Source organism: Dyadobacter frigoris, assembly GCF_005280585.1.
GTDB classification, from domain to species: Bacteria; Bacteroidota; Bacteroidia; order Cytophagales; family Spirosomataceae; genus Dyadobacter; species Dyadobacter frigoris.
Map to the genome: position 1 here is coordinate 57,672 of NZ_SZVO01000021.1, position 57,671 is coordinate 115,342.

Here is a 57,671-nt window from a genome sequence, read left to right on the forward strand (position 1 = left end):
GCAGGTAATAGTTTCTTTCCTTTTGGCGCATACAGCAAATAAGCAGACCCGGTAGAAGAAACCCCGTCTGGGTCAGACATTATTTCCGGATGGTTTTTATCGTCAATAATCTGATACTCAATCCCCATCTGGGAAAACTTTTTTGTCTTTGCGTTTTGAATTGAATTCACCTGGTACTTGATACCGCTGTTTGCACCTTTGTTCAGCTTAAATTCGCATTCCAGTTCAAAATCACCGTAAGTTTCACGGGTAATAATATCGCCTCCTTTTCGGCCTTTCAAGACTGATAGAGTTCCATTTTCGACAACCCATCCTTTGGAAGGAACACTGTCAACAGAAGCTTTTCTCCATTTAGCAAGGTCTTTACCATCAAAGAGCACTTCCCACTTTTTTACCTGATTGGGGCTTACCTTACTTTCTGCAAAATGATCTGAGTAAAGATTCAGATTACTATGTACCAATGTCATGGCAAGCACAGTTACTAATAAAATCTCGGCTGTAATTTTCATTTTTTCTGAATTTAAATTGTGATTTAGGAATAGTCTTATCTGTTTTAATGCGGGCAAAAAATTACAATTTTTGTTATTCGTTGCTAATAGTCGAGCTGGGAATATAGTGAAATCGGGTACGTACCCGTAAAATTGCAACTATTTTTACAATTCCCTCACTTGGTTATATGTTTATTTAAAATTTTACTTACCGACCATTTAGCCATGTTTTGTATGGATAAATGGCACAAATCCCATATAAACAAAATTATTTGTCACAAAAAATTAGCAAGTGAATCTTATAACCTGCTTGTCGATTCTCTTATGATCAGTTCACCCGAAAGCGTGATCTGTTCGGCGGGAAAGTTGGTTTTACGGATATGTTTTAAAAGCAACTCACAAGCAATTTTACCAATTTCATAAGCAGGCTCTGCAACCGTTGACAAGGTAGGAGCGATAATTTCCGAAATCGGATCATTTGTAAATCCGATAACGCCAACTTCTTTACCAACCTGAATATGCATTTTTTTTAGGGCTATAATGGCTCCTATCCCTTTTCTGTCATTTACGGCAAATATGGCGTCAGGGGTATTTTCTTTACCCTCGAAAAGCTTTGTAACATCCTTCTCGCCATCTTTTTGGGAAAAGCCTGAATGAATAATTAAATCCTGATTTGCCGGCAGGTTATGTTTTTCCAGGGCGTTGCGATAACCTCTTAGCCTGTTTTCAGTGAAAAACAATTCCTTAGGTCCTGTGATGTGGGCTATTTTCCTGTACCCGCAGTCGACCAGGTGTTCGACAGCTGCAAATGCTCCGTTGTAATCATCCTGCATCACTTTGGAGGTCTCAATGGTACTGGCAACACGGTCAAAAAATACGACCGGCAGGCCATCGTCAATCATTTCCTGGAAATGGGCATAATTACTGGCATCTGAAGAAACGCAGGCCAGCAAACCATCCAGACTGCTTTCGGACAGGTTCTTAACAATTTTCAACTCAATTTCCGGAGAGTCATTGGTTAGGTACAAAATAATATTGAAACCGTTGCTTTGAGCTATTTCCTGAATACCTGTTATAACGGTCGAAAAATAATAATTGGTAATGGTAGGAATGATTACACCAATATTATGTGTGCTTCTATGCACCAGGCCGGTAGCGTTGAAATTAGGCTTGTAATTTAATTCGACGGCCATGTCCAGTACTTTTTGTCTGGTTTCGATACTTACATCATACTTGTCTCTAAGCGCGCGAGAAACCGTAGCCACCGAAATATTCAGCGATTTGGCAATGTCTTTTATTGTAATATATCGTCGGCGCATGAGCGTTTAATTCCTATACAATTATTGGTAAAGTTTTATTTTTAAACACAACTACAAATTACGCCAATCTGGCATCTTTCCCCAGTTTTTTGTCTCATTTTTCTAGCTGTTAATTGTCTGAGTTTCCGATAACGTTTACGTAAACGTTACCGGAAACGTTTACGCTATTATTTTTCATTATTCATACTATTGGTCAAATAAAACATCGTAAAATTGCCCTTGTCCAGAATTTAATTTTGATAATATCAAATAACACAAGTCCTTATTTCTTCAAAAATGAAATTATCGAAATATGTCATTGTGAATTATTCAAAGTCTTAACGAGCATTCGCTAACAATGTATTAAATATTTAACTAAAGCTTATTATATGGAATCTAAACTACTAATGAAGCGGCTGTCAAGAGTCATGTTCTTTTTCCTGTTTCTGACAGCTCCCGGCTGGCTGTACAGCCAAAGTCTCAGGGACGTAAAAGGAACTATAACTGATAGTTTAGCGAACACTGGTTTGCCAGGAGTAACCGTAATTGTGAAAGGTACCCAACGGGGAACTACTACCGATGTTGAAGGCCGGTATACTATTCAGGCCTCTGAAAACGAAATTCTTTCATTCAGTTTTGTAGGATATAGTCTTAAAGAATTTCCTGTCGGAACAAAATCTATTCTGGATGTTGCGCTTCAGCCCAGTGTTAATGCCCTGGATGAGCTGGTTGTTGTAGGATACGGAACTATGAAAAAAAGCGATCTGACAGGTGCTGCGATCCGGCTTGATGCAAAAACATTCAAAAATCAGCCCATGACACAGCTGACAGACATGCTTACCGGAACAGTTGCCGGGTTTAATGCTAATCAGTCTACCACAGCGTCGGGAGGAAGTTCAATGCAAATCAGGGGACCCAAGTCGCTGAATGCAACATCGAACCCGATGGTGGTTATGGACGGTGTGATTTTTAACGGAAGTGTTTCTGATATAAATCCTGCCGACATTGAAACCATGGATATTTTAAAAGATGCAAGTTCGGCCGCTGTATTTGGCGCAAGAGCTGCCGGCGGGGTAATTCTGATCACCACCAAAAAAGGCACGGCCAGCAAACCGGTTATCAATTTTTCCACTAATGTCGGGGTGACCCAGCCAACACATGCTTTCAAAGCTTTTGACGCACAAGGATACATGACTTTCAGAAGGGATGTGCTCAGGTCCATAAACCCGAACAATCCGTCTTATTATTACGACAATCCAAGCAAATTACCCTCCGGTGTCACACTGGACCAGTGGAGAAGTGCCAGCAATAATCCTCAGGCCGATAACACCCAGGAATGGCTGGGACGTCTTAGGTTCTTTCCGATTGAAACCCAAAATTATCTGGCCGGTAAAACAGTTGACTGGTATAAAGAGGTTATGCAAACCGGCCTGCGCCAGAACTATGACGTAAGTATTGGTGGCGGAACTAAAAATGCTACATACTATTGGTCTGTCGGATATCAGAATAATGAAGGACTAGTCCGGGGAGACAAATTCTCCACTTTACGTTCCAGATTGAATGTGGATTTTAAAGTGACCGACTGGCTTAATGTTGGTATAAATTCGCAGTTCGCGGATCGCAATGAGAGCGGTGTTCCGGCAAATCTCTCACAAATGTATCTGATGAGCCCGTACGGCTCGATGAATAATCCTGATGGAAGTCTAGCCTGGTACCCTAACAGTTTTACAGCGGCTAACCCACTGATCAATTATTACGGACAGGACAAACTTAGAAAAATAAATTCCCTCTTCGCTTCTTTGTATGCCAAGCTGAAACTGCCTTTTGGTTTTGATTATAAGATCTCGTTTCAACCACGCTACGAGTTTATGAAGGATTATGATTTCTGGCCATCTACAACATTGGACGGGGGATCTGTCCGCTCAAAGGGATATGGTACCCGGGACGACGGCTCCACGTATGAATACATTTTCGATAATTTGCTGCACTGGAACAAGGAGGTGGGGATACATCACTTTGACCTGACACTCCTTTACAGTTCAGAAAGAAAAAGGGATTGGTTATCGTCGATGAGCAACCAGACTTTTGTGCCAAACCAAAATCTGGGCTTCGATGGGCTGCAATATGGTACCAACCCCACTGTATTTACTAATGATACACAGATTACAGGTGATGCGGCAATGGCTCGGTTGAATTACACCTTGCTTGGTAAATATCTCTTTACGGGCTCTGTGAGAAGAGACGGTTACTCGGCTTTTGGCACCAAAAAGCCTCGCGCAACCTTCCCTGCTGCTGCATTTGCATGGAAGTTATCGGAAGAAAAGTTTTTTCACCTTGATTTTATAAGCCAGTTGAAATTAAGGCTGTCATGGGGCGTGAATGGAAACCGGGATATTGGTGCTTATTCGGCTCTGGCACAAATGCAGTCTACCCAGTATTACGACGGCTCTAATGTTCAGGTTGGGGTATATAATAGTTCACTTGCAAATCCCAATCTTGTTTGGGAAAAAACCAAATCCGTTAATTTAGGTATGGATGTGGGTTTTTTAAAAAACCGTCTGGATGTCAGTATGGAATATTATAATATGACGACAACGGACCTTCTAATGAACCGCTTGCTTCCTGAAATTACAGGATTTAAAAATATCACCTCCAACCTTGGTCAATTAGGAAATAAGGGGTTTGAAATGACAATAAATACCATTAACACCGATAAGCGAAATTTTAGCTGGAGATCCAATCTGGTTTTTTCTTTAAACAGAAATAAGATCAAAAGATTGTTCGGTGACTATAAGGAACAGGTTGTAGACGGAAAAACGATTAAATCAGAACTTCCTGACTATACAAATGAATGGTTTCCCGGACAAGCTATCGACAGGGTATGGAATTACAAGGTTACAGGAATTTGGAAAACGACTGAAAAAGACGCTGCTGCAGTTTATAAACTTCAGCCAGGGGATTTTAAAGCGGTGGATGTTGATGGCAACGGAAAATACGAAGCGCTGGCGGATAAACAGTTTATAGGTTACCGTCAGCCCCGTTTTCGCCTTGGATTAAGAAATGAATTTACATTTTTTAAGAATTTCTCCGCATCCATATTTCTCCGAAGCGAACTAGGTAATATCGCACCATTTGCAGAAGGGCTGCGCACAGGCGGCTCAGATACCTATGACAGAAGAAATACCAATGATTTCCCTTATTGGACTCCTGAAAATCAGATTAATGACTATCCTCGACTGACCACCAATACGAATGTTTTTGGAGGTGGTATTAAAATGTATAAGTCGCTTTCCTTCGTACGGGTTCAGGATGTTTCGGTTTCCTATGCCTTACCGGCATCTCTGGCAGAACGTCTTAAACTTGGCAGCCTTAGAGTGTTTGCCTCCGGCAGAAATATTTACACGATTACTAAATGGCCTGGTTGGGATCCGGAAGGATGGGACGCCAATGGAAATAACGTACCAATGCCCAAGAATATAACCCTGGGCCTGAATCTGTCATTGTAATTTTAATAAGAAACTAAAAAGTAGAAAATCATGAAAAGCCTGATCACTATATCTCTGCTATCGGTCATTCTGCTGCTGACACAAACGTCCTGTAACAAAGAATGGCTCAAACCTGAACCCCTTTCCTTTTTTAGCCCTGAAAATGTCTACGTTGACCAGGCAGGTTTTGAATCCCTGCTAGTTACAATGAGAAAGGACATTAAAAATGAGAATACGGCAAATACGACCACCTTGATGCCCAATCTTACGATGGAGTTCGCAGCTTCTGATCTGGCCTCACCCTGGTCTCAGCTGGACTTTTATAATCTGACACCTAATACAGATCAGTATTACCAGTTTCTGGGCATGTTTACGGTCATGTATTCCTCGATTAAAAATGCCAACGTTTTGATTTCACGGATTGATGATATCAAGTGGGATTCTGAAAAGAGCAGAAATGTAATATTAGCAGAGGCCTACTGGCACAGGGCTTACTGGTATTACCGGCTTGTGAATTCTTACGGCGATGTCCCCTTTATCAATGAAGAAATACAGGGAGCTAAACTTGATTTCCAATCACATAGCCGGTGGACGATACTTGAAAAACTTCAGTCGGATCTTGAATTTGCGGTGCAATGGCTTCCGGCAACGGCCAAAGCAGGAACCATTTCACAAGGTGCAGCAAATCACTTGCTGGCAAAAGTATATCTGGCCAATACTCAATTTGAAAAGGCCATAGAAGCAGCATCGCGGGTGATCAATGGCCCATATGCGCTAATGACACAACGATTCGGGATTGATGCTGCCAAACCGGTACGGAACCTGATATGGGACTTGCACCGTCCCAAAAATTATAATACTGCCCAGAATACCGAGACGATCCTGGCTTCTGTCGACCGTTTTGAAGCACCTCCCGGGGCAAGATCTGTCGGACTTTATACCATGCGTATGTACAATTGCCAATGGTTTCAACCACAGGTACTTGATAGCCAGGGCAAGCCCGGCATGGTAGCAAGTGGCCCTATGTATGATTCTTTGGGAAGAGGTAATGCGAATGTGCGCCTAACCGGATTTTACCAATACGATATATGGTCATACAAAGGAGACAACTGGCGCACCACACCCGATCTTAGAAGAAGTGATATCAACTGGGTCGATATTCACGAACTGAAATACAATAACCCTGCCTCGGTGGATTTTGGAAAACCATTGAATATAAATAATCTGGCAGCTAAGGTAGATACTTTTAAACATGTGTATGCCATGCCTTATTATATCATGTACAATCCCCAGGATGATCCGAAAGCAGTACCAATGGGCGGTAACGGAGACTGGTATGTATTCAGGTTGGCCGATACTTATTTGCTAAGGGCCGAAGCATACTACTGGAAAAACCAGCTTGCTCTCGCTGCCGACGATATCAATAAAATCAGACAGCGTGCAAAAGCACTTCCTGTTTCAGCTGGTGAGCTAAACATCGATTTCATTATGAACGAGCGTGCACGTGAACTATTCGCCGAAGAACCACGGCACTCAGAGTTGGTAAGAGTATCTTATATCATGGCAAAATCGAATCTGGGCGGGTATTCTTTAAGCAATTTCAGTGGAAAAAATTACTTCTACGACCGGGTGATGAAATATAACAATACCTATACAAAGAAAATCCAGTTGCTGGGCAATACTGCGAACATGGCACCCTTTCATGTGCTGTGGCCAATTCCATCGCTTGTAATAACCGCAAATACGAAAGGGGTGATCAACCAGAATATCGGATATAATGGAGCTGAAAAAAATATCCCGCCTCTGACCGTTATTGAATGATTTGTCAGCGAGGTTATCGAAAATAACATTTTAACATCATCATTATGAAGCTCCTTTTCAGTTCAGCATTTTTTATAACGGCCATTACTTTGATTTCAGGCGGATTTATTCCAATGGACAAATCAAACCAGGATTCTTTACCCGGGGTTGAATTTAAAGAAAGAAAATCCGAAAAAAGAGTGGATGTTACCGTAAATGGCAAGCTATTTACTTCCTATGCCTGGCCTGACACGGTCATGAAACCGATTCTTTATCCGGTGCTTACCTCTGCAGGAACCGAAATCACCCGAGGGTTTCCTCTGAAAACAAGAGGTGGGGAACGAGCAGATCATCCGCACCATATCGGAATATGGTTAAATTATGGCGATGTAAACGGTTACGATTTTTGGGGTAATTCCTACGAAATCCCGGCAAACATCAGGAAAGTGCACTGCGGAAAAATAAAACACCTTGGAATTGAAAAGGTAACGGCAGGGGCCGGTGAAGGATCTATGATTACAAAGGCAAGCTGGATTGATCCTTTTGGCAATGAAGTTCTGGCAGAACGAACCGAATACCATTTTATCGCCCAGGGATCAATCCGGATCATAGACAGAATTACAACGCTGACAGCCACCCATGGAGACGTGAAAATGAAAGATACAAAGGAGGGAATGTTCGGTATCCGCGTTGCCCGTCAGCTTGAATTGCCTTTAAAGGATGAAGTAACTTTGACTGACGCGTTGGGTAATCCAACGAAAGTTAAAAAAATGGACAATGAAGGTGTGACGGGAAATTATAGAAGCAGTGAAGGAATTACAGGTGAGCGCGTGTGGGGAACAAGGGCCAAATGGATGGATCTATACGGAAGTATTGGCTCTGAAAAAATATCTCTGGTCATCAGTGACCATCCCAAAAACCTGAGCTATCCGACCTACTGGCATGCAAGAGGATATGGACTGTTATGCACAAATCCCTTTGGCGTAAAAGATTTCACAAAAGGGAAAGAGGCATTGAACTACCAGATCGCTGACGGTAAATCGCTGACTTTGAGATACCGCGTCATTGTGAGCTCAGGCAATCATTTAACCGATGCTCAAATCGGTGCCCTGTCAGAGCAGTTCGCAAAGAAATATCAGTAAGGATCTTATACAGCTTTTTTTATAGTTGTTAAATGCCGCCCAGCAGTCGGATCAGTTTAACAGATCATCATTTAACTTACAATTGTCATGACTCAAAGAAGAGAATTTATTAAGAAAAGCCTGTTTGGAACTGCCGGAATTGCTATCGGCGGCATGGGGTTCAGCCGCAAATCCTATGATTCCATTGCGGGCGCCAATGAACGTATCAATGTTGCCGTAATAGGTATCAGCGGTCGCGGCAAGGACCATATCAGTAATTACTGCAATATTAAAGACAGCAGCAATGTAAGAATTAAAACGCTGTGCGACGTGGACGAAAAGTTTTGGGCCGAAGGCGTCAGGACAGTGACTGAAAAGTCTGGGACCAAGCCCTTGACGGAATGGGATATGCGCAAGGTTTTTGACGACAAGGATATCCATGCCGTATCATTTGCCACCCCAAATCACTGGCACGCATTGGGTACGATCTGGGCTTGCCAGGCAGGCAAACATGTTTATGTAGAAAAACCCGCCTCCCATAATGTTTTTGAAGGAAGAAAAATGATTGAAGCGGCCCGGAAATATAATGTCAGGGTGCAGTGCGGATTTCAGAACCGTTCGATCGCTAATGTCATGGAAGCAATGAAATTTCTGCATAATGGCGGTATTGGACAGGTTTATTCTGCCCGTGGAACGTGTATCAAACCTAGGGATTCATTCGGTTTTGCAAAGGATAGTACACCACCGTCCACACTGCATTACGATCAATGGCTGGGTCCGGTACCCTACAGGCGCTATAATGAAAAAAGAGGGCACTACAACTGGCACTGGTTTTGGGATACGGGAAATGGAGACACCGGAAACCAGGGACCTCATCAGTTTGACATTGCCCGCTGGGGTCTTAACAAAAACGAACACCCGGTATCTGTTTACTCTGCCGGGGGAATTTACGGGATTAATCCTGAGGAGTGCGCCCAGCAAACACCCAACACCCAGACTTCGCTGTTTAAATATGACGATGGAAAAATGCTTGAGTTTGAAACCCGGGGCCGTTATTCCAATGCAGAATCCAGCCTTGATATCCGTGTAGGAAATGTTTTTTATGGAACTGATGGCTATCTGGAATTAGATGGCGGCAAATGGAAAGCCTTTCGTAAACGCGAAACAGAGCCTTTTGTCGCTTCAAAACCGGAAGCAAAGAAAGTTACTGATCCAACTTTCAGACTGGCTGCCGGGGGCGGAGAGCATTACGCCAATTTTCTTGATGCCATAAGACTGGGGAAAGATGATATGTTGAACTGCGATATCAATGAAGGTTTTTATTCGACCACACTTCCGCTGATTGCCAATATTTCTTACCGGCTCGGACGTGAACTTAAATTTATGGGCGATTATGAGAAGTTTGCCAATGATTCCGAAGCGGATACCATGTTAACAGCGGTTTACCGCAAACCGTATGTAGTTCCTGATCAGGTTTAATATGACACAAAAAAGTTAGAATCAACGCAAATCAACCTATATTAAAAAATGAATAAACGGGAATTTTTAAAACTGACCGGGTTAAGTGGACTTGGTTTGGCAGGAAGTACCTTGACTCAGAGTTGTACTATCAGTAAAGCAAGTTCCGAACTGCCCGAGATAAAAAAACAGGCAACCGGAGCTCACCGCCAGACTTTCAATATGTCCGGATATTCGGCGCCTAAAATCGATACGGTCCGTATAGGATATATTGGTTTGGGTAACAGAGGCGGGGGAGCAATCAAGCGGATCATTCACCTGGATAATGTTGAAGTAAAGGCGCTCTGCGACCTTCGGCCGGAGTATGCAAATGCTGCTCTAAAGACCTTCGAAGAAACCTCTCACAAGCCAACACTTTATTCCGGGAATGAAAATGAATGGAAAAAAGTTTGTGAAAGGGATGATATTGATCTCATCTACATTTGCACACCCTGGAGTTTGCATACACCCATGGCGTTGTATGCCATGGAGCATGGCAAGCATGTAGCCTGCGAAATCCCTATTGCAACAACGGTAGAAGATTGCTGGAAGCTTGTTGAAACATCGGAACGCACCAAAAAGCATTGCATGATGCTGGAAAACTGCTGTTATGATTTCTTTGAAATGCTGACACTGAATATGGCCCGTCAGGGATTCTTTGGTGAGATTATTCATGTGGAAGGCGCTTATATCCATAATATTTATGAATCCTTCTTTGATAAAAACAAAAGGTATAACCAATGGCGTCTGAGAGAAAATGAGAAAAACGGAAATCTTTATCCCACGCATGGTTTAGGTCCTGTTTGCCAGGCATTGAATATCAACCGGGGAGATAAAATGGACTTTCTGGTTTCTACTGCCAGCAATGATTTTATGATCGCGTCTAAAGCACATGAAATGGCGCAGATCGATCCGGTATTCAAGGAATTTGATGGAAAAACTTTCCGTGGTAATATGAATACAACCACGATCCGTACCCAGAAAGGAAAAACCATTATGCTGCAGCATGATGTGACCTCGCCGCGGCCATATTCCCGGATCCACCTGATTAGCGGCACAAAAGGTACAGCCCTTAAATATCCCTTGCCCGGACGTATCTCACAAGGTCATGAATGGCTTTCCGAGGAAGATATTAATGTGTTGGAAAAGAAATATGAACCAGCCATTGTCAAGAGAATAGGTGAACTGGCTGTAAAAGTAGGCGGACATGGAGGAATGGATTTTCTGATGGACTGGCGTCTGATCGACTGCCTTCGGAATGGTTTGCCCCTGGATCAGGATGTTTATGACGCGGCCTCATGGAGTGTTATTTTTCCATTAACACAGTGGTCGGTAGCTAACCGTTCCAATTCTATTGATATCCCTGACTTTACTTCCGGTGCATGGAAAACCAATCAGCCAGTGGATATAGAGCTGAAGAAAGGAGGAAATACCCAAGTGAAGGCATAAGAAATGTCAGTTATTTATTTTAATCGAATTAAACAAAACGTTTAGATGAAAATCGTTATATCTAATACAGATAAGGAATTAGGTGAGTTGGCGGGAAAAAAAGCAGCAGATCTAATCCGCCAGGCTATATCCGAAAAAGGAATGGCTAATATCATATTGGCCACAGGTACAAGCCAGTTTGAAACCATAAATCAATTGATACTGGAGCAAAACATTGACTGGTCGAAGGTCACCATGTTTCATTTAGATGAATACATTGGTATGAAGGCGACACACCCTGCCAGCTTCAGAAAATACCTGACAGAACGTTTCCTGAATAAAGTACCGGCCTTAAAATCAAGTTTCCTGATTAGCGGGGAAACAGATGCCCTTGAAGAAACCAAACGTCTTGGAAAACTCATCAATGAGCATCCTATCGATGTGGCTCTTGTAGGAGTCGGCGAAAACGGGCATTTGGCATTTAATGATCCTCCGGCAGATTTTGAAACAGAAGTGCCTTATTTGGTTGTGGACCTGGATGAGCCTTGCCGAAAACAGCAGATGAGAGAGGGATGGTTTGCCACGCTGGAAGAAGTGCCAAAGCAAGCCATCAGTATGTCTGTAAAACAAATCATGAAATCGACCAGCATTATTTGCTCGGTACCGGATCAGCGAAAAGCGACGGCAGTAAAGGATAGTATCGAGCAGAAAATCAGTAATTTATTCCCAGCCAGTGTGCTACAGGAGCATCCGGATTGCATTTTCTATCTGGATAAATCATCTGCCAGCCTTCTGTCTCTTGAAAATGTTTCCTGAAATCAGGTTTAAAATTGCCACATGAAAAAGCCTGAACTGGTTGCAGTAAATAATTTAAGCCGCCGTGAAACCAACATCTCAATCTTCTTGATTGGACTTATGTTTTTTATTTTCGGCTTTGTGTCGTGGGTCAACTCCATTTTAATTCCTTACTTTAAAATTGCCTGCGAACTGACCAGCTTCCAGGCTTATCTGGTCGCATTTGCTTTTTACATTGCATATTTTGTAATGTCGGTACCTTCGTCCTATCTTTTGAAGGCTGTGGGGTTTAAAAAAGGTATGATGTTTGGTTTCTGGGCCATGGCATTGGGCGCATTCATTTTTGTGCCCGCGGCCATGACCCGTACCTATGAATTTTTCCTTTTAGGACTTTTTACAATCGGCGTTGGCCTTGCCATACTGCAGACGGCCACCAATCCTTACCTTACTCTTCTGGGCCCCAAGGAGCGCGCCGCGCAACGGATCAGCATTATAGGCATCTGCAACAAATTTGCTGGAATATTGTCGCCCATTATTTTCGCAGCTGTGATCCTGCGCCCAACGGATACTGACCTTTTCACCCGGCTTGGTCCAATGACAGAGTTCGAACGAGGCGCCGCATTGGATGAGCTTATCCGCAGGGTTATTAATCCTTACATCGGACTGGGCAGCTTTCTTTTTGTTCTCGGATTTTTGGTCTATCGATCTCCGCTTCCGGAAATTGATACCGAGCATGAAGATAAAATCCTGGCCACCGCCAACGCCGGGAAAACAAGCATTTTCCAGTTTCCACACTTGATTTTGGGTGCACTTGCTATTTTTCTTCATGTAGGAACACAGGTAATTGCGATTGATACCATTATCGGTTATGCCAATTCGATGAATATTGATCTTTTGGAAGCCAAAGCGTTTCCTTCCTATACACTGTCATGCACTATTTGTGGTTACCTGATCGGTATTATGGTGATCCCCAAATTTATCAGCCAGGTACATACTCTAAGAATCTGTGCTATTTTAGGTGCCATTTTTACCTTGTTGATCATATTTGCCAAAGGGCAGTTCAGTTTCCTGGGACACAGCACTGATATTTCGATCTGGTTTGTGGCGTTGCTCGGACTTGCCAATTCCCTGGTGTGGGCCGGAATATGGCCTTTGGCATTGGATAATCTGGGACGGTTTACCAAGCTTGGCGGCTCGGTGATGATCATGGGACTTTGCGGTAATGCGATCATGCCACTGCTATATGGCCATTTTGCAGATGCGTATAATGCCCGCCTGGCGTACTGGGTACTATTTCCTTGTTATTTATATCTGATTTTTTACGCTGTAAAAGGTCATAAATTGCGTAAATGGTGCAGATGACATTCAGCGGTTCAGCTTAACCAAAGACTTATATGTTAGCTCCGGAATACTTTTAATACTTGACCGTTGGGTTGTTTTTCAGAATAGCTGCATCCTGATCATCTCAAAAACACTTAAAATCTTATGTAAAGTAAAAATCAGCTCTATTGGGTATCATTTAATTGTTAAGGCCATTTTTTAGATCAACTTTACGTAATGTCGGAAGAAAGGCGTTCTGGTTCGCTGTCTTTTAACAAAAGAAAAACGGGCGAGTTATTTTAAAGTAACTCACCCGTTTTCTGCAACTCTCAAAAACATCCTGTAAAATATTTTTAAACTTTTTAATATAGCTGATTAAATAGCCACTTGAAGGTTCCATGTGATTGAGAACGGAAAGTAATTTCCGGCCCGAATGCATAGAGCTTTCCTTTCCCAACATTAGCCTCGAAGGCTGCAACCCCACCCTGCAGATAAGCCTGTCCCCATGCCCAGCCACTGCGAAGTGGGCTAGCATTTGGAAACCAGGCAAGCGGTTTGATAGTCCCGTTTGCAATAGCATCTGGTGACACTGTAAAAACCGGACTGTTATCAAAATAGACATCGGTTTTGGGGCTCATCCCCCAGCTTGCCCTGGCAGCGGTATCTACGCTAACACTCAGAAGACTTCCCGGAATAAAGAATTTTTCGCCTTGAAGCGGCTCACTGCCTCCGTCTTTTTTCACTTCGGTAATTGCATTACGAACGGGTAATCCTAAATGATAGGCCAGACCTGTACTGCTGCCGATCGTTAAGATTTTACCACCTGCCTCCATAAATTTCTTTAATTGCGGGATTGATTTTGCGGCCGTGATAGATCCCATCGTGGAGCGGAATTCTTCGGGAACCTCTTCTTCTTTTGGGCCCCTTCCTGCAAACATTGCGTTCATAACCGAGTCACGCGATGACGGTGCCGAAATCGCCCTTGTTACAAAGACAATTACGTCATATTTGCTTTTCAGATCGCTTGCATCGATTTCCTTTGCATAAATTAAACTGAATGGAAAATGGTACTGTTCCAACATCCAGCGTACCCAGCCAGAAGGCATGGATCCGCCATAAGTATCCCAAAGTGCCACTCTCAAAGGAGCTACTTTTTGTAATGTTCCGCCAGGTTTTTTACCAACTGCACCTATTTGCATGCCCAGTTCTTTTGAAGTCTTTTCAACAATGCTTTTCGATTTTGCACTTTGAGGAATGTAGAAAGTGCCATCTGCAAGTCTGTAAACCTCAGCACCTGCCTTTAACAAATCATTTACAGCTACAAATGCATCATTCACACTCGCTTTAATCACGTACCCTGCCGAACCCGAGGCTACTTTACCCACCGGCAGCTGCAATTGTCCGTAAGGCATTTTTTCAAAAGGACCGTCGAAAGCTTCCAGGATACGGTCAAATTTAATACCCATCTGGAATGCCAATGTCCAGCCGGCAGCATCGTAAGGTCTGACCGGAGGACCGCCCGGATACTGAAAATCATTTGGATAGTCCTGAGGTTCAAACATGTCCATAATATGTGGACGGAATGCTTGTGCTGTTTTGACTATGTAGGAACCTGCCGGATAGCTTTTCCCGGCCACTGTGAATACGGCGGTAGATTTTTCAATCTGAATTCCTGTCCTTACCAAAGCGTTGATGAATTTAACCGCTGTTGGAAAATCGGACTGATCTGACGGAATAATATAACCGCGCGGATCCCGTTTTGCAGGCAATTCAAAAACATCATTATAATATTTAGAAGGTATCTCCCCTCCCCCGCGGAACATTCCAGTGGCACCCGAACCTGGTGTTTCGCCTCCACGTGGTCTTGTTTTAGCCTGATCCGCTTTGTAAGCCACATTGATTTCTTCAACCCGTTTTGGCGTTGGCGTCCAATAGTCGCCACTCCCCCGCTTGATCGAATTATTCCCCATCAGATAAATATTGTAAAGCAAATGGTCGCTGTTACGGGCGGCGTAATCCAGAATTGAATAATTCAGCGATACAGAATAATCGATCGACTGTTTAAAATGCCAGGTCTTTTGAGGTGTCACCGGGAAAGGTGTATTGTTGTTTGGAATCAGACGCTCGGGCACCAGCGGAACCGTTTCCGGCGTTGGCCCGCCTATAATCTCGGTAAGAATACCAATCATATTATGAAAGTGCGTAGTTGTACGAAGTCCTCCATTATACCAGGTAGAGAAACTTGAACCTGTAAGGCGGGTAAAGCCAGGTTTATTTTCTGCATTTAAACGGGTATACATAGCCGCACCCACTGCATCAATACCGGTAACCATCATCGGATCAAAAACATAGTTAAAAGGATCACGATACGGAGGTCCTGCCAAAACAGAACCCGCAGGTCCCCGCTGATGGTGATTATACATAATCTGAGGGATCCACTCCACAAAAAGCTGATTGCCCATGTTACGGCTTTCTACCTGATTTTGTATAAAGAAATCCCGGTTGTTATCATGTCCAATGTACTTTTGATACAATCTGGGAAGTCCGTCGTTTTTTCTTTTTGCAGGATCCTTTTCTCTCATATACCAATTGGAAACCAGTTCCTGACCATCCGGATTGGCATGTGTAAAAAGAATAACCACTTTGTCCAGAATCCTTTTGGTTTCCTGATCATTACGGCTCACGACGTTATAGATCGTTTCAATCAACTGATGTATACCCACAACCTCAGTGGCATGCAAGCCTCCATCAATCCAGACGATCGATTTCCCTTCCACTGCCATAGCACGGGCCTGCTCTTCGGTCACGCCTTCCGCACGGGCCATTTTCGTGGAAATTTCCTTATATCGGTCAAGTTTTTTGAGATTTTCCGGAGATGACACAATCAACATATATTGATCACGATTTTCCGCCGTTTTCCCAATGACAGTCAATTTCAAACGATCAGAAACGGCTGCCAGTTTTTTCCAGTACGCCTCGGTTTGCGTGAAAGTCGCCAGTTGATAGTCGTCTCCTATGCCGAAGCCAAAATGTTCTTTTGGTGTCGGGATTTGCGCCCATGCTGTTTGTACTGCTAAAAACAATATCCCTAAAAAAAGACGGTTTAATAAATTTCTCATTCGGTCAGGTTGGTTTTGTAAAGTTCATTGAATAATAACTTGAAGGTGCCGTGTGACTGGCCACGAAAAGTGATTTCAGGGCCGAATGCGTACAGTTTCCCTTTTCCCACCTTTGCCTGAAAGGCCACCACTCCATCTTTCAGATACGTTTCGCCCCAGGCCCAGCCACTAACAAGTGGTTTGACAGAAGAGAACCACGCAAGCGGTGTAAGTCCTTTCATAGCAGCATCCGGACCGATATGAAAGACAGGACTATTACTAAAAACAACATCTGCGTCACTGGCCATACCCCAGTTGGCCGGTGCATTTTTATCGAAAGAAACTTTAAGAATACTTCCCGGAATATAATAGCGCTCGCCAGAAAGGTTTTTAGTTTCTCCTTTTGCATTTACTTCGGTCAAGGCGTTTGTCACCGGAAGTCCCAGATGATATGCCAGTGCGGTACTGGAACCTACGGTAACGACTTGTCCGCCTGCCTCCATGAACTTTTTCAGTTCGGGAACCGACTTTGTTGGCGTAATGTTGCCCAGCCACGGACGGTATTGCTCTGCAACTTCTTCGGGTTTTGGCTGCCGCCCAAAACCTCTTACCTCGCCACCACCTGTACTAACCGGAGGAATACCGCCTCCAATAAACAGAATCACGTCATATTTTGCAGCCAGCCCGCCACTGTCAATATCCTGAGGATAAATTAATTTGTATGGAAAATTGTATTGTTCCATCATCCAGCGTACCCAGCCGGAGGGCATTGAACCACCGTAATTGTCAAAAAGCGCGATACGGGCCGCAGTAACTTTGACCAGCGAAGGGGGTCGGTTTGCAACGGCAATTCCTTTTACACCATAACTAACACCCGCATTTTCAAGGATCGATTTTCCTTTTGCAGGAACAAAGAAGGATCCGGATGGCGCCATGGCTGAACTGTCTTTCATACGATATACATCGATTCCGGCTTTCATCAGATCGTTAACGGCCATAAAGGCATTATTCACACGTGAATCTACGAGATAACCGCCTTTTGAGGAAGGTGTGACCGCCTTGGGCATGGGCTGAAGCTGGCCATATGGAATCCTTTCAAACGATCCTTCAAATGCATTCAGGATACGATCAAATTTAACACCCATCTGAAAGGCCAGTGTCCATCCTGCCGCATCATAGGGACGTATGGGCGGACCGCCGGGATATTCAAAATCATTCGGATGGTTTTGAGGTTCAAACATATCCAAAACATGCGGACGGAAAGCCTGTGCAGATTTCACCACATAAGAACCAACCGGATAGTTTTTGCCCTCTACCGAAAAAGGTGCCATTGCTTTATGAATTAAAATACCGGACTTGATCAGCGCATTGATAAATTTGACTGCCGTTGGAAAATCAGCCTGATCGGCAGAAACGATAAAACCGCGGGGATCGCGCAGTACCGGATTTGTATAAACGGTATCATAAAACTTCTGTGGAATTGTGATGCCGCCAAAACCACCAGCAGTTGTAGTATCCGGCCGGGGGCGGACAACGGGAGCTGTTTTTTTAGAAGCTTCAAAACCATCGGTTACTGCCTGTGAAAATTTAGGATATAATGTCCAGGTATCTTTACTTCCTTTTTCGATGGAGCTTCTTCCCATTTTGTAGATATTATACAGAAGCTCGTCACCATTTCTAAGCGCGTAGTTAAGGATTCCGTAATTAAGCGAGACCGAATAATCGATCGAACGGCGGTAAGGCCAGTCTTGTGGCATTACCGGAAAAGGATTGGCGTTGTTTGGGATCAGGCGATCTGGCACCAACGGAATTTTCATAGGCGTCGGATTACCGGTAATCTCGGTGAGAATACCGATAATATTATGAAAATAAGGAGTGGTACGTAATCCGCCATTCCACCAGGTAGAAAAAACCGAGCCTGAAAGACGTGTATAGCCTGGTTTTCCCTCAACATGCAAACGGTTGATCATAGAGGCCGCAACGCCTTCTACCCCTGTGATGATCTGCGGATCAAGAAGATGATTGAAAGGATCACGGTAAGGTGGCCCTGCAACGACCGATCCTGCCGGTGAGGTCTGATGATGATTGTAGATAATTTGAGGGATCCATTCGACGTATTGCTGCATCGAAGTATTGGTTGTTTCCTTCATGTTCATCATATAAAAATCACGGTTGTTGTCGTGACCTACATATTTTTGATAAAGGCGGGGTATACTCATATTCCGCTTTTTCGGATCTTTCTCGTTCATGTACCAGCTCGCCACGATCTCCTGCCCGTCAGGGTTTACCTGAGAAAGTAGAATGATCACATTATCAAGAATTTTCATCGTCTCCGGATCTTTTCGGCTCACCAGCTGATAATAGGTTTCAATAAGCTGATGTGATCCAACCGTTTCTGTGGCATGCAACCCACCATCAATCCAGACAACCGGCTTTCCCTCTGTAACCAGGGCACGGGCTTCCTGCTCGGAGATTTCGGCATGGGCAAGTTTCTGGGAAATTTCTTTGTAACGATCTAACTTTTTAAGGTTGGCAGGAGAAGAAACAATCATCATAGGCTGACGTCGGCCTTCTTCTGTCGGTCCGATATCAACAAACCTGACCCGGTCAGAAACAGCGGCTACTTTTTTGAAATAGTCTTCCGCCTGCGTAAAAGTGGCCAGATTGTAATCCTCACCAATATTGAAGCCAAAATGCTCTTTTGGTGTTGGGATTGTCTGTGCAAAAGATAATGATACCGATAAAACAAGCGGCATTATAAATAAACGTATTCGTATCATAACGGACTGATTAATGGTCAACAAGTAGACAAAAAATGGCCTTCAAAACTTGGAATAATACTTTTACTGGTTTTTAAACCGCACACCCACACGACAGTCACAAGGCTCTCCACGGGATTCATCACAAGCATTTTCCTGATACTGAACAATCTTTTTGCCATCACCCATTGTCAAAATAAACTTGAAAACGAAATAATCGTTCACCGTTACGGCGCTCAGGTTAGTACCGGTGAAAGCGGCAAGCTCGGCGGGTGTATGCGTAAAAGTTTTCGGAAAAGCAGTTACTCTCTCAAACAGCTTATCGGTCGCTAGTACCGTGCTTGGCAGCGGAAACTGACGAATACTGGGAAACTCTCCGGCCAGCGAAAACACAATCGGGTATGCAGGAGGACTTGATTCGCGTTTGTTAAAACTCAGATATACATCAATTGACTGCACCTTGGTTCTTCCAAAATCGAAATAATCAAGCGTCCATTCAAACTGCTGTTTGGTTGCATAATCTGCTTCTTTCAGATTAAAGAACGAAACATTTCCTGTTTGCACGGTAGGAAGCGCAGATTTAGTTATGTTGACTGTTACCCGCGGAGCAGCACTGGTGGTAAATTTTTCCCAGTCATATTCCACCTTCTTGCAGGAATCTATCAAAAAAGACATTGACAAAAGGATATATACAAAGAACTTTTTCATACCTGTTAGTTTAGAAATTAGTATCGATTTTAATCACTGCCAGATTATTTATCCCAAAAAACAGGCGTAGTTTGCTGTGCCCGCTGAATTCTTTCCCGATCCGGGATCAACGACTCATTAGAAGTCAGCTCCGTCTCTGAATAATAAAATCGTAACGGGTATACGTCCAGAGGAGATACCAGATCACCAAGCCTTGGCAGGCCTGTGCGGCGGTAGTCGTTATAAGACTCAACACCATTGCCAAATAGTGATATCCATTTTTGAGTCATCACAAGCTCCATTTTGCCCGCATCACTGGCCGCCGCAAATTGTGTTTTAATTCTATTAACAAAACCGGTGATGGTTGCAGCTGGCATTGTCGTTCCTTTGTTTTTGCCTGCCAGCGTACTTACACTATTCAGATGTGCAGTTACTGCATCAGCAAGCAGCTGTGCAGCATCTTCCCCGGTTCCCATCGTAAGTGCCGCCTCTGCCCTGATAAATTTCACCATAGAATTGGTAATCAACGGCAGTATACCGGCTCCTGTTCCGTCTCCTGAAGTAGAAAGAGGGATTTTAAATGAGTTTGACGTTGAAGTTGAAACCGCGCCCGTGTTATTCAAGTAAATGTTAGCCGCCGTAAGGGTCTTGATTGTTCCGTTATCATACAGACCGCCCGCAGGATAAATTCCGATCAATGCTCTGGTATTCGCATCGGCCGGTGAGGCAGCCCCATCACCTGGTTCACGGCCATAATAGCCTTCGCCATTCATAGAATTGGCAAGTCCCACGTTTGCATTCTGACGGAAAATGTAATAACGAAGCCTCGGATCGTCATTGTCTTTCAGATTGTTGACCAAAGGCATGCTCACATAACCACCTCTGCCCGATCCATACCAGCTTACATACCATGGATGCCGCGCATTAGGCGTTACATTCGTGCCGTATTGGAAAGAAAAATCCTGCGCGTTGTCTGAGACCAGTAGTACGCCTGTTGAGATCAACGCCTTGATACCCGCTTCTGCCTTTACCGGATCCGTAAGCCGGATTTGATTATACATTTTCAATTTAAGCGAGTTAGCCATTCGCTGCCAATTGGCTTTGGAACCCTGATAAAAAATATCAGAACCGGCTGCAATTGTAAAGCTCTTATCCATATCTGCGAGCGCCTCGTCGATCAATGAAAAAAGGCTTGTGTAAATTTCAGCACCTTTGTCAAGGCCGGGATTGGGATTCTCGCCGACTGCCTGGGAATAGGGTACATCGCCCCATAAATCCACCATAATCGAATATAAATATGCTTTTTCAAGCTTGGCTATTGCCACATACCCCCAGGCTTCCTGAGTAGTACCTTCTCTGATAACTGTTTCAATATCAGGAATGGTAGCAGTGTAAAAGCCCGACCATGCCGTTGAAAACGATGTTCCGGTTTGGTTCCACCGGTTCAATGCACCTGATGCAAAATGTTGCATTACAGCCGAACCTCCACCGTTTACCGTGTTGAAGTAGCTGACCAATGACATTTGTGTTGCCGGCAGAAGCAAGCTTAAAGTAGGTTTTGTAGGGTTATTGGGATCATTATTAATGTCCACAAAATCATTGCATGAACTTGCCAGAAATAGCAGAACAAGTAACGCGGATAGTTTTATTTTTTTTCTCATCATGATTCCGGTTTTGACTGAATTAAAAGCTGATTCGTAAGTTAACCCCATAGCGGCGTGTCGTTGGCACGCCATAAGAATCCTCACCTGCATTGTTGGATGATCCTGTGCTTACCTCCGGATCATAATTCATATATTTTGGAAAATTTGGTGCTTTGTACCACAGGTTTCTTCCGCTAACGGACAGAGATGCTGAACCAAAAGGTGTTTTACTTAGCAGGCGGGCCGGAAGCTGATAACCCAGCGAAACTTCACGAAGGCGAAATACAGTTGCATCAAACACAGACCCCTCAGCAATCCCGCCAGGCCCATAGCCGCCTGAAAAGAAATAATCGATCACTGTAATAGCAGTGTTGTTGGGAATTTTATTCCCTTCCCCGTCCTTCAATGCAAGAAGCGTGTTTACATCGCCCAGTACACCGGGCGCAGTCAGCATCCGGTAACGATCTTCGGTATCTTTGCTGACCCCGCGCGCCATGGCTTCACCCACATTGCTTGAGTAGATTGCGCCGCCTTGTTTCCAATCAAAAAGAAAGCCGAATGTGAATTTTTTAAAGGAAAGAGAGTTGCTTATGCCAGCCATAAAATTAGGATTGGGATTTCCTATCGGACCACTTGTAGACGCAGAGATCGGTTTTGCCGTTTGCGGATTGACCAAAATGTTGCTCTCTTCATCCCGCGCATACCGTCCGCGGTAGATCTGTCCATAAGGCTGTCCGGGAATGTGTACGTTGTTGCCATACACAAGCTGTGCGTATCCACCTAAGTCGTCGACCATATTGCGGTTTCTTGTAAAATTTGCATCCACTTCCCATTTAAAGCCGTTTTCTGTTTCAATAGGTGTGGCTCCCAGCGTAACTTCAATCCCTTTGTTGGAAGTCTGGCCCAAATTAATGATCCGGTCTGTGTAGCCTGTTGAAGGAGCAGATTTTACTGTAAATATTTGAGACGTGCTCTTTTTATGATAGTATGTAAGATCCACAGAGAAACGCCCCTGGAAGAATTCCAGATTTGTACCTGTCTCAAATTCAGTGATAAATTCAGGTTTAAGATTCGCATTTGTCAGGATATCGGACATAGTCAGCGTACTTACATTGGTAACAGTTCCATTGGAAAAAGGCGAGCCCAACCCGTTAGCGTCGGCATTGGCTGTGTAAACATTTGCCGTCAGATAAGGCGTTGCCTCATTACCAACTTTGGTATATCCCAGTCTCACTTTACCTGAGGTCAGGATTTTATTTTGTATTTTAAACGCCTCGGTAAAGATGAAAGAACCGTTGGCTCCGCCATAAAAATAACTTCTGTTTTGGGCTGGCAGCGTAGAAGACACATCATTACGTGCCACGATATTTAAAGATGCAAATTTCTTGTAGTCCAGGGTGATGTCGGTAAAAAAGGCATAGTAACGCTGTTTGATTCTCGCTCTGTTGTTGGGCAGACTTCCCAGGGTGATCGTTGAAGTGTTGCTGATATCGTTGATTCCCGGGGTAATGATATTATCACCGCTGAAAGCAGAGCGTTCGGTTTTTCTCTGGTTGATATTATTTCCAAGAATGGCACGTAGGGAAAAATCAGCTCCAAAGTCTTTGGTCACTGTGAACAAAAGTGTGTTATCAAGCTCCTGGCGATAAATATTGTCGGTATTGATCGTTCCGTTTGCATAAACAGAAGACCCTTTTCCCAGGACACTTATCCGGCGGTCGGTATACGCATTAAATCCACCGGTGTTCTGAATATTTAACCAGGGTGTCGGATCAAAACCGAGCACGAAATTTCCATAGTAACGATCAACGCTGGAAGTTGACGGGCTGTGCCTGACCGACCAGTAAGGATTGTCCAGACCGTCACGGTCATAGACATTTGCCCCTGTATTTGGGTTTTCAAACGGTAGGCCCGAAAGATCATAGCTGGTTGGCAGGTAATATAAATTACTCATGATATCGCCACTTCCTCCGATTGGCGGGCTTTTCTGGTTTGTCATGACATAATTGATCGTACCCCGGGCATAAAACTTATTATCCAGCCGCACATTGCCGCCCACGTTAAAAGAAGTACGGGAAATTTCATTCCCGGGCACAATCCCCTTATTGCTTGTGCGTCCCACCCCCAGCGTAAAGTTTCCTTTTTCGCTGCCGCTATTAATTGTCAGGCCGTTTTCAAAAACCGAGCCGGTTCTAAAAAAGTCCCGCTGACTTTTGCCTGCATACGAGCGGTACGGTACCTGAGCGGCCGTAACGCCATCAGCCATATAAAAGGAAGGAAAATCGGTCGAATTATAACCAGGCCTTGCAAGCGGATGCGGAATGGTTTCCCTGCTGCTGTATGCCGATCCGTTCGAACCATATACCGCTGTACGGTAATCAAAGTTGGTTCCCTGACCATAGGTCTGCTGGTAATCAGGAAGTCCGGCAATTTCTTCAAGTGAATAAGATGTGCTGTAGGTAATTTCTGTGCCTTTTTTCCCCTTTTTAGCCGAGGCTTTCGTGGTGATGATGATGGCCCCGTTTGCTGCGCGGGATCCGTAAAGTGCCGCTGCGGCAGCTCCTTTCAATACGGTCAGGCTCTGGATGTTATTAGGATCTATGTCAAAAGCCCGACTGGCCGTAGACTGATTGCTTTGCGTTTGACGATCGCCCGAAGGCGCATACGTTGAGTTATCGAAAGGCACACCGTCCACGACGTATAAAGGTTGGTTGTTATTTCCAAGAGAGGAATTCCCTCTGATGGTCACGTTGGTAGAACCACCTGCAATTCCCCCACCACCCTGGATATTGACACCCGCCATTTTACCGGTAAGCGCACGCATCGGATCCGGTTCATTTTTTTGTGCAAGATCCTCTGCCTTTAAGGTCGCAACCGAATAACCAAGTGTTCCGGCTTGCCGTTCAATACCGGCCGCCGTTACAACCACTTCGCTAAGTTGCCTGCTGTCTGAAAATAAGAGCACGTCAATGATGGCTCTCTCCTTCACGGCCGTTTCATAGGTTGTAAAACCTAAAAAGGAGAATACCAAAACAGACTCCCCGTTTGGAACCATAAGAGTATAATTACCGTCCTGATCGGTCGACGTCCCGATCTGGGTGCCTTTAACAATAACATTTACCCCGGCAAGTGCGCTCGCATCATCCTGAGCAGTTACCTTTCCTTTTACACGAATATCAACCGTCTTTGCAGCATGCGTAACAGGCGCAGATTTCACTGGCTCTGTTTTTACAGGTTCTGAGATGACAAAGGTTTTCTGAAATTTTTCAACCGACAGATTCAAGGGTGCTAATACCTCCTTCAAATAAGTTTCAATATTTTCATTTTTAACTAACGCCCTCGATATACGTTTCCCGATAAGTTGTCCTTTTTGATATGCAAAAGTTACATCGTATTTTTTTTCAATTTCCTGCAGGGCATCTGTTAATGCGATTGATTGTTTTTTAGAGGCTGGTATTTGTTTATTATCATTCCCACGTGCCCAGATGGCCCCCTGTGCATTTACCTGGCTAATTATGCCTGGCAAAAGAAGGATCAGCCACAGAAATTTCTTCCTGAATAACATTGATCTCATAAGTCTGAAAATTAATTGTAGGTAAGTAGTTAGGTTAGATACTAATCTGCATGTCGTTCAACCTTTTCGGAATTCTCAATGATAATCTGATCTTTATGCTGTGCAATCTTTATATTCAGCGTCCTGGATAGAATTTTAAGCACCATACCGATACTGTTCCGGGAAATTTTCCCGGTAAAACGCAAATCTTTTAATGACTCATTTTCGATAATCACTTGCTTGTGGTAATACTCCTGCAGCGCCAGGCTTATCTCTGAGAGTGTTGCGTCATCAAAGTAAAACATGTCATTTTTCCAGGCCAGCCAGCGTTCCCCGCTGGCTGGCATTACACGAAGCTCACCAACCCTTTTGCTGTACTGTGCCAGCTGGCCAGGATCCAAAAATGCCTCTTTATCATCCTTTTTGATTTTTACCCTACCATTATGAAGATATACATAGGTATCTCCATGTCTGCTGGAAACATTAAACTCAGTTCCTAAGACATTGATATTTAAATCATCCTGCGTGTGCACAATAAAGGAAGGGTAATCCTTGTTCTTTTTGATTTCGAAATAAGCTTCTCCGAGCAGTAACTTTACATTCCGGACCCCATCACTCCATTTTTCAGGATAAGAAACAGTGCTGTTACGATTCAAAGTTACCAGTGACCCATCCGGCAATACAATTTGCCTTTCATCAAAAGCATCGGTTTTCACCAGGACATCATGTATTTCATAAGCGTTCATTAAAAACCAGGCTGCCAAAAAACTTACCAGCACAACAGACACACCGGCTGCAATATGCCAATGCCAGACTTTGCGTACCACAGGCTGAAATACTTCATCCGGGTGAAGTATTTCAGCTCTGATCATCTCTTCCCAATAATGGTTCAGCGCTTCGTCAAGTGCTCCCGTTTTCTGAAGATGAATAAATACTTCCAGTTCCTCAGCTGTGGCCTGATTTGTATAATACCTTTCAACAAGCCGGCTAAGTAACTTTGGATCTGTCATAATGTTGTAGTCTTAACTGTAAGACAATCAGCGGGTGCAGAAAGGACCCCCCATTAGATAGAAAAATCAAATATTTATACAATAGTCACATTATTCGGTTGATTAATACAACAAATGAAGAATTATATTTTATATTTTAACAAAAATAAGAAATTAAATAAACCACAGAAACGACTCTTAGTCGCTTGTAAAAAAGGCGAAAGCAGAAAGCATATTCACCGCTATCCCCAGGTCCTTTTCTACGGCCGCCTTAAATACTTTCATGGTCTTTACCATGTGTTTTTTGATAATGTTGCGTGAGACGCCTACCATTTGGGCAGCTTCATCGTAGGACATGCCTTGAAAACGGCACAAGCTAAATATTTTACGACTTTGGGGGGTTAAGCTGGTAAGGACAGAATCAATAAACTCCTGGTATTCATCGGACTCCACTTTTTCTTCGAGCTCGTTATTGACATCATTGTAATCACGCACAAAAGTCGAGAGCCGTTTTTGTTCATGAAGAATTTTTTTCAGAACATTCAACGTGTGATTCTTGCCTACACTGAGAAGGTAATACTTGAAAGAGATTATGTCTTCAAGCCTGGATCTATCCTCCCAGATTTTAATGAAAATTTCCTGGCAAGTGTCATTTGTCAGATCCGCAGACTTCAGCGTGTTAAATACCAAGCGGTAAAGCACTGGTTTGTAGCGGTCATAGACTTGTGAAAAGGCCTTGGGGTCTCCTTGCGAAATTAGCCTTATAAGCGATTTTTCCTCAATAAAAGAGCTCATGAATTTAATAGATGTAAAATATTACCATTGCGTATTAATTTTGAAGAAAGGCGCAGCTAATAAAATGGAGCCCCGGAGGATGATTTACAAATAAAATTTGCTTTCTATTACTTAAAGCAAAATTACATTCCATGTTACTATTCTATCTATAACAATTATATCCTCTTTTTTGATTTTTGACAACTATTATGCGAAAGTTATCATTTATTATTGAATTATCACCTTTTACTCGGCCTTGAAACGAATTAATAGGCTATTAGTCAATCAATTGACAAAACGCATATCAGCAGTACTGAGCCCCTCCTGAACCGGTTCACGTTCCAATCGCCAAGTATTTTGAGTCATTTGCCAATTTGCTGAAAAAATTACCATTGCCCTGGATTTTGCCCCCTAACCCCTGTAGTATATTCAGCGTGTTTTCGGCTAAGGTTTGACTGCTACTCTGAGCAAAAGGGATATTTCGCTCAACAAAGTTAGTATTGTTTGGAACCAGGTCGTTATTACTTTAATTTTACCGGATGCACAAAAAGGAAGCCACATCTGAAAGTCTGTATGATCTGTATAAGATCATGGAGCTCCCGTTAGGGTCAGTTGATCCTAAATCCGGGTTTACCGTGCATTCTTTAAAGGAAATTTTTACGACACTACCCTTTAAGTCCGTTGCTTACCGGCCCGATTATTTCAGTTTTACTTTTGTGAAAAATGCCCGGGGCAAATACATAATCGATGAAATGGAATTTCTGACAGAACCAGGAACCATTTACTTTACCAACCCGGGAAACTTCCGGCAGTTTGAGTGGTACAACATTGAAGATGCCTACCTGATTACGTTCAAGGAATCTTATTTGAAAGAACATGTGCATCACGATGTGTATAAAGATTTTTCTTTTTTGCTCACAGAGACAGTGCGGCCAAGAATTCTGCAGCCTTCTGAATTTGATGAAATAGAGCAGTTATACCATCAGATCCACAAGGAGCAGCTGGGGCAGTCCCCTTATAAAAACAAGATCATTGGCAGCTTATTTGTCGCGATGCTGCTGAAAATTAAAGAATATTTCTGGCAGGATTATAACCCGATCTACGAAGGGAACCGCGGCTCACTGATCGTTAAGGTATTCAAGCAAAATCTTGAAAACAGTTTTCGGGACCTTTTGAATGGCAAGACCGATAAGATACCCCGCGTTCAGGAGTTTGCCGTCTTGCAGCATTTGCATCCAAATTATCTGAGTACGGTCATCAAGACCAAAACGGGTAAAGCCATCAGCAGCTGGATTGCTGACAAAACGATGGCTGAGGCCAAATCGCTATTGCAGAATTCAACCACCTCCATCAAGGAAATAACTTATCTGCTGGGCTTTACCGAGGCCACGCATTTCAGCAATTACTTCAAAAAACACGCGGATCTTTCTCCCGCCGCCTACCGTAAACAGCATCAAAATAACTGATCTGAGATATTTGTAAGTATTGCTTTAATATCCGTCCTTTTTCCCACTGCTCATGCATGACCTTTGTTTTATCAATTTAAAACAAAGAAAACATGATCAAGCTAACAGAAAAAGTAATATTGGTAACAGGAGCTTCAAGAGGTATTGGGGCGGCAATCGCACATCAATTAGCCGAGGCCGGAGCCAGGGTTATCGTCAACTATGCAGGCGGAAAAGAAGTAGCCGGGCAAACCGTAAATGACATCATAGCCAAAGGCGGTGATGCCATTGCAATTCAGGCAGATGTAAGTAACCCCGGGCAGGTGAAAGCAATGTTTGATGCGGCCATTGCGCATTATGGCCGGATTGATGTGCTGGTCAATAATGCAGGTATCATGATCACCAAACTTCTCAAAGACACCACTGACGAAGACTTCACCCGTCAGTTCGAGATCAATGTGCGCGGAACGTTTAATACGATGCGTGAGGCCGCAACCCGCTTGGCTGACAAAGGCAGTATCATCAATTTTTCAACCTCTGTTAACCGGATCATGCTGCCCACTTACAGTACATATGTAGCGACCAAGGCGGCGGTTGAGCAACTTACCCGTGTATTTTCCAAGGAAGTTGGCAGCAGGGGAATCAATGTCAACTCCGTATCCCCGGGCCCTACTAATACCGAACTGTTCACCAAGGGAAAACCCCAGGAAGTTATCGATCGCCTGGCATCACTTTCCGCTTTTAACCGCATTGGTGAGCCGGAAGATATCGCACAAATCGTATTGTTTTTAGCCAGTGACCAGGCCAAATGGATCACAGCACAAAACATAGGTGCTAATGGAGGCATGGCTTAAACGGTCGCTTTCCACTTCAAATTCCTTTCAAAGTCATTTTTTAATATCAAAAATTATCAGGTACATGAACAGTTTAGAAAACAAAGTCGCCCTTGTTACAGGATCAGCCAGAGGATTAGGGAAAGCCATTGCAGAGCGTTATGCGGCCTTAGGCGCTAATATCGTCATCAATTACTCCCGGGATAAAGCGTCAGCCGATGAGGTAGTGAGCAATATCAAAGCAATGGGTGTGAAGGTGATCGCCGTACAGGCCGATGTGAGCAAAGTCACCGATCTTGAACGTCTGTTCACAGAAGCTAAAAATGCGTTCGGAAAAATAGACATTGTCGTAGCCAACGCGGGTATTGAACTGGTTGAAACATCAGTTGTAGATTTTACGGAAGAACAGTTTGACCGGGTATTTTCCATCAATACCAAAGGTGCTTATTTCACCATGCAGCAGGCAGCCAGAAATGTTGAAGATAACGGACGCATTATCTATATCGCTTCCAGTACTACTTCTTACCCCGTACCCGGAATGGCTGTTTACGGCGGCAGTAAAACGACACCCAGGTATATGGTAGATATCCTGTCCAAAGAGATCGGGCACAGAGGGGTTACCGTTAATACGATCATCCCCTTTGCCGTAGACCATTCCGGCATCTTCGCCCAACCAGACAGCTACCCTGAACTGCGTAAACAACTACTGGACAGTTGCCCTATGGGAAGGCTTGCAGAGGTAGAGGACGTAGCCAATGCAGCAGAGTTTTTTGCCAGTGAGCTTTCTTCTTTTGTCAATGGACAGCACTTGCTCGTAAATGGTGGGGCAACTAATTAATTCATAACGATAATCCCATGGCTATTGAGCGCTCAGCAGCTATGGGAAATAAGCTTCCGGGCATGAAAACAAGAGTCATTACCAGCATACAATTACTGCTCATTGGATTTATTGGTCGTGGTGCCATCGCCTAAAAGCCTTTGCGCATTATTTCCCCAGGACCATAATATGCCATCGGCCTTAATACCGAATGAGGTTCCTGCAATTGAGTATACAGATTCCCAGCTTTTATCACTTCCGATTTGAACAGGGAGTGTTTTGGCGGTCGTGGTTCCATCTCCCAATTGCCCGTATTGATTCAAACCCCAGGTCCAGAGAGAACCATCTGTTGCAATCGCCAATGTGCTCATATTGCTTAGTTCTGCGTCTTTTGCCGTTGCCACTTTCTTCCAGCACTGGGCGTATGTTGATATGTTAAAAAGCAATATTGAAATTACAAATAATGTTTTTTTCATAGATGCCGTGGTTTAAAATACATAAAATTGTTTTCAGTGATGATCGTAAATCTGACTTACAGTCATGTGCAAGTCCTCCGCGTAAAACACGATTATTGAATTTTTCCCGAAATCTATGTCTCCTTTTTTTAGAAAATAGTAACATGAGGAATTATTTATTATCAATCTCTTTTTTCCTCTTTTAAGTCAAAGGTGACCGGGAGTATCATTACTAATGGCTGCTTTCCTAGTTTGACTACCTTTAAAATCAAAAGTGCCGTTGAAAGCAAGGTTCAACGGCACACTGTTTATAATTTCGATAGTTAAAAAACTCAATTACAAAAGGTTAAAAAATATTCAAGTTAGGACTTCCCCCTTTTCATAGGCCCAGTCCACTATCAACTTTACGGCTTTCTGAACCTCATTCATATCTTCCTTCTTATTAATGTCAATTCCACAAAATGTACTACCATTGACCCTGGCATTAAGCACAAGGTAATAAATACCCTATATGACAACCGCCGATAGGGCACGAAAATTAACACCCGAATCTTTAAAATAATGGTCCGTTATCCCAAGCATTTCCTCGCCCAATCGTTCCCTTGAATCAGCTAAGCCACGCGAAATATCGTTTGATTCATTGATCTGCCATCGCATGATCTGCTGCATTTCTTTATTGCAGTAAAAATACTCTATTTGACTTTCGAGAATATTCTTGGCCAATGTTTGCCCGAAGTCATGCCTGTTCGCTGCAAGCAGATTATCCTCAAATAACATCCAAAAGTCTTTTTGAAGCAAATAAGCCTTAAAAAGCTCCTGAACATTTCCAAAGTAGCGATAAATCAAGGTTTTGCTTTACTCCCGCTGCGTCGGCAATTTTAGATGCCCGTAAACCAGAATAACCTTTGGACATAAAAATTTTACCGGTGGCATCAATTAATTTTTTTTTAGTCTCTTCCTTATCCTTTTTGTGTAGAATCTCCATTGATTAATTATTCTTAAAGAGGATTAATAGTTTAAACACCGAAAATTCAGTAGACAAAAGCATAAATAATGACAAGATAGTTCATCCATTAAGCCAAAAAAAATCCCAGCCAAACTTGTGGCGGGGAAAATTGCCCTTGTATCCCCCTGTTCATGGTAATAAATGACATTCTTCCGTCAAGAATTTAGATATCTTCCAGGACGAGTACAATAACAAGAACCTAGAGAGCAGGTAAAATCGGACATTTAAAAATTCTCTTAACAAAGGCGACGGAACCCCTTCTATTAACCAGTCGAGCGACCATTATAGAGTTTACCAGAGGTCCTGTCGAAACAGTTACAACGATCTCAGGAATATAGGCATATTTGGCTCCTTCCAGAAAAGGGTTTTTATAAATCAGACCCGAATTCATCGGCCATTAAAGCTCTTGCTGCTCAAACAACATAACAATCTGATTATAAACAATATAACAATAATTTTTCCTGATTTTCAAGCTATGAACACCACTGCGGCCCGACTCATTCTCACAGGTCTGTATTGAAAATCTGTTCGGTCTTACATTAAGGTCATCAATATAAAAATCAATTCTTTATTCTGGTCGGGTTCTGCATATTTTTTCTTAAAGATGGAAGCGGTTAAACTATGCAGTAATCATCAATCTTCTGTCTCATTCAGCTGAAAATCGTCTTCTTTTTAACGAAATTTTTCCGGACAAATCTTAACAAAGGCAGGCTAGTACAGGATAGTTGGCGACTCTGTTTTATTAAAATTTGATTAATTTTTTATTCTTTTTGGAGATCCGATCAATCTTATCATTCTTTTATGCGTAATAAATCAATTCTCTATGAAGTATTCCAGTCTTACTGATGATGTGCTGGTTAAACTTTTGAATGCCGGTGATACTGACGCTTTTCAGGCCGTTTACATTAAATACTGGAATGAGTTGTTTAGGGTATCAAAAAAACGGCTCCATTCTGATGACGCCGCTGCGGAAGTTGTTCAGGATATTTTTGTTGATTTATGGGAAAGACGGGAAAATCTTAAAATAGAAAATCTCGACCGTTATCTGTTCACAGCTGCTAAATACAAGGTGATTGACCAGATCCGAAGCAGCCTGAACAGGAAGGAAAGTTCTGATCCGATAGTGGAAGACATGATCAGCTATTTTGACGAACAGGCGGACAACAATCTTGCTTTTGAAGATTTGAACAGCGCTGTTGAAAAGATTCTGGAGCATATGCCATCCAAAACCCGTGATATTTTCAGGATGAGTCGCCTTGAAAATCATTCTGTACGCGAAATATCGTCCTGCCTGCAAATTCCTGAAAGAACTGTTGAATATCACATTACACAATCACTTCGCATACTCCGTGTGCATCTCAAAGACTTTGTAACCTATTTCTTTCTGGTATCTACAATGTTTGGCTAGTTTTTACAACTAATTACATATATGATTAATTAAAGATTTTTTTTAGCATTACAACTAATTAATATAAATAATCTAACATATCCCTAAACTATTTGCGGTTCCGGTATCGATTTCACGACTTGTCTAATATAAGCTCACTTATATCATATTTGAATCCATTGTTAATGAGAAACCGTTTACTCCCTAACTAAAATGAAAATGAACCGGGAAGAACTTTCCGATTTACTGAAAAGATATCTGGATAGCACCTGCACTGAGGAAGAGAAAAAAACCATCGATTTTTGGTACAATCACTTTGATCTAAAAGAAGGGTCAGATACAGAAAGAACAGCTCAACCACAGATGCAGGAATTTATATGGCAACAGGTTCGGGATAAGATCAATAGTAAAAACAAAAGTGAGGAGAAGGCCAATGAAGGCAATTTCCGGAGGAACAGATTTCTGCAATTCGCAATGGCGGCATCGGTCATTATCATTGGCGGATTGGCGTATTACCATACTAAAATAAATAATATTCCTGCCAGCCTCGCTATGTTGGACAGAACAAGCTGCCGCGAAGTTAATAACAGTGCAAAAGTTAAAACCGTATACCTGGAAGACGGCAGCCGGGTAGACATGCAGCCGGGATGCAGCATACATTATCCGAAACCGTTTCGTAGAGATAAAAGGGAAGTGCATTTGGAAGGGGAAGCTTATTTTAACGTGACAAAAAATGTGGAGAAACCCTTTGTTGTCTACGCCGGAGATATTGCAACAAAGGTGGTTGGAACCAGTTTCATTATCAGGTCGGGAAAGAAAAATTTCCGTGATGTGGAAGTTTCTGTTATTACAGGGAAAGTAATCGTTGAGAAAAACGAGTCAGCAAAAGAAAAATCCGGCAACGCAGTAAATAACGGGGTTATACTCACGCCTAATCAAAAAGTGGTTTACTATCACGCAGACAATCATTTCGTAACCGGGCTTGTGGATATGCCAGTTGTGATAAAGGCTCCAGAGGAATTAAATAAACTTCGGTTGTTCAGATTTGAAGAAACTCCGCTTCATGAAGTACTGGAAAAACTCCAGTATGCATATGGCTTAAAATTTGAACTTATCAACGAAAACATAAGCAACTGCCCCGTAACGGCGGATCTATCGGATCAATCGCTTTACACCAAACTGGATATTATCTCGGCGTCATTAAACGCACATTATGAATTAAAGGGAACAAGTATCGTTTTATCCGGCGGACGCTGTGATTAAAAAGCCGTTTTATCTATTTCTAAACCTTTAACTATTTATTATGAATTTAACAAGTACTATCCTTTTCTCCGTTTTTATAAATGCCCCAACATTATCGGGATAATCAATATTGATCTTAAAAAAAGCAGCCTGACAGAAAATGCAGCAACATTTCAAGCCAGGCCTCTTCCCTCTTTTCCTGTGAAGTTATTTCATCCGGCAAGATGTCACAGGTAAGAGTATGTCAATTTTCATATTAACAAAACAAAGAAATGAAAAAACAAAGAAGGATCATAACAATTACCTGGATGATTATGAGAGTCTCGCTGCTCCAGATTACCATGTCACTTTTATTTTTCAGCAATGGTATTGCCCGCGAGGTTTCAGCTCAGGAACTGTTACGCAAAACGGTAAGTATCACCGTTAAGGACACTGAGATCAGAGACGTACTGACCAGGCTGGAAAAGACGGCTGATGTCAAGTTCGTATATAGCTCCCGTTCGCTACATGCACGTCGGAAAGTTTCAGTAAATTTTTCCGAAAAACCTTTAATAGAAGCAATTAATGCAGTCTTTTTTCCTAATAAAATAAATTGCCAGGTTGTTGGCGGACAGATCGTGATCAACGTGGAAACACCGCCAGAGGATTCTTCACAAAATATTGCCATTCCTCAAAGCTCTTCACCCGAAGTAATCGCCGACAGAAAGATAACAGGAAAAGTTACAGACGATAAAGGTGGGGCTCTGCCTGGTGTAAGTATTGTTGTGAAAGGCACTCAAAAAGGCTCAACAACAGATGGAGAGGGCAATTACACATTGGATGTTCCGGATGGAGAAGTTGCGCTGATCTTTTCTTTCGTTGGTTACATATCCAAAGAAGCTGTGGTTGGTAACAGGACATCATTAAATATTGAACTGGCGATTGACAATAAATCGCTTGACGAAGTGGTCGTGATGGGTTACGGTTCTCAGCGCAAACGCGATATTACCTCGGCGGTATCAATAATTAATATGGAAGATATTGGTGAAGTCCCTAAATCCAACGTAACACGTATGCTTCAGGGGCAAGCGCCTGGTGTTATTATTAAACAAAAAAGCGGAACGCCCGGCCAGCAGTTTGATGTGAAAGTGCGTGGCATAAGCTCGCTTGGTGCGGGCAGCGATCCATTGTATGTAATCGATGGTTTTCCGGTTGGTACCTCTGTTGGTCAAAACCTTAACCCAAGTGATATTGAAACCATTTCTATTCTTAAAGATGCTGCTTCCACAGCAATATATGGCGCGAGAGGTTCCAATGGGGTGGTTTTAATTACCACTAAAGCTGCGAAAGACGGCAAAACCAGTCTTAATATTTCTGTTGATTATGGTATTCAAAATGTCCCGAATTCGAGAAAAACGAAGGTATTGAACGGAAAGGATTTCGCACAATTTAAAAGAGAAGTTTTTATAGGAAGATATGTACTGACAAATCACAGACAGCCTACCGAAGACCAGATTCCAGCTGATTTCCGTGACCCGTCCCAAACCAAATATTCAACCAACTGGTTTGACCTGATACTGCACAATAACGCGCCCTACAAAAATATTAACGTAAACTTGTCGTCTGGTAAAGGCCCGATTAAATCGGTGGTTTCATTGGGTTATTACAAAGAAGATGGTTCTCTGCAATACACAGGTTATGACCGCGCTTCGGTTCGTACAAATTTGTCAGGCCAGGTAAACAAATTTATCACCGTAGGTATGAACATTGCAGGAAGTTATTCCAGATCTAATGTCGCCAGCACTGATGGACGCAGTGCGTTGGTTGGGTTAACGTTGATCAGTGACCCACGCCACCCCGCGTATGACGAAAAAGGAGAATTAATACCATATTATAATGGTGTGGGCGACATATTTGGTTTTCCAAATCCCTTGTATGTACTAAAAAACTCTAAAAGGAACCGTAATATTGCTGACGTGCTCGCCAGTGGTTTTGTTGAGCTGAACATTGCAAAGGGACTGAAATTTAAATCTTCTGCAAATGCCAAGATCAATTACAATACCTACAAGGAATATATACCTTCGACGATTGGGCTTGCTATTCAAACCGGTACCAACGGGGCTCCTCCAAGACTTGCAACTGAAAGAGATGACTCTGAAGAACTAATAAATTTCTCTACTGATCAGGTACTTACCTATTCGCCCAGTCTTGGAGAGAACCATCATTTTGACGCTACTTTGGGTTACACGGCCCAACAGGAAACGACTAAAGGTTTATATGGAAGCGGCAACACTTTCCCCGATGATCTTTCTCCATATCTTGGCAATGCTACGATCCGTTCGTCAAATTCTATTGAAAGAACATGGACGATGCTTGCCTACCTTGCACGTATTAACTATTCCTTCAAAGACAAATATTTATTCTCAGCGTCCATGCGCCGTGAGGGAAGTTCCAGGTTTAGCGAAGGCCACAAATTCGGGAATTTTCCTGCAGCATCTGTAGGCTGGCGAATCTCGGAAGAAGCATTTATGCCAAAAACAAACTGGCTTACGGACTTAAAATTACGGGGAAGCTGGGGTATGACAGGTAATAACAGTTACAACGTTTCGGCAAACAACAATTATGGTGTTGCACAAAATGCAGGTGACGATGGAAACTACGCCAGTCTTGCTTTCCTTGGTTTGAACAACTATGTATTCAACAATACACTTGCTTCGGGTAAAACGGTAACACGTTTTGCAAACTCTGATTTAACCTGGGAAAAATCAAACCAGTTAGACCTTGGAATAGATCTGTCTACTTTCAACAACCAGTTGATATTTACGTTTGAATATTATAAAAAGGTTACTGATGATATGTTGCTTGGATATAATATTCCCGCCGTTTCAGGCTTCACCTCAACTTTGAAAAACCTTGGAAAAGTTCAGAATCAGGGAATTGAACTTGCGGCAAGTTACAGGCTTAAAATCGGCCAGGTCAATTTGCGGACTAATGCCAACATTACTTTTAACCGGAATAAAGTACTTGCCATTAAAGGACAAAATGATTTTATCCTTCAGGGAAGCCAGTATGGTGGATATAATATCCAAAAAGTGGGACAGCCAATCGGGATGATCTTTGGTTACAAAAAGCTGGGTATCTTCAATACACAAGCTGAAATCGACGCCTCCCCTGTTCAGGACGGAGCAATTCCAGGTTCTATGAAGTTCGCTGATTTACACGGAGCACCAAACGGCGGACCAGATGGAATCGTTTCTTATGACACCAAGGACATGACTGAAATCGGGAACCCGAACCCTAAATTTAACTGGGCATGGACTGTTGGAGCAGATTACAAACGTTTCGATTTCAGTGTGCTTTTGATGGGGTCATATAAATATGATATCTACCGGAACATTGAAGCTTCAACAATGAACATGGATGGAGTTTTCAATGTCTTAGAAAAAGCAAAAGACAGATGGATGTCACCGCAGAATCCGGGACCTAACCCATCCGATAAACATTCGCAAGGCGGAACGGATAACTTCAAATGGTCGCGCGAAAGCAGTGAACGCTATGTTTATGACGGAACACACATGTGGGTTAAAAATGTAACGATCGGCTACACACTTCCGAAAGTGAAGGGTATTTTGTCAGACGCAAGGATTTTCGTCAACGCAGCGAACCTGTTTCTTGTGACCAAATATCCAGGTAACAACCCTGATGCAGGTGTAAGAGGCGGAACGGAGCTAAACAACGATGATGAGTCTTACCCTGTACCCAGAACGTATTCTGCCGGTATTAAACTTAACTTCTAAAAGTGATGAAAATAAAAAATATAACGGTAATCGGTATAGTATTTCTGACGCTGCTGCAAACTTCGTGCAGTGAAGATTTCCTCAATGAAACTGATCCTACCAAGGTTGGTGTGGACGTTTTTTATCAGAACGAAGCCCAGGCAAAACAGGCTCTCAACGGTGTATACAGTTTGGTTCAGAATATCACAAACTCTGCCTACCTGGCCGGTGAATTTCAAACCGACAATACGACCATTGATTTAAATCCGTCCGATCGTGGTGGTGCTGGCGGCTGGGAAGCATTTGATTTTTCTACTGTAAATTCAGGTAACGGTGAAATTGCTGCGATTTGGAATAATTACTACGCGGCGCTTTACAATGACAACCTGACGCTGGAGAAACTGTTAACTGCCAAATTTGATGACGCTCCAAAAAAAGAAATAGAGGGACAACTGAAATTCCTGAGGGCTTATTTATATTTCAATCTGGTGCAGTATTTCGGGGATGTGGTGATTGTTACCTCAACGTTGTCAACCCCCGATCCTGCTTTTGATCTGGTAAGATCTCCTCAGGCTGACGTGTGGGCGCAAATCGAGAAAGATCTTAAAGAGGCTATTGCACTGTTACCAGCTAAATATGCTAAAGCGGAAGATCGTGGAAGAGCTACCAAAGGCGCTGCACTAAGTTTGCTTGGTAAAACTTATCTGACGAACAAAAAATATGCTGACGCGATCACTACTTTAAAAGAGGTAACTACATTAGGTTATGCACTGAATGCGAATTATGCCGATAATTTTGATCCGTCACCAGCTAAAAAGAATGGTATCGAATCTATTTTTGAAATTCAATATCAAGGTGATAACAGCTTGGGCGAAGCGAGCAACTTTGAATATGTGTTTGCCCCAAGGGTTTCGAAAGGTGCTGTGACCGGTTATGCCGCTGGCTCAAACGGAGGTCGGAATATCCCGACCAACGACCTCATTGCTGCCTACGAAACAGGTGATCTTAGAAAAGATATTTCCCTGAAAACCAGTTTTACTTTGGACGGTGTGGTGTATAAAATCCCTTATGTATCCAAATACAATTACCCTCATACAATCGTGGGATTGACTAATACAAACTGGCCGGTTCTCAGATATGCAGATATACTTTTGATGCTTGCAGAAGCGATCAACGAACAGTCAGGTGCAAGTGGCGAAGCGCTTGGCTATCTGAACCAGATCCGTAAACGCGCCGGTCTTGCAGATTTGAATGCAGGCGGAAAAGATGAATTCAGAACGGCTGTTTTGAAAGAAAGGAGATTGGAACTTGCATTTGAAAATCAGCGCTGGTTTGACCTGAAAAGAACTAAAACTCCGGCGGAATGGGCAGCATTTATGAATGTCCACGGAGCGATGGAAAAGGCCAAGCCGACTGTTGATCGCGGCAATGTGCCTTTTAATTCGAACGATTATATCTTTACTGAAAATGAGTATGTGCTTCCTCTTCCAGCCAATGAAATTTTAATTAATCCTAAATTGAAACAAAACGCGGGATACTGATCTGTTTTCCCATGAGATAAAATAATCTTGATATTTAAGAGGGTTTCACCAAAATAGTGCTCCTTCTTAAATATCAAGAATTATTAGAATTAATTCCCTAACCACTAATCCTTAATATTTTGTTACTCGAAGCAACCGAAACTTTCTGGCTTTGGCAATTTTCAGGAAGATTGCATCCATTAATGGTCCACTTTCCGATCGGACTGTTGTGTGTCGCCATAGTACTTGAATTGATTGACTGGAAGCGTAAATCTGAAGGATTGCGTGAGGCAATCAAGCTGCTTACCCGGATCGGTGCGATCAGTGCTGTATTGGCAGTAATATTTGGCTTACTCCTGGCAAGTCAGGAAGAATCCAGCGGTACAAGTCTCAAAATTCACCAGTGGGCCGGCATCGCCACAATGACCTTATCTGTGCTGGCAGCATTGTCATTGAGTTTCAATAACCGAAAAGCATTTCGCTCGATCCTATTTATTACGGTTTGCGGAGTTTCTTTTACAGGTCATTACGGAGCCATGCTTACCCATGGCGATGACTACCTTTCAAGTGTTCTCCCTTTCTCGGAGCCCGCTAAAACCAAAGGCGCGGAAGAACCACAATTTGCACTTATAAGCAATACAGGTGCGCTAAGTCCGCAGCAAATCCAGCAGCTGAATGTGGAAGTAAGAACGATTTTAGCGCATAATTGTTACAGTTGCCATAGCGAAACTAAAACAAAAGGAGAATTAAGGCTGGATAGCAAGGATGCAATTATGAAAGGTGGTGAAGACGGCCTGGTTGTTGTTCCGAATCATCCCGATAAAAGTGAGATTATCAGAAGGATAACTTTGCAGCAGGGAGATAAAGAAGCCATGCCAACCAAAGGGAAAAGACTAACAGAAAAAGAAATCCGTATACTTAAATTCTGGATAGAAAAAGGTGCCGTATGGCCGGACGGAAAAGAGAAAAGCATTTACCGTGTTGCGGCACTTGAACCCCGCACCCCAGCTATTCCGGCAGCCAGCGGTGATATTGTTTTGCTCGTTGACCGATTTGTAAATGCTTATTTTCAGAAAAACAAAATTGGCTGGAAACCTGTTGTGGACGACCGCACTTATATGAGAAGGGTGTATCTCGACATCATTGGTTTGTTGCCGGCACCGGAAAAAGTTGATGCTTTTATTGCCGATACGAGACCCGATAAACGTGAAGTTTTGGCAAGAGAATTACTTAACAGAAACGATGATTACGCACAACATTGGATGTCTTTCTGGAACGATGCTTTGAGAAATGATTACTCGGGAACTGGATATATTACCGGCGGGCGGTTTGATATTACAAAATGGCTTTATACTTCATTGGAAGAAAATAAACCATACAATTGGTTTGTAAAAGAACTGATCAGCCCAACCAAAGAATCAGCTGGTTTTATCAAAGGAATTAAATGGAGAGGAACGATCAATTCCAGTCAACGTACTGAAATGCAGGCTGCCCAAAACGTCTCGCAGGTGTTATTAGGACTTAACCTGAAATGTGCTTCTTGCCATGACAGTTTTATAAGTGACTGGAAATTAGCGGATTCTTATGCGTTTGCAAATATTTTTGCAGATACGTTGCTTGAAATCAACCGTTGTGACAAACCGACGGGGAAAATTGCAGCAACTAAAATTCTGTTCCCAGAACTGGGAGAAATCAGCGTAAATAAAAGCACAGAAAAACGTCTGCGTCAACTGGCTGACTTGCTCGTCCAACCAAAAGACGGGCGACTTTACAGAACGGCTGTCAACCGTATCTGGGCTCAATTGCTTGGTCGGGGCATTGTAGAGCCAGTGGATATGATGGATAATATCCCTTGGAGCGAAGATTTGCTGGACTGGCTGGCATCTGATTTTGTCACCAATGGCTATGATATGAAGAAACTCATATACACCATTGTGACTTCTAGGGCATATCAACTTCCGTCGTCGACGATTAAAGAGCCGGGCGATATGATGTCTGAAAATTACAAGTTTACGGGGATGGTGCGACGTCGCCTCACAGCAGAACAATTTACGGATGCCATCAGCAGTGCTTTCAATCCAATGTATGCAGATTCGGCTGTTGTGTTTAAATTATTACCTGAGAAATTTAAAACCAAATTACCGTTTGCCAGAGCAGGATTTGTAAAAAATGACCCTTTCCTGACTTCTTTGGGAAGACCAAACAGGGAAACTGTAAGTACAAGCCGCACCTCGCAGGCCAATTTGCTGCAGGCCCTTGAACTCACCAATGGTAGTAAATTTACTGAAACACTCAGGCGCGGCGCCAAAGAATGGAAGGTAAAATACCCCAATGCTGATTCGCTGGTCACTGAGCTTTATAAGCGTGCACTGGGAAGAAATCCAATCCCGAAAGAAATGGATGTGGCCAGGAAAATACTTGGGCCAAAACCAAGCGAAGAAGGAATTCAGGATTTGGTCTGGGCTTTAGCAATGGGCCCCGAATTTCAGCTGATTTATTAATCTGTTTGCATAAAAAATCGTTAGTCAGTTCGAAGTTTACATATTCAACTTCAATCATTAATATTGGAATAAAATGAAAAGCAATTGGAACAGAAGAGAATTCCTGCAAAGAACCAGCGCCGCTACTTTGGCGGCTATGGCGGCCGCATCTCCCATAGCAAATTTATTGTCTGGTTGTAAACGCATTGGTGCATCTGAGGCCACCGCTGATACGGTAATTCTGCTTTGGATGGCCGGCGGAATGGCACATACCGAAACTTTTGACCCAAAACGTTTCACACAATATGAAACAGGAATGGAGGGTAACAGAGTACTAAGTACTTTCAAACCAATTCCAACAATTCTGGACGGCATCAATTTCTCGGACGGATTGCAATCTATTGGAAAAGTGATGGACAAAGGAACGCTGATCCGTTCATATCAGGCAGCAGACATGGGCCACATTCTGCATTCACGCCATCAATATCATTGGCATACCTGCTATGAACCGCCGCAAACGGTTGCGGCCCCGCATATTGGCTCATGGATTGCCAAGGAACTTGGCCCTAAGAATCCGGTAATTCCTGCTTTCATAGATATTGGCCAGCGCTTTACAGTTGGTGAAGCCGAAGAACTTAAGGCATTCCATACAGCCGGATTTCTTGGAAACGAATACGGTCCTTTTTCGATCCCCGATCCAAGTCAGGGACTGGAGAGCGTACGTCCGCCGGTGGGCATGGATGCAAAAAGATTCGAAAGAAGAAACCAGCTTTATAACGATCTGATCAGCAGTAGCCCGGTTGGTGAATTTGGAAGTGATTATCAGAAAGAATCACTGAAACGCTCGATGGAACAAGCATATATGCTTTTGAATTCTCCTGAATCAAAGGCTTTTGATTTGAGCACTGAACCCAAAGAAGTTTATGATATTTATAACACCGGCCGGTTTGGACTTGGCTGTTTGCTTGCCAGAAGATTGACTGAACAAGGGGCCAGGTTTATAAGCGTAACCACTGAATACGAGCCTTTCAAAGGCTTTGATACCCATGAAAATGGTCATACAAGGATGGTTGATATGAAAAAAATGATCGACGGTCCAATCGCACAGCTGGTAAAAGATCTGGACAAATCAGGACATTTGGACCGGACTATGATCGTGCTGGCCAGTGAGTTCAGCCGGGACATGATGGTGGAAGGAAAACCGGATGCCAAAGTGAAAGAGCAGGTACAACAGCCAGACATTCTTTCTGATCCGAAATTTTATGGAATGCACCGCCATTTTACCGATGCGGGGTCAATGCTGATGTTTGGAGGGGGTATCAAAAAAGGATTTGTTTATGGTAAAACTGCCGATGAGCGGCCTTGTAAAACCATTGAAAACCCGATCAAGATCGATCAGGTCCATCAGACGATTTATCATGCTTTGGGCATTGCAGAAGATACCCAGTATGAGGTTGAAAAACGTCCGTTTTATACAACACCCGACGGAAAAGGAAAAGCTGTATTGGAATTGCTTTCCTGATAAATTTCAATCCACAAGAAAAAGCTGTCCCAACTTAAACGGGGACAGCTTTTCTGCTATAAAATCAAACTCTGAAATCCTTACCCGAATTCACATTTTGTACAATTCCGGATCTGCTTCTTTTTCTTAGACATAGCCAGCTTTTATACTCCATCCATCGTAGTAGCTTCAATTTTATCTCTGTACGTATGAATAAACCCAGATTACGCGATAGAAAATGACAAAGATTGATTTTGCGCTTTGGTATATTCCCAGAGCCCAGTGAACCATTCTCTTCGTTTTAAGTTTAAAGCTATTTTAAGAACAAATTTTCCATTTGTTTCTTCAAAATATGCTCCAATCGCGAAGGTTTTGTACCGGAGCGTTGATAAGGTATGTTGGACTTTGCTATTAAGAATAAATTGTCGAAAGAGCGCCATTAGATTGTAACCGGTCATCGCAAAAATTAAAGATGCTTCAGTGCAAAAAAACTGTTTCAGATTGAAACTATCAAGACCGAAATCAGCCTTAAGTTCTTTGATTCTGTTCACGGAATCGGCCCGTCCTCTATATAGACGCCATATTTCAGCTGATGGCAAGTTCATGTTGGTCACGTAGCATCCGTAACGATATTGATTATAAATCTCTTCATCTTTAAATAACCTTAGCGTCTTTCCCGCTGCCTGGGGCCGTTCTTTTATTAGTTGCCGAACAACGACCGTACGCCTGGGCCTGTCCCATTGTAAATCCTAATCCAATTTGCCTCAGAGATCATTCTCTGAATCGGTTCGCAGAGACGTGCTGCAACGATATAATTAATAGGCTTTTACCGTGATTCGGGACAATCAAAAATCACCTTAGATCGGTCCGATTCGTCTTGTCTCCTGGCTGGATATTCTGGATATTGAGTAATTCTCAATTCCTTACATTCTGTTCAGACTCGAAAAGATAAAAAAGGATGAGGCAATTTCTATAGAACAATATACTTCATGAGTTATTGAATTTACCATCTACTTTTATCACTTTATCTTACAAATCTAACTTTTATCCTTCCGTCTGAATTAACTTTGCAGACATAGGAGAGTATGTGCCACGATTCCGATTTCACCCTTACTTAACACAAAGATTAGCGATCACATTTGTAATTTCGAGAAAAGTCCTGGCAACGAACGCCGATGACGTGATAGCCTGGTTCAACGACTGAATTCGGGAAACAGCCAGCCAAGCCTCCAAAAAACACAACTGGCTTTCTGAGGAATAGGGCGGTTACCGATGGTATTATAAAAACGGATCAACAAACAAAATAAAACTTTTCAACAAACTCAGGTTTGTACTAGATCCTGAAATTTGCAATGATGAAATGAATGTCGCTGACATTTTACTCATCATTGATAAATCTCAAAGTAACATGACACGGATCAAAACACTTTTAAAGAAAATGGCTATTGGAGCACTGATTCTTATCAGCGTGGTGACTGCTTCGGTATCGGCATTCATGCTTCATCCCAAATTTGGCGAGCTGCCTGTTGGAGAACGACAGATACGGATCAGCAGGTCCCCCAACTTCAGAAATGGCCGGTTTCAGAACCGTACTGAAACACCCACATATGCGCCTGGTTATAGTCTTGCGGGCGAATTACATAAACAAATTTTCAAAAAATATCCCGGGCGATGCCCTCAATCGGCAATTCCATCAGTAAAGACAGACCTGCTTCATTTAACGGAAGATAGTAATGTAATCGTCTGGTTTGGGCATTCTTCGTGCTTTATTAAAGTAGATGGCAAAACAATTTTGATAGATCCGGTTTTTAGCGGAAGTGTATCCCCTATACCGAGAACCGGAAAATCGTTCAAGGGAACTGACTTCTATATCGCAGAAGACTTCCCACCTATCGATTATCTGCTGATTTCCCATGATCATTACGACCACCTTGACTACAAAACCGCATTGGCTTTGAAGAATAAAGCACGGCAAGTAATCTGCGGTCTTGGCGTGGGCGCACATTTTGAACGCTGGGGTTATCGTGCAGATCAATTGATTGAAATGGATTGGGATGAAACAGTGAAAATTGACACTGACTTTGCTATTCACGTGCTTCCTGCGAGGCATAAATCAGGAAGAGGGTTCAGACAAAATCGTACTCTTTGGGTTTCATTTCTGATACAGACACCCAAGAAAAAGATCTATTACAGTGGAGATAGCGGTTACGACAAACATTTCTCCGAGATAGGAAATAAGTACGGCCCTATCGACCTGGCTATATTGGAAAATGGCCAGTACGACAGCGCATGGCATTATGTTCACATGCTTCCGCACGAAACCATGCAAGCCGCCAGTGACCTAAAGGCCAAACAGATGCTTCCGGTTCATCATTCCAAGTTTATTTTGGCAAGGCATCCCTGGGACGAACCTTTGGCAAGAATTGACGAACTTAGCAAAGGATCTGAAATAGGGATACTAACACCTGTAATTGGTGAGCCCATCAAACTGGAAGAAAGCTACCAGCCGTTTAGGAAATGGTGGAAAGCTATTGATTAAACATAGAAGATTATGAGACTTACCAAGATTACATCCTGTTACATAGGCCCGCAGATTTCGCCTGAACAATTTATTTCAGAACATTTCTTTTTGTTCCTGATAAAAGGAAGCATTACCGGTTATGACGGACACAAAAGCTACACCATGAAAGCTGGCGAATACTGCCTGGCGCGTAAAAACCATTTGGGCAGGTATCACAAGCAAAAGGACAACGGGGAATTTGAAAAGATTGTCATTGTGTTTGATGCTGTTTTTTTGCACGAATTTAAATCAAAATATCAGGTAGGTGAAGGAAGCTTCCATTCAGAAAATGCATTCCTGTTATTGAAAAAAGATGAAATGGTATCTAACTTTATAAGCTCGCTGACACCATATTATGATTCGCGGGGAAAGATAGACGAGACTTTTTCAAGGGTAAAACGGGAGGAACTGTTGCTGATCCTGCTGCGGACAAATCCAGGCCTGGGCAGCATCCTCTTTGACTTCGCCGCTCCCGGAAAAATAGACTTGGAATCGTTTATGAACCAAAACTACAGGTTCAATGTAAGTCTTGAACGCTTTGCGTACCTTACCGGTAGAAGTTTGTCCGCTTTTAAAAAGGAATTCCGGCAGATCTTCTCTGAAACACCAAGTCGTTGGCTCATCCAAAAGCGGTTGAAAGAGGCTCATTTTTTAATTGGCACCAAAGGCAAAAAACCATCGGATATCTATGTGGACCTGGGTTTTGAAGACCTATCGCATTTTTCTTTTGTTTTTAAAAAGAAATTTGGGCTTAATCCATCCGATTTGCGCATCAGTTAATCTGACCTCATTTTGCATATTAATTTAACTTTCCAGCAAACTAAAGTATGACGTTTCAGCAAAATGCATTGCGATATTTAGGTAGAAATTTGTGCAGTCAAAAAACAATTATATTATGGCACAATCAAATGAAAATACCAAAGTGCTTGTTACCGGTGGAACAGGTTTTGTAGGTGTTCACTGCATTCAGCAGCTTTTACAGCAAGGCTATCGGGTACATACCACGATCCGTTCCATGAAGCGAAGTGGCGACGTGATTGAAATGCTCAGGAACGGTGGGATTTCTGATTTTGGCACACTAAAATTCATCGAAGCTGATCTCACTGACGACACGAATTGGGACAACGCAGTTGAGGGGTGTCAATATGTACTGCACGTAGCTTCGCCAATAGGGCTGACTGCTCCCAAAGATGAAAATGAAATGATCAAGCCTGCCCTTGAAGGAACGCTGCGGGTATTGAAAGCTGCGCGCGACGGCGGAGTCAAACGTGTTGTGATGACTTCTAATTTTGGTGCTGTCGGCTATAGCCACAACGATACCAGCAAAGTGATTACCGAAGAAAGCTGGACAAATCCAAACGAGAAGGGTTTATCGGCTTACAACAAATCAAAGGTACTGGCCGAAAAAGCCGCATGGGATTTTATGCAGCAGCAAGGTGGCAATATGGAGCTTTCTGTGATCAATCCTGTCGGGATCTTTGGACCAGCACTAGGTCCGGAACTGTCAAGCGGGTTTCAGCTTTTGAAACAGATTCTGGATGGCTCTATGAAGAGAATCCCCAAGATGACATTGGGTATTGCAGACGTCCGAGATGTGGCAGATCTGCACATCCGTGCGATGATAAGTCCGGAAGCGAAAGGTCAACGTTTTTTGGCCATATCAGGAGAAATCATGACCCTGCCTCAGATCGCATCGTTTTTTAAAAGCGAGCTTGGCGATCAGTTTACACACATCTCAACGAAAACGATGCCTAACTGGATTGTGCGGATTGCCGCTCTTTTTAATGCCAGGGCGAAAAGTGTTGTCCCGCAATTAGGCAGATACCGCGTCGCAAGCAATGAAAAAGCCAAAAAGTTATTGGACTGGAAACCGCGGACCAATCAAGAAGCACTTGTTGCCACAGCGCTAAGTATGGTCCAGTTTGGCCAAATTAAAACAGAATGACGATTCGTACTAAATCTTGACCGGATAAAAATGGCGGCTCAATTAATCCCAAATCACCTGATGCGAAGCCGGGGTATAGTGATATTCGTTCGAATTTTCAACTTGTCATATGAGCTATTACTTTCCTGTTGAAATTGACATATAAATCGTCAACGAACGCAGGCAATAGGAACATACAAATGCTTTCTCAGCATAATTAAACCCAAAGCCGCTAAAAGTACGGTACAAAATATTGCCAGACAGAACAGGCATCACTCACCTGATTGGCATCGCTATGCCAATTAAATTCATCTAAAATGGGAAAATTGACTACTGCTCAATACATCGTTATCTGTATAACCCTGAGCGTCATCGTAATGTTTACATCGATTGCTTCGGCCCAAGGCACCTTACAAACTATCAGAGGTACGGTCATCGATAAACAGACAAAATCTACTCTGCCCGGCGTAATCGTTAGCATCGTTGGAGATAATTCAAAAGGGGCTATAACGGACGGTTCCGGACAATTCAGCTTATCCGGCATCGCTCCCGGAAGGTATGATATCAGTTTTGGCTCGCTGGGCTACAACCAATATATTGCTGCAGGTGTCGAAGTAACCTCCGGAAAACAAGTCGTACTGGACGCTCAATTGGAAGAAGGTTCGAAAACGCTTAATGAAGTGGTTGTTCGGGCCGGGTCAAAAAAGCACGAGACTCTCAATGAACTGGCCACGATCAGCGGAAGATCTTTCACTATGGAGGAAGTCAACCGTTATTCCGGCGGCCGCTCAGACCCGTCCAGACTAGTCGCAAACTTTGCCGGGGTAAGTGCACCTGACGATTCGCGAAATGATATTGTCGTGCGTGGGAACTCCCCTACCGGGGTATTGTGGCGCATCGAAGGTTTAAATATCCCTAACCCAAACCATTTTTCGACGCTGGGTACGACCGGAGGCTCTGCCAGTGCACTAAACACAAACATCCTCAAAAACTCAGACTTTCTCACCTCAGCTTTCCCTGCTGAATATGGCAATGCAAATGCAGGTGTATTTGACCTCGGATTCCGGACAGGCAATACGGACAAGCGTGAACACACGATTCAGCTAGGTGCGCTCACTGGTCTGGAAGCGATGACCGAAGGCCCCATTAACAAGAAAAAAGGTTCTTCATATGTTTTGGCCTACCGCTACTCCTTTACCGGACTGGCCCAGCAGCTTGGCCTTACAGTCGGTACTGCGTCAACACCTTTTTACCAGGACCTTTCGTTCAAAATCAATAGCGGGGAAAGCAAGTTCGGAAGGTTCACGCTGTTCGGACTTGGAGGTATCAGCAAAATTAATATTATGCATGATGACGTCGATGAAGATGATATTTGGGGAAACCCAAAACGCGATTCTTATATGAAGAGCCAGATCGGCCTGGTTGGAGTCAAGCATTTTATCCGGGTTGGTAAAAAATCTTATTTCAACACGGTTATCGGCCTAACCTATGCCGGAACAGAGCAGAACATAGATAGTATGGGTGTTAGCACGCCTGCACGGGTCGTTGAAGCGACCATGAAACAGATGCGTTATTCAATCAACACGTCCTTTAATACAACCATTAGTCCTAAGCTATTTCTTAAAATCGGCACAATAGAAGAGCTCATTGCTATTGACCTCTTTTATCGGGACCGAGTTTCTCCACCTCATGACTGGGTACAGATATGGAATTTTAATGGTAGAACATCTTTATTGCAAGGCTATATTCATGCAAAATATAACATCACAGCCAAGCTAACAGCCAACTTTGGGATTCACTCACAGTGGCTCACACTCAACAATTCGAGTTCTGTCGAACCGCGTGTAGCACTGAAGTACCAACTGACGGATAAAAGTACCCTGACTGCCGGATTTGGAATGCATAGCCAGATGCAGCCAGCTGATACCTATTTTTACCAGGTAAAAAATAAGGATGGCTCCGTAGATCGGTCTAATGAAGACCTTGGTTTCACCCGCAGCCAGCATTATGTGCTGGGCTACGAAGTGCTGCCTTTTACAAACTGGCGAGTTAAAGCGGAAGTGTACTACCAAAGGCTTTATCATGTGCCGGTCAGTGATACGCTCAGCAGCTATTCGATGCTCAATGCGGGCGCTCGCTCCTACTATTACAACGAGCAGGGACAGCTTAACAATAGTGGCACGGGGTTTAATTATGGTGCGGAACTTACTGTTGAAAAGTTCTTCAGTAATGGCTATTACGGGTTGTTTACGGGTAGCATTTACCAGTCAAAATATGAGGGAAGCGATAAAATCGAAAGGAACACAGCCTTCAATGGAAGATATGTCTATAATATACTGACCGGCAAGGAATGGAAGATCGGCAAAAACCGGAACAATAAATTCAGCGTCGACCTGAAAATTACACAGGCTGGCGGTCGTTATTATACTCCTGTGGATTACGCCGCCTCCATTACAAACAACAGGGAAATTTTAAAAGGTGGTAATGCCGTCTATTCTGCCAAAAACACAGGTTTCTTTCGACTGGATTTAAAGGCAGGAGCAACTATTAACAGCAAGAGCAGAAATCTCTCCCATGCCGTATTTCTCGATATCCAGAATGTGACCAACAGTCAAAACGTACTGGTTGAGCAGCGTTACAACCCGGCAACCCAGAGGGTGAATACCGCCTACCAGATCGGGGTCTTCCCAAATTTTGTATACCGGTTGCAGTTTTAATAGTAATCCCTGGCAGCTCAAACTATGAAAAATCCCGAAAATCAACGTGATGCCGAAAAAGCGCAGAACCGCCAGAGCCTTCCGCCGCAAGGCTGGTTTAGCATTATCATTATTGTACTGCTTGTAATCCTGGCAATGATAGACCGTAACGCGATCAACCTGATGATCGATCCCATACGTAAGAGTTTACAAATCAACGATTTCCAGATCGGCCTTTTGCAAGGCCCGGCATTTGCAGTCTTCTTTTTGATCGGAAGTGTTCTGATGGGCTGGATGGTGGGCAAATATTCCGATAAATGGCTTATTTATGTCGGCGCAACCGTTTGGTCACTGGCAACAATAGCCAGCGGTTTTTCCAGCACTTTTACTATCATGCTTGTCGCCCGTTGCTTCGTAGGTTTAGGGGAATCCGTTTTGCAACCGGTAAGCTGGAATATGGTTACCAGAACTTTTCCGAAACACCGGTTGGCTACGGCGATTAGCATACTTACGGCCGGATCGCAACTTGGCGTGGCGGCGTCCTTTGTGCTTACCGGCTTTTTGATTGATAAGGCGACTCACGGCCAATTGACGTCATTGCCAGGGTTGGATGGCCTGCAATCGTGGCAATGGGTATTCTTCGCAGCTGGTATCCCAGGTCTATTTCTGGGCGCTTTTATCTTTTTCCTACCATCAGTCAAAACCGACGGGAAGCAGGATGAACAAGTGCAACAAGGCGGCCTGATTGATTTTATTAAAGAAAACCGTGGTTTTCTGATCTGTCATTTTCTTGGCTTTGGCTTGCTAAGTATCATGGTCAATGGCGCTGCGGCCTGGGGGCCAACGTACCTGATCAGATCACATGGTATGGACATCAAAAATATCAGTATCCTGTTGAGCGCTGGCGGCGTCCCGCTAGGTATAGGCGGCGTAATCTTCGCTGGCTGGCTGGTCGACCGGGCTTTTAAACGCAAAAAATATGATGCCCACCTCAAACATTTTGCGGTCAGGGCTTTGATCGTCGCGATTTTAGGCTGTATAGGTTTTGTCTTTAACCAGACGTTAATAGTTTCTATGATTTGTTTTGGACTGATCCAATTTACCCAACCGTTTTCAGGTGTCGCTGGTGCCTCAATACAGCTATCGGTACCTGAAGGTTTTCGGGCAAGGATTTCCGCCTTCTTCATCATGTTTTACAACGCATTAGGAATGATGGCCGGGCCAACTTTTGTCGCTCTGCTGAATGATTCACTTGGTTCTGGAAATTTGGGTAGATCGATTGGAATTAATTATATGGTATTGGGCTGTTCGGCTGCTCTATTACTTTGGGTTGGCAGCCGTTATGCTTCTGCTGCTTACCTACGCTTCAACCAAAAATAACCAAATCAAAAATCCAGTAGTATCACTGATTCTTCATGTTTACTCTATTGATGTTAAAGCTTCGGATCCTAATCCTGCGCTGACATGCCGACTGAGTTGGAACGGCCAATCTTTAAGTGTTGATCTAAATATCCAAATAGATTAATCCGGTAGCCTTTATTTTGGGCGGTACGCAGATACTTTAAAGAAGAGAGTAAATCATGAAACAAACTTACAAACTGAGAAAAATTCAAATCAACCTCACTGGTCTATGAAAAAGAAAATGTTTTGTTAATAAGTATCAAAGCTTATTTGAAAACCTATTCTCCAACAATACTTATTATACCCCAATACCCTTATAATCAAGCAATAAATAAATTAAGGCCTACAGCCCTTTGGAAAAATCTGGCGAATTGGAGCAAATGAAAGTACAGAAATCAGATTCTTTAAACCAGTATCTTTTGGAGGAAAAGAGATTGCCGCGGGTAATTATACTTTATTTGCGGTTCCGGAAAATGACTATTGGCAGATGATCCTCAATGAACAAACAGATACTTGGGGACCGTATGGTTATGATAAAGATATTATAAGATTTAGTGTCCCCGTTAAGACACCCGCAAATTTTGTTGAAACATTAAGCATTGCATTTGTACCCCAACAACTAGGTGTGATCCTTATAATAGGGTGGGAAAAAACCTATGTAGAAGTTCCAATAACTATTAGAAAATAAACTAAAACGAAACCAGAACTTCACAAAAAATGAATAATTTTGACCAATTAAAAAAGAAAATGGATTATTGAACTTGAATCTACAAATTGAATTCCAAACTTGATTACCCGGCAGAGTTTAGTCAAATTACAGCTTGCTTCCATTGAACTAACCTTTAATTTTACTCATGAAAATATTTCCAACAAATGTTGAAAAATGCCACATTTGGCGAAATATACCTTTGAAGTTCCAAATACAATATAGTTCTCTGTTTTCATTTGTTTAAATGAAGTATAAGCTAAAAAAATCAAAGTTACAGGAATTGATATTTTTAGCATTGAAAAAACTTCGAGGAAGGCGTTTTAACCCAGAATGGTGATCAATTTATATTGATTCATTTTACTTCCGCCACTTACTTTGGCACAAAATATCAAACGACTATCAGCCGGGCCGAATTCAACAGACTCCGCGAATCCAACTTAACTGTTTTCAAAGCCTCACTGCATTGAATGCCAGCAAACTTAGCAATCGTTATTTAATAATTCTGTTAAGGTCAATAGTTACTCTCTCACCAGACTTGCTTCTCAACAATATACCGTTTAAGGGTCCTTCACCTGAAACGTCATATTTGACTCCGTGCAGGGAAAAACCCGGTTCAATTTGAATACTTAGGACAGGGGCTCATTGGCATATTAAAAAGGACAGCAAAATCAACCTCTATCATTTTTTATTGCTAATCTGGGTTTAAAAGTGAAGGAGATTCATTTATAAAAAACGGCAGCCATCCCTTGAGTGTGGCTGCCGTTCTCCGGCTTAACGAAGTCGAAAGTTGTCAATAACCGTCGTTCTGATACATTTTAACCGGATCCAGTTTATTTTCATCAAAAGGGATCGGATAGTAACGGTCCTTTAAAGAGAAATTACTAAGCTTAGCGTTCCCAAAATCCAGCTGCTTTTTAGATTGTATATAGCTCACCAATTCCTGGGTTGTAAAGGTTCTGAGCAGATCAAACCAGCGGTGGTGCTCGAAGGCAAGTTCCACACGTCTTTCATGCAGGATCGCAAGCTTTAATGTCGGATATTTAGTGCTATAAGAAGCATCCAGTTTACTGACTGCATACGACGGCATTTTGACTCTTTCTCTGACCATATCAAGATAAACAATTGCCTGTGTATCATTACCAAGATACATATTAACTTCGGCCAGCATCAAAATCACATCCGCATATCGAATTAATACCCAGTCGTTCCCACCATAACCATTGATCCCGGCAGTGGTACTGGCATCTCTAAACTTGGTAATAAACCAATCCTGCACGGTAACATCACTTGCATACTTCATTGAGAAGTCCTTTCTTAAATCGCCCGTTTCATAGTCATTGACTAGATCATGGGTTACATTGGCGCCTGTTCCGGTTGAAGGTTTTAGCGAATTGATCGTTTCCCCTTTTGCCTGGGTATTCGCTGCAATGGATGAGGAATAATTCAAATCACCTTGCTTATTTACGATCTGAAAGATCAACTCGGGACAAGTAGACTTTTTACTTACATCAAAAACATCTGTAAAAGGGATCTCCTTCAAAGAGCCAAAGTTCTTCATGCCATAAGCCGCTTCCAGATATGTTTTCGCACTGGCTAAATTGGCCGCCTTGCCCGACTGGTCAAGTGTGGTAGCCATCGTCAGAAATACCTGCCCTAAAAGTGCATTTCCGGCAGCTTTCGAAACTCTGCCAACATTTGCACCTGTCTGCAAATTGGCAAGCGGCGAGCCGATAACATCTTTCAAATCGGTTACAATCTGATTGTAAACTTCTTCTTTTTTTACCCTTGCTGTAAACTGTGTAATTTCCGCGGTGGTAACCAGCTGCTTGGTCACTAGGGGTACATCACCCCATTTGCGTACCAGTTGAAAATAAATATAGGCCCTTAAAAATTTCGCTTCGGCTGTCAGTTTTGCCTTATTTTCAGCATCCGCAAACGTGACCTTATCAATATTGGAAAGTACAATATTGCTTCGGGTAATGGTTTGATAGAGCGCATTCCAATGATTTTTCAGCCAGGTATTACTTGGCAGCAGAGAAAAGTTATTGAACTGGAAGGGTTCTCCTGAATTGGATTGATTGTCATTGGTTCCGGTATCATCTGAACGCTCGTCTGTGTAAAGACCGCTGTTTTCTCCAACCGCATCTGAACTCCTTAAAGACTGATAAATACCGTTTACGGCAAGCTGTATATCGTTTTCTGTTTTAAAGTAATTATCTACTGTGACGGCATTCGGATCGGACTGCTCCAAAAGATCAGAACAGGCGCTGGTTCCGATCACCAACATCAAGCTGAATACGGATATGTATATACTTTTCATCTTCTTTTCTTATATTTTTAAAAAACTAGTTTAAGCCCCAGATTATACCCACGCGCCAATGGATAAACTCCATAATCAACACCAGGCGTCAGGTTTGATCCGTTATTATAATCCACTTCCGGGTTGTAACCTTTGTATTTTGATAAAGTGAAAGCATTGTTAACGCTGGCATAAATCCGTGCAGAACTTATTCCCAGTTTCCCGTTAAGCAAATTTGGAATGTTATACCCAAGGGTTATATCCGTACACCGGAAATACGTACCATCCTGAATGTAAAATGTCGATAACCGGGTACTATTGCTTTGTGAAGCACCACGTGTAGAACGGTAAACAGATCCGTTTCCAGGACTGGATTCCGAACGATATCTTTGATCAACGACTGCATACTGATTACCAGAACCTTCAAGATTGAAAAGATAATAATCCTGTCCGTCCAAAACCTGATTTTTGTAAGAACCATTAAATGAAGTACTAAAATCAAGGTTTTTGTAGCTTCCGTTTAATCCAAGTCCATAAGTAAACTTAGGATAAGGATTACCAATCACCGTTTTGTCAGCATCATTTACAACGCCATCTTTATTAACATCTTCAAAATAAAGATCCCCCAATCTGAGTTTTTGGCTTGTGGCCGCGGATGGCGCCACTTCACTAATGTTTTGTGGTGTCACAATACCCAGTACTTTGAACCCGTAAAACATTCCTACCGAAGAACCCTGCTGTGTAATATGCGTTTTGTAAGATCTTTCAGCGCCATTAGTAATGATTGTTCCGGCACCACCCATATTCAAAACCTTGTTACGGTTCAGCGAAATATTTCCCGTCAGGTTCAATTTAAAATCACGGCTGGAAATAAGTCTGCCGTCTGCCTGAAAATCAAATCCCTTGTTTTGTATTTTGGAATTTTTAAGATTGGTCAGGATTGATGAGTTTCCGGCAATCGCTGAACCAGAAATCGCGGAGATAGACTGGTTGAATAAAAGGTTATAAGAATTACTCAAATAAAGATTAGCCATAAGCCCCAACCGACCTTTCAGGAGCGTAATGTCGGTCCCAAGATTAAACTGCGATGTAGATTCCCATCCCAGATTAGGATCCTTCACCCCGCCTGCCCAAAGCGCAGAGGCAATGGTATTGTTTCCAAAAACCACGCCGCCCGGTGAGGCCATTACCTGTTGGGAATTATAGTTACCAATATTATTATTCCCACTCAAACCCCAGCTTGCGCGAAGTTTAACCGTTGATTCTGCCCCCAAAAAACTATGATAAAACGCTTCATCCGAAATATTCCAGCCAGCTGAAACAGAAGGAAAGTAACCATAGCGGTTCAAAGCACCGAAACGGGAAGAACCGTCCGTACGGAAAGTAGCCGTTAGGAAATAACGATTGTCATAATTGTAGTTGGCGCGTCCCAGATATGACAGCAGCGAGTAGACATATTTCTCAGCTTTGTTTAGATAGAAAAACGCTGCATCAGCTCCTTTGGCAGAGATTTCCTGAATCCGGTCGTTTGTAAAACCCTGGGCAGAAACACTCACTAAGTCACTAGTCGTTTTCTGAATGGTATAACCTGCCAGTACATCTGTATGATGTTTACCCCACTGTTTGTTATAATTCAGAGTAAATTCTGCCAGCTGGTCAATTTGCGTCATATTCTGCGCCGTAGCTTTGGCTGCAGTCTGCGCCTGAACCGAGTAAGGTGCAAAGTTTCCTGAACTCAGACTTGTCGGTAAATAATAATTATATTTTTCGTTGTAGGTCAACATACCCAGATTGACCTTGAATGATAAATCCTTTATGATCTGATACGTTGCGTTTACGTTATAACTGCTTCTAAGGCCTTTGCGGTTGATATTGGTTTCAGTCGCCTGTGCTACTGGGTTTTCCGGATTTTGGATCCCGAAGTTTCCGGCAGACAGAGCACCCATCCCAAATTTTGCGATACTGCCATCCGCATTATGGGACGGAAGAAAAGGTGCATAAAGAAGCGCCGCCATTACCGGGCTGTGGTCGTAGCGCCCTTCCTGGATTTCCTGGTTTTCATTTTGGGTAAACGAAAAATTACCGCCGACTTTAAGTTTCTCATTGACTTTACCGTCAATATTTGCCCTTAAATTAATTCTCTTTTGCCCTGTGCCCACAACAAGTCCGTCCTGATTTTGATAACCGCCGCTCAGGTAATAATGAAGATCCTGCTTCCCTCCGGAAAATGATACGTTATGTCTTTGAAATACCCCATTGCGATAAAGCTCATCCTGCCAGTCGGTATTCACAGTCGGTGTGATCATTTGCTGGGTAGCAAAATTGTAAATGGATTCCGGGATTGTAATACTTCCTCCGTTACCTACCCTCTTAGTTCTTGTTGCATTGTCGTCCGATTTCATGGCATCAGACCATACGGCCCCTGAATTTTCTACAAAATCACGGTAAGAATTATTTCTGCCGTCAATGACAAGCTGTGCAAATTGTGAAGAGTTCATCAGCTTCACCTTCTTGCTTACCTGATTAAAACCAGTTTGTACATCATACTCCAGTTTCCCTTTTCCGTCTTTACCTCGCTTGGTAGTAATCAGCACAACACCGCCTGATGCCCTGGAACCATAAATGGCAGCAGAAGCCGCATCTTTAAGAATATCGATCGACTCAATGTCATTTGGATTGATGAAAACGTCATTTCCCGCCGGATAACCATCAATCACATACAAAGGATCTGAGGTTGCGTTGATCGATCCGATCCCTCTAACCCGGATTTTTGTGCTCATGTACGGTGCTCCGCTTACCTGAGAAACCTGCACACCGGCAAGTTTTCCAACAAGGGCCTGCCCTATTGTAGGTGCCGCCAAATTGAGTTCTTTTGCTTTCACACTTGAAACAGATCCGGTAAGATC

General features: G+C 42.9%; 34 protein-coding genes and 2 pseudogenes (2 of these 36 cut by a window edge). 22 read left to right on the forward strand and 14 right to left on the reverse strand.

The genetic code is table 11. The annotated features are described in order from the left end of the window. Nucleotides 1–509, reverse strand: partial view of a 3-keto-disaccharide hydrolase gene (locus FDK13_RS30900; RefSeq protein ID WP_137343884.1) — the 5' portion only. The gene continues 232 nt to the left of window position 1, outside the view; 509 of the gene's 741 nt are visible here — the first part of the coding sequence; it begins with the start codon at nucleotides 507–509; the stop codon falls past the left edge of the window. 278 nt (nucleotides 510–787) lie between these two features. Next, nucleotides 788–1,807 (reverse strand): LacI family DNA-binding transcriptional regulator, encoded by a 1,020-nt coding sequence (locus FDK13_RS30905; protein ID WP_137343885.1) that lies wholly within the window; start codon nucleotides 1,805–1,807, stop codon nucleotides 788–790. A 368-nt stretch (nucleotides 1,808–2,175) separates the two neighbouring features. Between FDK13_RS30905 and FDK13_RS30910 the strand changes: the two genes are divergently transcribed. The 7 genes from FDK13_RS30910 (at nucleotide 2,176) to FDK13_RS30940 (ending at nucleotide 13,274) form a co-directional block, all read left to right on the forward strand. Then, on the forward strand, nucleotides 2,176–5,292 hold the full coding sequence (locus FDK13_RS30910; RefSeq protein WP_229216293.1) for a SusC/RagA family TonB-linked outer membrane protein: 3,117 nt from the start codon (nucleotides 2,176–2,178) through the stop codon (nucleotides 5,290–5,292). A 30-nt stretch (nucleotides 5,293–5,322) separates the two neighbouring features. After that, nucleotides 5,323–7,092, forward strand: coding sequence for a RagB/SusD family nutrient uptake outer membrane protein (locus FDK13_RS30915; protein WP_137343886.1), 1,770 nt, complete (start codon nucleotides 5,323–5,325; stop codon nucleotides 7,090–7,092). A gap of 44 nt (nucleotides 7,093–7,136) precedes the next feature. Then, nucleotides 7,137–8,213, forward strand: coding sequence for a DUF6807 domain-containing protein (locus FDK13_RS30920; protein WP_137343887.1), 1,077 nt, complete (start codon nucleotides 7,137–7,139; stop codon nucleotides 8,211–8,213). A gap of 87 nt (nucleotides 8,214–8,300) precedes the next feature. After that, a complete protein-coding gene (locus FDK13_RS30925) occupies nucleotides 8,301–9,671 on the forward strand; it encodes a Gfo/Idh/MocA family protein (protein ID WP_137343888.1) in 1,371 nt (456 codons plus the stop codon). Nucleotides 9,672–9,719: 48 nt separating this feature from the next. Next, a complete protein-coding gene (locus FDK13_RS30930; protein WP_137343889.1) occupies nucleotides 9,720–11,138 on the forward strand; it encodes a Gfo/Idh/MocA family protein in 1,419 nt (472 codons plus the stop codon). A 45-nt stretch (nucleotides 11,139–11,183) separates the two neighbouring features. Then, nucleotides 11,184–11,933, forward strand: coding sequence for a glucosamine-6-phosphate deaminase (locus tag FDK13_RS30935; protein ID WP_137343890.1), 750 nt, complete (start codon nucleotides 11,184–11,186; stop codon nucleotides 11,931–11,933). A gap of 21 nt (nucleotides 11,934–11,954) precedes the next feature. Continuing rightward, nucleotides 11,955–13,274: a sugar MFS transporter gene (locus FDK13_RS30940; protein ID WP_137343891.1), complete on the forward strand. Its 1,320-nt coding sequence runs from the start codon at nucleotides 11,955–11,957 to the stop codon at nucleotides 13,272–13,274. Nucleotides 13,275–13,594: 320 nt separating this feature from the next. Here FDK13_RS30940 and FDK13_RS30945 read toward each other — a convergent pair whose 3' ends face one another. From FDK13_RS30945 to FDK13_RS30975, 7 genes are all read right to left on the reverse strand, one after another. After that, nucleotides 13,595–16,351, reverse strand: coding sequence for a M14 family metallopeptidase (locus FDK13_RS30945; protein ID WP_137343892.1), 2,757 nt, complete (start codon nucleotides 16,349–16,351; stop codon nucleotides 13,595–13,597). After that, nucleotides 16,348–19,110, reverse strand: a complete 2,763-nt coding sequence (locus FDK13_RS30950) for a M14 family metallopeptidase (protein WP_137343893.1) — start codon at nucleotides 19,108–19,110, stop codon at nucleotides 16,348–16,350. Before FDK13_RS30950 ends, FDK13_RS30945 begins: the two co-directional genes overlap by 4 nt. Before the next feature lie 63 nt (nucleotides 19,111–19,173). Continuing rightward, complete coding sequence (locus FDK13_RS30955; protein ID WP_137343894.1) at nucleotides 19,174–19,797, reverse strand: hypothetical protein; 624 nt, start codon at nucleotides 19,795–19,797, stop codon at nucleotides 19,174–19,176. A gap of 44 nt (nucleotides 19,798–19,841) precedes the next feature. Next, nucleotides 19,842–21,440, reverse strand: a complete 1,599-nt coding sequence (locus FDK13_RS30960) for a SusD/RagB family nutrient-binding outer membrane lipoprotein (RefSeq protein WP_220417469.1) — start codon at nucleotides 21,438–21,440, stop codon at nucleotides 19,842–19,844. Nucleotides 21,441–21,459: 19 nt separating this feature from the next. Next, complete coding sequence (locus FDK13_RS30965; protein WP_229216294.1) at nucleotides 21,460–24,993, reverse strand: SusC/RagA family TonB-linked outer membrane protein; 3,534 nt, start codon at nucleotides 24,991–24,993, stop codon at nucleotides 21,460–21,462. A 41-nt stretch (nucleotides 24,994–25,034) separates the two neighbouring features. Further along, a complete protein-coding gene (locus FDK13_RS30970) occupies nucleotides 25,035–25,982 on the reverse strand; it encodes a FecR family protein (protein WP_137343895.1) in 948 nt (315 codons plus the stop codon). Between the two features lie 177 nt (nucleotides 25,983–26,159). Continuing rightward, on the reverse strand, nucleotides 26,160–26,756 hold the full coding sequence (locus tag FDK13_RS30975) for an RNA polymerase sigma factor (protein WP_137343896.1): 597 nt from the start codon (nucleotides 26,754–26,756) through the stop codon (nucleotides 26,160–26,162). 518 nt (nucleotides 26,757–27,274) lie between these two features. Here FDK13_RS30975 and FDK13_RS30980 point away from each other — a divergent pair. From FDK13_RS30980 to FDK13_RS30990, 3 genes are all read left to right on the forward strand, one after another. After that, a complete protein-coding gene (locus FDK13_RS30980) occupies nucleotides 27,275–28,201 on the forward strand; it encodes a helix-turn-helix domain-containing protein (RefSeq protein ID WP_137343897.1) in 927 nt (308 codons plus the stop codon). Nucleotides 28,202–28,293: 92 nt separating this feature from the next. After that, on the forward strand, nucleotides 28,294–29,034 hold the full coding sequence (locus FDK13_RS30985) for an SDR family oxidoreductase (RefSeq protein ID WP_137343898.1): 741 nt from the start codon (nucleotides 28,294–28,296) through the stop codon (nucleotides 29,032–29,034). 64 nt (nucleotides 29,035–29,098) lie between these two features. Then, entirely contained in the window at nucleotides 29,099–29,851 is a 753-nt protein-coding gene (locus tag FDK13_RS30990; RefSeq protein ID WP_137343899.1) for an SDR family oxidoreductase, read from the forward strand. A gap of 92 nt (nucleotides 29,852–29,943) precedes the next feature. On the opposite strand, the gene FDK13_RS30995 is transcribed toward FDK13_RS30990, so the two are convergent. Next, entirely contained in the window at nucleotides 29,944–30,306 is a 363-nt protein-coding gene (locus FDK13_RS30995; protein ID WP_137343900.1) for an RCC1 domain-containing protein, read from the reverse strand. Between the two features lie 486 nt (nucleotides 30,307–30,792). Next, nucleotides 30,793–31,131 carry a TetR/AcrR family transcriptional regulator gene (locus FDK13_RS31000; RefSeq protein ID WP_170982957.1) on the reverse strand — a complete coding sequence of 113 codons (339 nt, stop codon included), beginning with the start codon at nucleotides 31,129–31,131 and terminating at the stop codon, nucleotides 30,793–30,795. Between the two features lie 983 nt (nucleotides 31,132–32,114). Between FDK13_RS31000 and FDK13_RS31010 the strand changes: the two genes are divergently transcribed. From FDK13_RS31010 to FDK13_RS31035, 6 genes are all read left to right on the forward strand, one after another. After that, nucleotides 32,115–32,699 carry an RNA polymerase sigma-70 factor gene (locus FDK13_RS31010; RefSeq protein ID WP_137343903.1) on the forward strand — a complete coding sequence of 195 codons (585 nt, stop codon included), beginning with the start codon at nucleotides 32,115–32,117 and terminating at the stop codon, nucleotides 32,697–32,699. 198 nt (nucleotides 32,700–32,897) lie between these two features. Next, a complete protein-coding gene (locus FDK13_RS31015; RefSeq protein ID WP_170982960.1) occupies nucleotides 32,898–33,941 on the forward strand; it encodes a FecR family protein in 1,044 nt (347 codons plus the stop codon). A gap of 251 nt (nucleotides 33,942–34,192) precedes the next feature. Then, complete coding sequence (locus FDK13_RS31020; protein ID WP_229216295.1) at nucleotides 34,193–37,696, forward strand: SusC/RagA family TonB-linked outer membrane protein; 3,504 nt, start codon at nucleotides 34,193–34,195, stop codon at nucleotides 37,694–37,696. A gap of 5 nt (nucleotides 37,697–37,701) precedes the next feature. Then, nucleotides 37,702–39,216: a RagB/SusD family nutrient uptake outer membrane protein gene (locus FDK13_RS31025; RefSeq protein ID WP_374756120.1), complete on the forward strand. Its 1,515-nt coding sequence runs from the start codon at nucleotides 37,702–37,704 to the stop codon at nucleotides 39,214–39,216. A 182-nt stretch (nucleotides 39,217–39,398) separates the two neighbouring features. Then, nucleotides 39,399–41,696 (forward strand): DUF1549 domain-containing protein, encoded by a 2,298-nt coding sequence (locus FDK13_RS31030; protein WP_229216298.1) that lies wholly within the window; start codon nucleotides 39,399–39,401, stop codon nucleotides 41,694–41,696. A gap of 73 nt (nucleotides 41,697–41,769) precedes the next feature. Further along, nucleotides 41,770–43,197 (forward strand): DUF1501 domain-containing protein, encoded by a 1,428-nt coding sequence (locus tag FDK13_RS31035; protein WP_137343905.1) that lies wholly within the window; start codon nucleotides 41,770–41,772, stop codon nucleotides 43,195–43,197. Nucleotides 43,198–43,400: 203 nt separating this feature from the next. Here the strand turns inward: FDK13_RS31035 and FDK13_RS36790 are convergent. Then, nucleotides 43,401–43,904: pseudogene (locus FDK13_RS36790) on the reverse strand (transposase); the annotation flags it as partial. Nucleotides 43,905–44,536: 632 nt separating this feature from the next. Here FDK13_RS36790 and FDK13_RS31045 point away from each other — a divergent pair. The 6 genes and pseudogenes from FDK13_RS31045 to FDK13_RS36795 all read left to right on the forward strand — a co-directional run. Further along, a complete protein-coding gene (locus FDK13_RS31045; RefSeq protein WP_229216296.1) occupies nucleotides 44,537–45,715 on the forward strand; it encodes an MBL fold metallo-hydrolase in 1,179 nt (392 codons plus the stop codon). A 12-nt stretch (nucleotides 45,716–45,727) separates the two neighbouring features. Continuing rightward, nucleotides 45,728–46,516 (forward strand): helix-turn-helix domain-containing protein, encoded by a 789-nt coding sequence (locus tag FDK13_RS31050; protein WP_137343906.1) that lies wholly within the window; start codon nucleotides 45,728–45,730, stop codon nucleotides 46,514–46,516. A 115-nt stretch (nucleotides 46,517–46,631) separates the two neighbouring features. Continuing rightward, nucleotides 46,632–47,681, forward strand: a complete 1,050-nt coding sequence (locus tag FDK13_RS31055; RefSeq protein ID WP_137343907.1) for an SDR family oxidoreductase — start codon at nucleotides 46,632–46,634, stop codon at nucleotides 47,679–47,681. Nucleotides 47,682–47,977: 296 nt separating this feature from the next. Beyond that, entirely contained in the window at nucleotides 47,978–50,377 is a 2,400-nt protein-coding gene (locus tag FDK13_RS31060) for a TonB-dependent receptor (protein ID WP_137343908.1), read from the forward strand. Between the two features lie 24 nt (nucleotides 50,378–50,401). After that, on the forward strand, nucleotides 50,402–51,736 hold the full coding sequence (locus FDK13_RS31065) for an MFS transporter (protein ID WP_137343909.1): 1,335 nt from the start codon (nucleotides 50,402–50,404) through the stop codon (nucleotides 51,734–51,736). Between the two features lie 376 nt (nucleotides 51,737–52,112). Beyond that, nucleotides 52,113–52,445 (forward strand): annotated as a pseudogene (locus FDK13_RS36795) (DUF2911 domain-containing protein); the annotation flags it as partial. A gap of 811 nt (nucleotides 52,446–53,256) precedes the next feature. Here the strand turns inward: FDK13_RS36795 and FDK13_RS31075 are convergent. Together FDK13_RS31075 and FDK13_RS31080 are read right to left on the reverse strand one after the other, a co-directional pair. Further along, nucleotides 53,257–54,786 carry a RagB/SusD family nutrient uptake outer membrane protein gene (locus tag FDK13_RS31075; protein ID WP_137343910.1) on the reverse strand — a complete coding sequence of 510 codons (1,530 nt, stop codon included), beginning with the start codon at nucleotides 54,784–54,786 and terminating at the stop codon, nucleotides 53,257–53,259. A gap of 17 nt (nucleotides 54,787–54,803) precedes the next feature. Beyond that, nucleotides 54,804–57,671 carry the 3' portion of a SusC/RagA family TonB-linked outer membrane protein gene (locus FDK13_RS31080; protein ID WP_137343911.1) on the reverse strand. It continues 414 nt past the right edge of the window, so the window shows 2,868 of its 3,282 coding nt (coding positions 415–3,282); the start codon falls outside the window, past its right edge; it ends in the stop codon at nucleotides 54,804–54,806.

Coding starts and splice junctions, on each gene's coding strand:
- FDK13_RS30975 (WP_137343896.1), bottom strand. CDS start 26,756: ATGAGCTCTTTTATTGAGGAAAAATCGCTTATAAGGCTAATTTCGCAA.
- FDK13_RS30965 (WP_229216294.1), bottom strand. CDS start 24,993: ATGAGATCAATGTTATTCAGGAAGAAATTTCTGTGGCTGATCCTTCTT.
- FDK13_RS30950 (WP_137343893.1), bottom strand. CDS start 19,110: ATGATACGAATACGTTTATTTATAATGCCGCTTGTTTTATCGGTATCA.
- FDK13_RS31045 (WP_229216296.1), top strand. CDS start 44,537: ATGAATGTCGCTGACATTTTACTCATCATTGATAAATCTCAAAGTAAC.
- FDK13_RS30955 (WP_137343894.1), bottom strand. CDS start 19,797: ATGAAAAAGTTCTTTGTATATATCCTTTTGTCAATGTCTTTTTTGATA.
- FDK13_RS31025 (WP_374756120.1), top strand. CDS start 37,702: ATGAAAATAAAAAATATAACGGTAATCGGTATAGTATTTCTGACGCTG.
- FDK13_RS30985 (WP_137343898.1), top strand. CDS start 28,294: ATGATCAAGCTAACAGAAAAAGTAATATTGGTAACAGGAGCTTCAAGA.
- FDK13_RS31015 (WP_170982960.1), top strand. CDS start 32,898: ATGAACCGGGAAGAACTTTCCGATTTACTGAAAAGATATCTGGATAGC.
- FDK13_RS30925 (WP_137343888.1), top strand. CDS start 8,301: ATGACTCAAAGAAGAGAATTTATTAAGAAAAGCCTGTTTGGAACTGCC.
- FDK13_RS30935 (WP_137343890.1), top strand. CDS start 11,184: ATGAAAATCGTTATATCTAATACAGATAAGGAATTAGGTGAGTTGGCG.
- FDK13_RS31075 (WP_137343910.1), bottom strand. CDS start 54,786: ATGAAAAGTATATACATATCCGTATTCAGCTTGATGTTGGTGATCGGA.
- FDK13_RS31060 (WP_137343908.1), top strand. CDS start 47,978: ATGGGAAAATTGACTACTGCTCAATACATCGTTATCTGTATAACCCTG.
- FDK13_RS30905 (WP_137343885.1), bottom strand. CDS start 1,807: ATGCGCCGACGATATATTACAATAAAAGACATTGCCAAATCGCTGAAT.
- FDK13_RS31055 (WP_137343907.1), top strand. CDS start 46,632: ATGGCACAATCAAATGAAAATACCAAAGTGCTTGTTACCGGTGGAACA.
- FDK13_RS30980 (WP_137343897.1), top strand. CDS start 27,275: ATGCACAAAAAGGAAGCCACATCTGAAAGTCTGTATGATCTGTATAAG.
- FDK13_RS30910 (WP_229216293.1), top strand. CDS start 2,176: ATGGAATCTAAACTACTAATGAAGCGGCTGTCAAGAGTCATGTTCTTT.
- FDK13_RS30990 (WP_137343899.1), top strand. CDS start 29,099: ATGAACAGTTTAGAAAACAAAGTCGCCCTTGTTACAGGATCAGCCAGA.
- FDK13_RS31020 (WP_229216295.1), top strand. CDS start 34,193: ATGAAAAAACAAAGAAGGATCATAACAATTACCTGGATGATTATGAGA.
- FDK13_RS31030 (WP_229216298.1), top strand. CDS start 39,399: ATGGTCCACTTTCCGATCGGACTGTTGTGTGTCGCCATAGTACTTGAA.
- FDK13_RS30940 (WP_137343891.1), top strand. CDS start 11,955: ATGAAAAAGCCTGAACTGGTTGCAGTAAATAATTTAAGCCGCCGTGAA.
- FDK13_RS31065 (WP_137343909.1), top strand. CDS start 50,402: ATGAAAAATCCCGAAAATCAACGTGATGCCGAAAAAGCGCAGAACCGC.
- FDK13_RS30930 (WP_137343889.1), top strand. CDS start 9,720: ATGAATAAACGGGAATTTTTAAAACTGACCGGGTTAAGTGGACTTGGT.
- FDK13_RS31050 (WP_137343906.1), top strand. CDS start 45,728: ATGAGACTTACCAAGATTACATCCTGTTACATAGGCCCGCAGATTTCG.
- FDK13_RS30970 (WP_137343895.1), bottom strand. CDS start 25,982: ATGACAGATCCAAAGTTACTTAGCCGGCTTGTTGAAAGGTATTATACA.
- FDK13_RS30960 (WP_220417469.1), bottom strand. CDS start 21,440: ATGATGAGAAAAAAAATAAAACTATCCGCGTTACTTGTTCTGCTATTT.
- FDK13_RS31035 (WP_137343905.1), top strand. CDS start 41,770: ATGAAAAGCAATTGGAACAGAAGAGAATTCCTGCAAAGAACCAGCGCC.
- FDK13_RS30920 (WP_137343887.1), top strand. CDS start 7,137: ATGAAGCTCCTTTTCAGTTCAGCATTTTTTATAACGGCCATTACTTTG.
- FDK13_RS30995 (WP_137343900.1), bottom strand. CDS start 30,306: ATGAAAAAAACATTATTTGTAATTTCAATATTGCTTTTTAACATATCA.
- FDK13_RS30915 (WP_137343886.1), top strand. CDS start 5,323: ATGAAAAGCCTGATCACTATATCTCTGCTATCGGTCATTCTGCTGCTG.
- FDK13_RS31010 (WP_137343903.1), top strand. CDS start 32,115: ATGAAGTATTCCAGTCTTACTGATGATGTGCTGGTTAAACTTTTGAAT.
- FDK13_RS30945 (WP_137343892.1), bottom strand. CDS start 16,351: ATGAGAAATTTATTAAACCGTCTTTTTTTAGGGATATTGTTTTTAGCA.